The sequence below is a fragment of the Flavobacterium cheonanense genome (assembly GCF_039539185.1).
Classification (GTDB): domain Bacteria; phylum Bacteroidota; class Bacteroidia; order Flavobacteriales; family Flavobacteriaceae; genus Flavobacterium; species Flavobacterium cheonanense.
The window spans coordinates 236,080-293,750 of the sequence record NZ_BAABCT010000004.1 but is presented as its reverse complement, the minus strand read 5'-3'; the positions used below and the strand labels follow the sequence as shown (position 1 = coordinate 293,750).

The window sequence follows — 57,671 nt, the reverse complement described above, 5'->3', positions numbered from 1 at the left end:
TACATCTATTTTAGATTTATCAGTAACCGCAAACGTTATCGTTAAAAACTACTTTAATTACTTTTGAAAATTCGATACTACATTCGTATTTTCGCAACTTGTCTTAAAATTAATCCTATGATTATTAATACCGAGCTTGAGTACAAAGGCGATTTATTTCCGTCACAAATTATATCTTACAAACACGAAGTAGATTCTATAGATTTTCATACTGATAATAATGTGATTCTTCGAGTTACTGTTTTACGCGACAGTATGATTCGTTTTCGTTTTACTGCCAAGGGATATTTCAGCAATGATTTTTCTTATGCTATTGATAAAACGCAATCACATGGTTATAATGTTCTTGAAGTAACTGAAGAAAGTGACCATTACAGAATTAAAACTTCTAAAGTTTATGTAGTAGTTCAAAAACACGATTGCAGAGTTGGAATTTATGAATTAGATGGAACAACAATTCTAGAAGATGAAATTGGTTTTCATTGGGAAGAATGTTATGAATATGGTGGAAACATTGTAAAAATGAGTAAAACATCTCACGATGGTGAAAGTTTTTATGGATTAGGTGATAAACCAACCAATTTCAATTTAAAAGGAAAACGTGTCGAAAATTGGGCAACCGATCAGTACGCTTTCGCAAAAGATCAAGAGCCATTATACAAAGTAGTTCCTTTTTATATAGGTCTGCATCATAACAAAGCTTACGGAATTTTCTTTGATAATACGTTCCGTTCGTTTTTTGATTTTAGTCATGAAAGAAAAGGAGTAACCAGTTTTTGGGCTGATGGTGGTGAAATGAATTACTATTTTATTTATGGCCCAAAAATGAGTGATGTAGTTACAACTTATACTCATTTAACTGGAAAACCAGAATTGCCACCACTTTGGACTTTAGGTTACCAACAATGTAAATGGAGTTATTTTCCAGAAGCCAAAGTAAAGGAAATTACAGGAAGATTTAGAGAACTTCAAATTCCATGTGATGCTATTTATTTAGATATCGATTATATGGATGGTTTCCGTTGTTTTACTTGGAATAAAGACTATTTTCCAGATCCAAAACAAATGGTAGCAGACTTAGCAAAAGATGGATTCAAAACCGTTGTTATCATTGATCCTGGAATAAAAATTGACAAAGATTATTCGGTTTATCAAGAAGCTCTAGAAAAAGATTATTTCTGCAAAAGAGCTGATGGTCCTTATATGAAAGGAAAAGTTTGGCCTGGAGAATGTAATTTTCCAGATTATACCAATCCAGAAGTTAGAGAATGGTGGGCAGGATTATTCAAAGAATTAATTGCAGAAATAGGTGTGAAAGGAGTTTGGAATGATATGAACGAACCTGCAGTAATGGAAGTTCCAACAAAAACATTCCCATTAGATGTGCGTCATAATTACGATGGGAATAATTGCAGTCACAGAAAAGCACACAATGTATACGGAACTCAAATGGCGCGTGCCACTTACGAAGGTGTAAAACGATTTGCATATCCAAAACGTCCTTTTGTAATTACTCGTTCAGCTTATTCAGGAGCACAAAGATACACTTCATCTTGGACAGGCGATAACGTAGCAACTTGGGAACATTTATGGATTGCAAACGTTCAAATGCAACGTATGTCAATTTCTGGAATGGGTTTCACAGGTTCTGATATTGGTGGATTTGCCGAACAACCATCAGCTGAGTTATATGCACGTTGGATTCAATTGGGAGTATTTCATCCATTTTGTAGAACGCATTCATCGGGTCATCACGGTGAACAAGAACCATGGAGTTTTGGTGATGAAGTAATTGATATTACTAGAAAATTCGTTGAATTACGTTATCAATTATTACCTTATTTATATACAATGTTCTGGCAATATGTAAACGATGGAGTTCCAATGTTGAAACCATTAGTATACTTTGACCAAGACGATGCTCAAACACATTACAGAACTGACGAATTTATCTTTGGAAATCAAATATTGGTTTGCCCAATTTTAGAACCAAATGCATTAGGAAGAAGAATGTATTTACCAGATGGAAATTGGTATAATTACTGGACAAATGAATTAGTAAAAGGTAAAAAAGAACTTTGGGTTGCTACTGATTTTGATCAGATTCCGATATTTATTAAAGAAGGTGCTATTATTCCTAAATATCCTGTGCAACAATATGTTGGTCAAATTGAATCTCCAGAATTGTCTCTTGAAGCTTATTTCAAACTAGGAAAAGAAAAATCTTATGTATACGAAGATGCACAAGATGGATATGACTATAATAAAGGTAGATTTAGTTATAAAACGTTTACTCTTAATGGTAAAGAAAACGAACTTTTCATAACTCAACATAAAGAAGGAACTTTTGAAACCCAATATCAAACTATTAAGATCAATTTGAAAGGATTACCATTCAAAATTAAAGGAATTGAAATAGATAATGAGAAAATCATATTCGATAAGGAATCATTGATTTTAGAAAATGGCTTGATTGTTGATAAAGATTTCACAGAATTACACTTTATTGGTGTTTAAATTTTGTAAATTTGAGTTTAATTAAAAATAATTATGAGTTATAAAAAATACACAATCGGTTTTTTGGCAGTAGCCTTAATAATTTCTTGTGCTAAGAATCCTTTTACAGGTAAAAGTACAATGGCTTTGGTGCCAAATAGTCAAATATTTCCAATGGCTTTTCAGCAGTACAATCAGTTTTTGACTGAAAATAAAGTTATTAAAAATACCGCTGAAGCAAAAAAGATTGAAACTGTTGGAACAAAAATAAAGGTTGCCGCAGAAAGATGGTTAGCTGCCAATAATCACTCAGATTATTTAAATGGTTACAATTGGGAATATAATCTTGTTGAAGACAAGTCAGTTAATGCTTGGTGTATGCCAGGTGGAAAAATTGTTTTTTATACAGGAATATTACCAATTTGTAAAGATGATGCAGGAATTGCAGCAGTTATGGGTCATGAAGTTGCTCATGCATTAGCTAATCATGGTCAACAAAGAATGAGTGCGGGTATGCTTCAACAACTTGGACAAGTTGGTGCTGCTGTAGCAGTAGGAAACCAAGATCCTCAAACGCAGCAAATGGTAATGCAAGCTTACGGAATAGGTTCACAAGTTGGAGTAATGTTGCCATTTAGCAGAAAACATGAAAGTGAAGCCGATATGATTGGTCTAACATTAATGGCAATTGCTGGTTACAATCCTGAAAATGCTGTTGCTGTTTGGGAACGAATGTCTGCACAATCTGGAGGACAAGCACCACCAGAAATTTTAAGCACACATCCAAGTAATCAAACAAGAATTGATCATTTAAAATCATTGTTACCACAAGCAAAAGCTGAAGCTGCTAAATTCGGAGTAACATTTAAATAATATTCGAGTAATAAAAAAAGAGTATATTTGAAGCTGTCAATTTTTGGCAGCTTTTTTTATTTAAAATTACATTATGGCAAATCTTCCTAAAGGACATCCTAAATTATTAAATGCTTGGGCTTTTTACGATTGGGCAAATTCCGTTTATAGCTTAGTAATTGCGTCTGCAGTTTTTCCAATTTTTTATGAATTGATTTTCAGTGATGCTAAAAAAGAGAGTGTAAACTTATTCGGTCAAGATATTAAAGCTACAGCAATGATTAGTTTTGTTACAGCTTTTGCTTTTTTGATTGTAGCAATTTGTTCACCTATACTCTCAGGAATTTCTGATTATCTTGGAAATAAAAAAGCTTTTTTACGTTTCTTTTGTTACTTAGGTGGGTCAGCTTGTATATGCCTTTATTGGTTTGATGTTGATAATTTATTTTGGAGTTATACATCTTATTTTTTTGGATTAATTGGCTTTTGGTCAAGTTTGGTTTTTTATAATTCCTATTTGCCAGATATTGCTTTCCCTGAACAACAAGATAGAGTTAGTGCCAAAGGTTTTTCTATGGGATACTTTGGTAGTACTCTACTATTGTTGATTAATTTAGGTATGGTAATGTTTCCAGATTTTTTTGCAATTGAATCATCTAAAGAAGCAATGAAAATTTCTTTTGTAATGGTTGGTGTTTGGTGGATTGGATTTAGTCATATAACCTATTATTATTTGCCAAAAGGAAACAGAAATAATGTTCCATTAACAAAAGATTTTATCTTTAAAGGTTTCCACGAATTAAATTTAGTTTGGAAACAGTTAAAACAAAACCTAGCACTTAAAAGATATTTATATAGTTATTTTGTTTTTATCATGGCTGTTCAAACGGTTATGTTGGTCGCAACTTATTTTGGAGCAACCGAAGTCAATTGGGGTTCAGATGACAAAACCATGGGTTTGATTATTAGTATACTTTTAATTCAATTGGTTGCAATTGGTGGAGCTTTTATAACTTCAAGAATTTCTGAAAAATTCGGAAACATAAATACTTTAATGGTTTTAAATGGTATTTGGGCTGTACTTTGTGCTTTTGCATATTTTGTTGAAACTCCAATTCAATTTTATGCTACAGCAGGTTTTGTAGGCTTAGTTATGGGAGGAATACAATCTATTGCACGATCAACCTATTCTAAACTTTTACCTGAAACAGAAGATACTGCATCGTTCTTTAGTTTTTATGACGTAACAGAAAAAGTTGGAATAGTAATAGGAATGACCATTTATGGAACAATAGATTTAATTACTGGTTCTATGAGAAATGCAATCGTATTTTTAGGTGTATTTTTTGTAATCGGATTAATTTTATTGACAAGAGTTCCAAGAAAATAATTTTATATATCCAAAAAATAATTATATTTGAACAAATAATTTAGCATAATGAAAAAGATTACATTTCTTTCTATTTTTACAGTTCTTTTTGCAGCATTTTCTTTTGTTTCATGTGATAATGAACCTATAGACCCAACATTGTTACAGCAAGTTAATAACAACAACGGAAATAATGGAGGTGGAGGAAATGGAGGTAATCAAACAAATGCTGTTTTTAAAGTAGATTTTGGAGGTCAAACTTGGATAGCCAATAGTACTGAAGCAGCAATGTTGCCAAACTCCATTCAAATCGCTGGACTTAAAACAACAAACGGACAAACATTTGGATTTGCTTTAAATGGAAATACTGTTGGAACTTATGATTCAACCTCCAACTTAATTGCTTACGATCCCAACAACAATTCCAATGGAGATGTTTATTGGGCTGTTAACCCAACAAATCCATCAGTTTCTGCAGGAACAGTTACCATTACCAATATAGATACTGTAAACAAAAAAATATCTGGAACATTCAGTTTTACAGGTTATTGGTCTGATTTATCAGTTTCAAATATTCCACCAATTAGTTTTACTAATGGTATTTTTACAAATATTCCTTACACAATTGGTACTAGTACGCCAACCGATTTCTTCTCGGCTAAAGTAGATGGAACTGAATTTATCGAAGATCAAATAGACGTTACAGAAGTTACAGGTTCAGGATATCCACCTTCCTATAGTATAGTTGGTTCTAAAACCAATAACGATACTGTTGGATTAAGATTTTCTAAAACTCTTGGTGTAGGAAATTACAATTTTAATGGTCCTTTTAATCAAGACTTAACAGCAACTTGCACTGCAAATGGCGTTTTGTATAACTCTGATACAGGTGCATTAACTATTACAGAAAAAACAGCAACAAGAATTAAAGGAACTTTTAGTTTAGTAGTGAAAAACCCTACAACATTACAAACAAAAACTATAACACAAGGCTCATTCGATGTCGAATTACCATAAACAATTCAATTTAAAATTTAAAAAATCCGTCGAAATGGCGGATTTTTTTTGTGGCACAATCATTGTTTTATTTAGAAAGTTGCTGTTTAAATGTTCAAATTATATTTTTCAGCACCATTTCAATGTAATACATCGATTTTAATTTATAAAATCTTTTACAAAACCTATATTTGTTACCAAATTGTAAATAATTAAATGTCATATTGACTCAATATATACTATGTCAAATCAAAAAATAATCGCCTTTGACAATTTGTCACTTCAAGAATTCGATTCTGAAGCCGAATTGATTCCTCTTTTAACACCAGAAGATGAAGAAGAAATGACTAATGAAGAATTGCCTTCATCATTACCAATTCTGCCATTAAGAAATACGGTATTATTTCCAGGAGTTGTAATTCCAATTACAGCTGGAAGAGATAAATCTATTAAACTAATCAATGAAGCCAATGCTGGTAATAAAATAATTGGTGTCGTTGCTCAAAAAAATGAAGAAGATGAAGATCCTTCTAAAGATGATATTCACCATGTAGGAACAGTTGCCAGAATTCTTAGAGTTTTAAAAATGCCTGATGGTAATATAACTGTTATACTTCAAGGAAAAAAACGCTTTGAAATAGATTCTATTGTTTCTGAACTACCTTTTATTACGGCCAACATTAAAGAAGTACCAGAAAAACGACCAGGAAAACACGATACGGAGTTTAACACAATTATTGATTCAATTAAAGAATCAGCAATAGAAATAATAAAAGAAAGTCCAAATATTCCTACTGAGGCTACATTTGCTATCAAAAATATTGAGAGTCAATCGTTCTTAATCAATTTTGTTTCTTCCAATATGAATCTTTCGGTTGAGGAAAAACAAAATTTATTAATGATGAATGTTCTAAAAGAAAGAGCTCTTGAAACTTTACGTTACATGAATGTAGAGTTGCAAAAACTTGAACTTAAAAATGATATTCAATCTAAAGTTCGTTTCGATTTAGACCAACAGCAACGTGAATATTTCTTGCACCAACAAATGAAAACCATCCAAGAAGAATTGGGTGGCGTTTCTAATGAGCAAGAATTTGAAGAAATGCGTCAACGTGCCAAAACTAAAAGTTGGGATGAAAAAACAAGTAAGCACTTCGAAAAAGAATTTTCTAAGTTGCAACGTATGAATCCGCAGGCGCCAGATTTTGGTATTCAAAGAAATTATCTAGACTTATTTTTAGATTTACCTTGGAATAAATATTCAAAAGATAACTTTGATTTAAAACATGCTCAAAAAGTTTTAGACAGAGATCATTTTGGATTAGAAGATGTAAAAAAACGAATGATTGAACATTTAGCAGTTTTGAAATTGCGAAATGATATGAAATCACCAATTATATGTTTGACAGGACCTCCTGGTGTTGGAAAAACATCTATTGGAAAATCAGTTGCTGAAGCATTAGGAAGAGAGTATGTTAGAATTTCATTAGGTGGTTTAAGAGACGAAGCTGAAATTCGTGGACACAGAAAGACCTACATAGGCGCAATGCCAGGAAGAATTATACAAAGTATAAAAAAAGCACAAACTTCAAATCCGGTATTTATTTTAGATGAAATCGATAAGTTGTCTGTAAGCAATCATGGTGATCCATCATCAGCGCTTTTAGAAGTTCTAGATCCTGAACAAAATAATGCTTTTTATGATAATTTCCTTGAAATGGGATACGATTTATCTAAAGTTATGTTCATTGCGACTTCTAATACAATGTCAACTATTCAACCGGCATTAAAAGATAGAATGGAAGTTATAAAAATGGCAGGATATACAACAGAAGAAAAAGTTGAAATTGCACGCCAACATTTATTTCCAAAGCAGTTGAAAGAACACGGATTGACTTCAAAAGATTTGACAATTGGTAAAAAAGAATTAGAAAAAATAGTTGAAGGTTATACTCGTGAATCGGGTGTGAGAAGTTTGGAGCAAAAAATTGCACAAGTGATAAGAAATGCTGCAAAATCTGTAGCAATGGAAGAAGAATATAACAAAAAAGTTACATCAGAAGATATCGTAAAAGTTTTGGGTTCACCAAAATTAGAACGTGATAAAGCTGAAGGAAACGATGTTGCTGGAGTAGTAACAGGATTGGCTTGGACTTCTGTCGGTGGAGATATTCTTTTTATTGAATCCTTGATTTCTAAGGGAAAAGGAACGCTTACTTTAACTGGAAATTTAGGTACGGTGATGAAGGAATCTGCTACAATTGCCTTAGAATACATCAAAGCAAATGCAGAACTTTTCGGACTAGATCAAGATATTTTGACAAAGTATAACATTCACTTACACGTTCCAGAAGGAGCAACACCAAAAGACGGACCAAGTGCTGGAATTGCAATGTTAACATCATTAGTTTCTTTGTTAACGCAACGCAAAATCAAAAAAGGTTTAGCTATGACAGGTGAAATTACTTTAAGAGGAAAAGTTTTGCCAGTTGGAGGAATCAAAGAAAAAATTCTAGCGGCTAAAAGAGCTAATATAAAAGAAATCATTCTTTGTCATGATAATAAAAGTGATATTGATGAAATTAAAGCAAATTATCTAGAAGGATTAACTTTTCATTATGTAAAAGAAATGAGTGAAGTTATTGATATAGCATTAACCAATCAAAAGGTGAAAAATGCCAAAGTTTTAGATTAATTTCATTTAAAAATAGTTTAAGGCATGAGATGAAAACCTCATGCCTTTTTATTTTTAGTATAACTTTAAAAATAATATCTTCGCATTTCCGTTATAGGTTAAGTAAATTGCTATTTTTTGTATGTTTAAAAAACTATTTATCTCCATTTTTTTACTTTTTTGCACTGTAAGTTACAGTCAAATAGGAGGTAGGTCAGTTTATCAATTTTTAAATTTAGTTACTTCTCCAAGGCAAGCAGCATTAGGAGGTAAAGTAATTACTATTTATGATAATGACGTAAATCAAGCACATTTTAATCCGGCTACAATTAATGCTGAAATGGACAATCATTTGTCTTTAAATTACGGAAGCTATTTTGGTGAAGTTACCTATGGAACTGCTGCTTATGCCTATACTTACGACCGACATTTGCAAACCTTTCACGCTGGAGTAAATTATGTAAACTACGGAAATTTTGATGGTTACGACGAAAATGGTCTAGCCACATCTTCATTCACAGGAAGTGAAATAGCACTTTCTTTTGGTTATGCTTACAATATTCCATTTACAAGTTTTTATTTAGGAGCCAATGCCAAATTGATTTCTTCCACTTTAGAAAGTTATAATTCATTTGGTGGCGCTGCCGATTTTGGATTTTTATTTATCGATGAACCTAACGATGTCAATTGGGGATTAGTTGTTAGAAATGTTGGAACCCAATTCACAACTTATGCTGGTACTCAAGAGAAATTACCTCTTGAAGTTTTGATTGGTGTTTCGCAAGAAGTAGAAAATGTACCTTTGCGATGGCATCTAACTTTAGAAAATTTGCAACAATGGAAAATAGGTTTTTCTAATCCTAATCGTGCTATTGGAAGTATTGATGGTGAAGCGACTCAAGAAAAAGTAGGCTTTTTAAATAATGCTTTGCGACATGTGGTTTTAGGTGCCGAATTGTTTCCAACTAAAGGAATAAACGTAAGACTTGGATATAATTTTAGAAGAGCAGAAGAATTGCGAATTGTAGATCAGAGAAATTTTTCAGGAATTTCACTTGGATTGGGATTAAAAATGGGTAAAATGAAATTTAATTATTCTTATTCAAGATATACACTTGCAGGAAACACAAGTCTTTTCGGACTAACAATTGATTTTTCAGACAACAGTTATTAAACAGACATAAATTGAAAAAAATTACTATTGCTATCGACGGATTTTCTTCAACAGGAAAAAGTACTTTAGCCAAACAACTTGCCAAACATTTAGGGTATGTATACGTTGATACAGGAGCAATGTATCGCGCAGTAGCTTTATTTGCAATGCAAAAAGGATATATTTCCTCTTCAAATTTTGATAAACAAGCACTTATTAATGATATTTCAAATATCAAATTGCATTTCGAATTCAATGCAGATTTAGGTTTTGCTGAAATGTTTTTGAATGATGTAAATGTTGAAAAAGAAATTAGAACTATTGAAGTTTCTAGTTTTGTAAGTAAAGTGGCAGAAGTTTCAGAAGTTCGTGCTAAGTTAGTAGAACAACAAAAGGCGATGGGTAAAAACAAAGCTATAGTTATGGACGGACGTGATATTGGAACGGTAGTTTTTCCTGATGCTGAATTAAAGATTTTTATGACTGCAAGTGCCGAAACCAGAGCACAACGTCGCTTTGACGAACTTCAAGCCAAAGGTGACAATGTTTCTTATGAAGATGTTTTAAAGAATGTTCAAGAACGCGATTACATTGATACTCATAGAGATGACTCTCCTTTAGTAATAGCTGATGATGCTATTGAAATTGATAATTCTTATCTTTCAAGAGAAGAACAATTTGCAGCAGTATTAGAATTGGTGGAAGAAATAATTAATCAGTAAAACAAAAAATTAAATTATCTAATTCCAAATTTCAAATTTTAATGTTATAAATTTTGGAATTTGGAATTTTTCATTTGGAAATTTAGATAATAATCTTAGTTTTACAATCTATTTACATTACAAAAACATATTTATTATGAGTATAAAGTTTAGATTAACTCTAATGAGTTTTCTTCAATTCTTCGTTTGGGGTGCATGGTTGATAACGGTTGCAAATTATTGGTTTGGAACTAAGCAATGGAGTGGTGCTGAATTTGGAGCAATATTTTCTACTTTAGGATTATCTTCAATAGTTATGCCTGCAATTACAGGAATCATAGCAGATAAATGGATAAATGCTGAAAAACTTTACGGAGTATTACATATTCTTGGTGGATTAGCATTAATGTATATTCCACAAGTTGATAATCCAACGACATTTTATTATGTAATTTTTGCTGCAATGATTTGCTATATGCCAACGATATCTTTATCAAATTCAGTTGCTTATAATATTTTAAAAAATAATAATTATGATGTTGTAAAAGTATTCCCTCCAATTAGAGTTTGGGGTACTATAGGCTTCATTGCTGCTATGTGGATTACCAATTTAACAGATAATAAAGCTTCTGCAAATATGTTTTATATTTCTGCATTTGCAGCTTTTGCACTAGGATTTTATTCTTTTACTTTACCTAAATGTCCTCCACAAAATTTAATTTCTAATGATGCTTCTTTCGCAGAAAAATTTGGATTAAGTGCATTTAAATTATTTGGAACCTATAAAATGGCATTGTTTTTTATATTTTCAATGTTTTTAGGTGGCGCTTTGCAACTAACAAATATGTATGGTGATGTTTATTTATCAGAATTTGCCAATGTTCCTAAATATGCAGATTCATTTGTTGTTAAATATTCAACAATCATTATGTCTATTTCTCAAATATCAGAAACGTTGTTTATTTTAGCAATACCTTTTTTCTTAAAAAGATTTGGTATCAAACAAGTAATGTTAATATCAATGATTGCTTGGGTTTTACGTTTTGGATTATTTGCTTATGGAAATCCAGTCGATGGTTTATGGATGATTATTGTATCGTGTATTGTATACGGAATGGCATTTGACTTTTTCAACATTTCAGGTTCCTTATTTGTAGAAACTACTACAGATTCAAAAATTCGTTCTTCTGCTCAAGGTTTATTTATGATGATGTCTAACGGATTTGGTGCTTTTTTTGGAGGCTTAATTAGCGGAATTGTTATAGATAAATATTTTACTATTGACGGAGCAAGAGATTGGCACAACATCTGGCTTGCTTTTGCTGGATATGCATTAGTAATAGCAATTCTATTTGCAATATTCTTCAAGCACAAACACAATCCTGATGAAGTGGCTAACGTGAGTCATTAAAACTTAAAAATAGTATCAAAAGCCCTTTCTTAACCTAGTTTTGAAAGGGTTTTTAGTTTAATGCAAATTTGTTGTATTTTGGAGAGATAAATATTTTGTAATTAATAAATTATGCTTACTTTTGCAAACCTTTTGGCGAAGAAGAGTTTCCTTTAGGTATCAACTATTTATGTAAAACACTGCTGCTGTTTTCTATTCGATAATAAACTCAAGAAGCACGGCATACAAATTTTTTATCAGCATGTCTGAATTAAACAAAGAACAACAAGCGTTTTTAAACGAATTTAACTGGCACAATTACGCAGAAGGAATTGATGCAGTAGATCAAAAAAACTTACAAGAATTTGAAGATTTAGTTACTAAAACTTTCATCTCTACTGATCAAGAAGAAGTAGTTGAAGGTGTTGTAGTTAGAATCACAGATCGTGACGCTATTGTTGACATTAATGCAAAATCGGAAGGTGTTATCTCATTAAACGAATTCCGTTACAACCCAAACTTAAAAGTGGGTGACAAAGTAGAAGTATTAATCGACGTTCGTGAGGACAAAACAGGTCAATTAGTATTATCTCACAGAAAAGCAAGAACTATCAAATCATGGGATAGAGTTATTTCTGCTAACGAAACTGGTGAAATTGTTACAGGTTTTGTTAAATGTAGAACTAAAGGTGGTATGATTGTAGATGTTTTCGGAATTGAAGCATTCTTACCAGGTTCACAAATTGATGTGAAACCAATCCGTGATTACGATGTATACGTAAACAAAAACATGGAATTCAAAGTTGTGAAAATCAACCACGAATTTAAAAATGTTGTTGTATCTCACAAAGCGCTTATCGAAGCAGATATCGAAGTTCAGAAAAAAGAAATTATTGGTCAATTAGAAAAAGGACAAGTATTAGAAGGTGTTGTTAAAAACATTACTTCTTATGGTGTGTTTATTGACTTAGGTGGTGTTGATGGATTAATCCACATTACTGACCTTTCTTGGTCAAGAATCAATCACCCAAGTGAAGTTCTTGAATTAGACCAAAAATTGAACGTAGTTATTCTTGATTTCGATGACGAAAAAACAAGAATCCAATTAGGTTTAAAACAATTAAACGCTCACCCATGGGATGCACTTGGTGCTGAACTTAAAGTTGGTGACAAAGTGAAAGGTAAAGTAGTAGTTATCGCTGATTACGGTGCTTTCATTGAAGTTGCTGAAGGTGTTGAAGGTTTAATCCACGTTTCTGAAATGTCTTGGTCTACTCACTTAAGAAGTGCTCAAGATTTCGTGAAAGTTGGTGATGTTGTTGAAGCTGTTGTGTTAACTCTTGACAGAGACGAAAGAAAAATGTCATTAGGTATCAAACAAATGACTCAAGATCCATGGACTGATATCACAGCTAAATACCCAGTAGGTTCTAAACATACAGGTATCGTTAGAAACTTTACAAACTTTGGTATTTTCGTAGAACTTGAAGAAGGAATTGATGGATTAGTTTACATCTCTGACTTATCTTGGACTAAGAAAATCAAACACCCATCTGAATTTGTTAACGTAGGTGACAAACTTGATGTAGTAGTACTAGAATTAGATGTTGACGGACGTAAATTATCTTTAGGTCACAAACAAACTACTGCTAATCCTTGGGACAAACACGAAGATGCATTTGCTGTTGGAACTATCCACACTGGAACAATTGCTGAAATCGTTGACAAAGGTGCTACTGTAGATTTCGGAGATGATGTTGTTGCGTTTATTCCAACTCGTCACTTAGAAAAAGAAGATGGTAAAAAATTGAAAAAAGGTGACGAAGCTGAATTCAAAGTAATTGAGTTCAACAAAGAATTCAAAAGAGTTGTTGCTTCTCACACTGCTATCTTTAGAGAAGAAGAAGAGAAAAATGTTAAAGCTGCGTCTGAATCAGTTGCTGCTTCTAACAATAATAATCAAGCTTCAACTTTAGGAGATAACAATGATATCTTAGCTGAATTAAAAGCTAAAATGGAAAAAGGAGGAAAATAATTCTCTGATTTTCTAAAATACTTTAAAAGCTCTCAAGAAATTGGGAGCTTTTTTTGTATCAATTAATTGCTAATAAATTACTTTCTTCAGGAGTAAAATCATTGACAATAGCATAAGTTTGGATATTTGTAATAGCCATTTCATCTAAAATAGAAACCAAATTGCCAAAATTAGATTGCTTGCTAGGTTTGATGATAACTATCGCGCCTCGTTCACGATCACCTATTTTCTCAATAATTCTTTTATTTAGCTTTAATAACTGATTTCTAATGCCATCTTTTCCGTAACCTAAGGTTTTAGGTTTTTCTTCAGGAGCTTCAAGTAAGCCTTGAAAAGTAATAATTTCATCATTATCATCAAGTAAAATTGTAATGACTCTATTAGTTCTTAGCCCACATCCAAAATAACATCCACCACCACAACCTGTATCGGGTAAACCCAAATCCATTATTTTTGGTTTAGATAATTCAACTGATACCATATAAAAAACAATTAACAAAAAAGAAATGTTAACCATTGCAGTTAAATCTATTCTAGGTCTTAACTTTTTGCTTCTAGGTTTGTTTAAGCTATTAAAATCTTTAGTGTCCATAGTAATAATTTTTAGAAGTTATAATTATTTTGCAAAAGGCATCTACTTTTATAACGATAACATTTTGAGATTATTACAAAGACAAACCAAAACTATATTAGTTTTCCTTAAAAGGTCGGTTCCAAATCATATTATTAAAATTTTTTCCCATCATGAAAAAATAATAAGCTATTGTTCCAACCATAGATTTAAACAGGAATAGAAAAATAATTAGTGGAGCCAATGCAACTGATTTACTCAAATTATTAGTAGGAGTGAAGTAGGTTCCCATCAAACTCACAACCAAGCAGAACAACAGAAAGTACACAATATTTTTGAAAGGTAAAACCATGAGCTTTCTGTACCAAGCTAAATCATTGCCCCATTGGTGTATCAAATAATAATAGTCATTTCCAATAGGAACAAAAAGAAGCGGATCATCATAATTCTTTAAATTGAATGCTTTGCTTGGAGCAACAATTTTGAAACCCTCTAATTTTGTATGGTGTTCTTTTTCTAAGGAGTTAATTTTAGTAACTGCTTCTTCGGGTATTTTATTTGCAAAAAGAGAACTTTCCAAAAAGCGTAAACGGTAGTCAATGCAAATTTTCTTGATTTGATTTTCGTGAAATATTTTCTCTGTTTCCAATAAACTAAAGTTAAAATCATTAGAATTTGTTGAACTTTCACCTTTCAAGTTGTTCGAAATTCGCTCTCGTTCTATTTCATTTTGATTTAAAATGGAATAGACTTCTTCAAGAAGTTGCTCTTCTGATAGTGTTTTTTTTCTGTTCATCAACAACTCTTCAACCAAGGTTCTGTTTTTTAGTAACATGATTTTACTTTATTTAAATGAATATACTTCCTTTTCAATAAGTTCTAAATTAATTAATTAGTATGAATTTGAAAAATTTTTCACCAAAATTCATTTATTAAACTAATGTTAATTTTCAACATTATAAAACCAAATGAAAAGTATCAGCGTAAATGCTTGTATAAACTTTTAAAAAATAAATTATTATGAAAACTAGAAACATTTTTTCAGCTGTAGTATTGTCCTTATCTCTTTTTGGAACAACATTGACTTTTGCTCAAAAAGAAAAAATAGTTAATGTAGGTGGAGCACCAATGTATCCTTCAAAAAATATTGTTGAAAATGCTGTAAACTCAAAAGATCACACCACTTTGGTTGCGGCTGTGAAAGCTGCTGGTTTAGTTGAAACATTACAATCTAAAGGACCATTCACCGTTTTTGCCCCAACCAATACTGCATTTGATAAATTACCAAAAGGAACTGTCGAAACTTTATTGAAACCAGAAAATCTAAAAACGCTACAAACTATTTTAACTTATCACGTAGTTTCAGGTAAATTAAATGCTTCAGATTTAATGAGTTTGATTAAAAAAGGAAATGGAAAAGCAACATTAAAAACAGTTTCAGGTGGAACTTTAACAGCTTGGATGAAAGGAAAAGATATTTATTTAACTGATGAAAATGGAAACAGTTCGAAAGTTACTATTGCAGATGTAAATCAATCTAATGGAGTTATTCACGTTGTTGATAGCGTTGTAACACCAAAAGCATAAGGTTGTTATTTTGTTTGGTTAAAAGAAGAAACCCATCTCAATTGAGATGGGTTTCTTTATTTATATTATTTTCTGTTATCTTAATTGTGCTCCTAATTCACTTTCAAAATTAGATTGAAGTTTGCTCATGATTTTATCAATTTGAACATCAGTCAATGTTTTGGTTGTATCTTGAATCGTGAAACTCACAGCATAAGATTTTTTTCCTTCTGGTAAATTCTTACCTTCATAAACATCAAATAAATTAATGTCTTTAAGAAGTGATTTCTCTGTTTGACGAGCTACTTTGTAAATAGATTCAAAAGCAACATTAGTATCTACTAGCAAAGCAAAATCTCTTCTAACTTCAGGATATTTAGGAATTGCAGTAAACTTAATTTTATTTGAAAGCAATTTAATTACCAAATCCCAGTTGAATTCAGCATAAAAAACTTCTTGCTTGATGTCAAAATGTTTCAAAATGGATTTTTTAACGGTTCCCATTTCAACTAAAGTATCATTTCCTAATGCAAATGCAATTCCTTCTGAAAAAATATCGTTTTCTACAGGTAAATTTTGAGTTTTATCAAATCCTAATCGCGATAAAATTGAGTTTACATATCCTTTAAATAAAAAGAAGTCTGTAGGTTTTTGAACATTTGTCCAACTTTCTGAAACACGATTTCCTGAAACAAATAAGGTTAAATGTTTCTTTTCGTTGTATCCAGATAATAATTTGCGGTAGCTTTTTCCGAATTCAAATAATTTTAAATCGCTATTTTTTCTGTTGATATTATAAGAAATCGCCTCCAATCCAGAGTATAACATCGATTGTCTCATAACAGATAATTCGCTACTCAACGGATTCAACATGGTTACATTATATTCTTCTTTCAAAAGTTCTGAAAGCTGAACATAATCTGGAGTAGTTAATGAATTGGCCATCATTTCGTGAAATCCAAATGAATTCAACTGCGAAGCAATGATATTTTGAACCTTATAATCTTCTGTTCTAGCAGATTTTGCAACAGTTGCATTTAATTTTTTAGAGAAAGTAATGTTGTTATATCCATAAACTCTCAAAATTTCTTCAATAACATCCACTTCTCTTTGAACGTCAACTCGATAAGCTGGAATAATTAATCCCAAACCTGCATCGGAGGAATTGTTTACTTTGATGTCTAAAGAAGCAACAATTTTCTTGATAGTTTCTTTTGGAAGTTCTTGACCAATTAATTTGAATGCTTTTTCATAGTTCAAGAAAACAGTAAAGTCTTCAATTTTCTTAGGATAAACATCAATAACATCAGAAGTAATTTCTCCACCAGCAACTTCTTGAATTAATAATGCTGCACGTTTTAAAGCATACTCTGTAATAGTTGGATCAATTCCTCTTTCAAAACGGAAAGAAGCATCTGTACTTAAGGTATGACGTTTAGCAGTTTTACGAATAGTTACAGGATTGAAGTAAGCACTTTCTAAAAATATAGTAGTTGTATTTTCAGAAACACCTGAATTTTTTCCACCAAAAACTCCTGCCAAACACATTGGACCTTTATCATCACAAATTAATAAATCTTCTTCGTGTAAAGTACGCTCAACATCATCAAGAGTTACAAATTTTGTTCCAGCTTCAACAGTTTTTACCGTTACTTTTCCATTTATTTTTGCTACATCAAAGGCGTGAAGTGGCTGACCTAATTCGTGTAATACATAATTAGTAACGTCAATAACATTGTTTTTTGGAGTTAATCCAATAGCTTTCAATCTATTTTGTAACCAACTTGGAGAAGGTTTTATAGTAATACCAGAAATAGTAACACCACAATATCTTGGAGCTAAAGAGGAATCTTTAACATCAACATCAATTTTTAAAGTACGTTTATCAACTTTAAATTTTGAAACTGAAGGAGTGATTAATTCCAAAGAAGCGTTTTTCTGAATCAAAGCGGCACGTAAATCACGAGCAACTCCCATATGAGACATCGCGTCGGCACGATTTGGAGTTAAACCAATTTCAAAAACTTCATCATTTTCAATATTGAATACTTTAGCAGCTGGAGTTCCTGGTTTTAAATTGGAATCAAGAACCATAATTCCGTCGTGACTTGTTCCTAAACCTAATTCGTCTTCGGCACAAATCATTCCGTGACTTTCTTGTCCACGAATTTTTCCTTTTTTGATTTCAAATTCATTTCCGTCTTTGTCAAAAAGTTTTGTACCAATAGTTGCAACAGGTACTTTTTGTCCTGCAGCTACATTAGTTGCACCACAAACAATTTGAACAGGAGTTCCTTCGCCTAAATCGACAGTTGTAATATTAAGTCTGTCTGCATCTGGATGTTTTTCACAAGTTAAAACATGACCAACAACAACGCCTTCCAATCCTCCTTTTACGGATTGATATTTTTCAACTATTTCTACTTCAAGACCTAAATCAGTCAATATATCTGATACTTCAGCAGAAGGTAAATCGATTTTTAAGAATTGTTTTATCCAGTTGTATGAAATCTTCATTATATCTATATTTAAATAAGGTGGCAAAGATACACAATGTAGCTTATTATTTAAAATATATTTAAGTAGTTTGAGTTAACTTGTAAGTATTAAAAACCTAGTGTACCGCTAAGTTCTTTTAGACTTATTTCAAAAAGTTTAGTTTGAAATTGTGCATTACTGTAACGAACTAATGCATTTACATAATTCAATTGAGCTGTACGATATTCAATAGGAGTGATGGTGCCAATCTTAAATTTTGCCAAAGTAATATCCAAATTTTGTTTTGCTATTTCACTATTTTTCTCTTCAACTTTAGTCAATTCTAAATTAGTCAAGTAGCTTTGATAAGCCATACCAAGTTGCGATTCTAAAGCAATTTTTTGTTGATTAATAGTGTTTTCAACATTTTCAACTTGGAGTTTAGCAACTTTTTCATTTCGATTTTGATTAAAGCCATCAAATATTGGAACTGAAGCATTTATCCCATAAACAAATCCACGACCAGAAGATTGCGTAACGAATCCCAAAGAAGCCTCAGATCGAGTAAAATTGTACCCAGAATTAATTCTAACAGTTGGATATCTTCCAGCTTTTACTTGCTTCAATTGAAGTTCGGCATTATTTTTTTCTAATAATTGTGCTTGCAATTGTGGATTTTGCTTTTCAGAAAGTGATTTTAATTCATCATATTTTAGTGAAGCATCGATTGTAATTTTGTCTTCTACTTTAAAATCTAATTTTGTGTCTCTAGCTAAAATCTCATTCAATCTAATTTTAGAATTTTGATATAATTCTAATTGTTTCAACCTTGAGCTAACATCGGTATTTAAATCTACTTGCGCATTTAAAACTTCTAATTTGGCTGCTTTTCCAATAGAATAGCGATTTTGAGCTGTTGTTAATCGTTGATTTGAAATTACAATGGCAGTATCTAAAGCTTTGATTTGTTGCTGTTGCTGAACTAAATCAAAATAAGTAGCATAGACATCGCTTATTCTTGTTATAATTGCAAGTTTTAATTCGGCTTCGCCTTGTTTTTGTAAAACTTTTAATTGTTCTCTTCGTGCAAACATTCGCATTCCGTCAAAAATGGTCCAGTCTAGTCCAACGCCATAGGTTAGATTCATGTTAATTGCATTATCAAGAGTTCTTTTATCTCCGCTTGCTTGGGTTTGAGTAGTGTTTAAAATACTATTATTATTAGCAACAGTTGCGCTAAGAGTTGGAAACATTCCGGCATTTCCAGAGGTAGAATTTGTTTCATCAATTTTCAAATTGTTTTTAGCAATCTTAATATCATAATTATTTTCTAAAGCAATTTTAACAGCGTCTTCCAATTTCAAAATCTCTTGAGCTTGAAGTTGAAAACTAAATAAAAACAGAATTGATATATATATAAAGCGAATTTTCATAGGTTTAAATTTTATTTTTCAAGAGCGTCTAAATTATCAAATTCAGGACGGTGTTTTTTCGCTCTTGACCACATTAAATATATCGCAGGAATTACGAAAAGTGTTAGAATTAGCGAAAACAAGGTTCCTCCAACGATGACAACACCCATACCAATTCTACTTGTAGAAGCGGCTCCAAGTGACATTGCGATAGGTAATGCTCCTAATGCAATAGCTAAACTAGTCATCAAAATTGGACGCAAACGCGCTTCTGAAGCTTCAATGATGGCTTCGAATTTTGTTTTGCCTTGTTCACGTAATTGATTGGCAAATTCGACAATTAAAATTCCGTTCTTCGTGACGAGTCCAATTAACATTACAGTTCCAATTTGACTAAAAATATTCCAAGTTTGACCAAATAACCACAATGAGAATAGTGCTCCAGCGACAGCCATCGGAACAGTTAAAATGATGATAAAAGGATCAATGAAACTTTCAAATTGTGCTGCAAGAATTAAGTAAATTAATAATAATGCTAATCCGAAAGCAAATAAAGTATTCGAACTACTTTCAACAAAATCTCTTGATTCACCGCCTAAATCAGTTGTGAAGGATGCATCTAAAACTTTTTCCTTAATTTCATTCATCGTATCAATTCCATCGCCCATACTTTTTCCTGGAGCTAATCCGGCCGAAATTGTAGCTGACATGTATCTATTGTTGTGAAATAATTGCGGTGGATTACTTTGTTCTTCCACTTTTACCACATTATCCATTTGAATTAAAGTTCCATTTTTACTTTTTACAAACATTGAGGTTAAATCTAAAGGTTTGTTGCGGTCTTTTTCTTCAAATTGTCCTATGACTTGGTATTGTTTACCATCTTTCATAAAGTAACCAAAACGTTGTCCACTAAGTGATAATTGTAAAGTTTGAGCTACATCTAATACAGAAATCCCCAAACTTTCTGCTTTTTCTCTGTCGATAGTAACATTGATTTCGGGTTTGTTAAATTTCAAATTCACATCAACCGTTGAAAATGTCTCATTCTGATTGGCCAAATCCATGAACTGCGGAATTTTTTCACGTAATTTTTCAAAATTTGGAGCTTGAATAATATATTGAATTGGTAAACCAGCTCTTCTGTTTACAGAAATCGTAGGTTGTTCCGAAACATTTGTTTTAGCTTCAGAATATTTTTTAGTTAATTTGGTAAAACGTTCTGCAATTTCCTTTTGTGAAGCTTCTCTATCTTCTGGTTCTTTTAGTGCTAAACGAATTCGACCAGTATTAACCGATGATGATAAAAATCCTGGAGCAGTAATTACTAAAGCAATTTTCTTTTCGGGCACCGAATCATTAATTAATTGTGATAATTCTTGCATGAATCTATCCGTATATTCATAAGTTGCACCTTCTGGAGCAGTAACGCTTACTACTACTAAACTTCTATCATCATAAGGTGCTGTTTCTTTTGGAATTATTGTGAAAAATAAGGCAATTAGTCCAATACAAATAATCAGAATTGGAAAACTCAACCATTTTTTCTTCATGAAACTCGTCAAAGCTTCGGCATAACCTTTGTTTAAACTAACAAAATAGGGTTCCGTAAATTCATAAAAACGAGTTTTCTTTTGTTCGCCACCTTTCATCAAATAAGCATTCAACATTGGTGTTAATGTCAACGATACAAATGCGGAAATCAATACAGCAGCTCCAATTACGACACCAAATTCTCTAAACAATCGTCCAACGAAACCTTCGAGAAATATGATAGGTAAAAATACAGCGGCTAATGTTATTGAAATTGAAATTACAGCAAAGAAAATCTCATTTGAACCTTTAATTGCCGCTTCAATCGGTGACATTCCTTCTTCCACTTTTTTGAATATGTTTTCAGTTACAACAATTCCGTCGTCAACTACTAATCCTGTGGCTAATACAATGGCGAGAAGTGTTAAAACATTTACCGAAAATCCACATAAATACATGATGAAAAAAGTTGCAATCAATGACACTGGAATATCAATTAAAGGTCGAAATGCAATGGACCAATCTCTAAAGAATAAGAAGATGATTAAAATTACGAGAATGATTGAAATCAAAAGTGTTTCAGCAACTTCTACAACCGATTTTTTGATAAAAATAGTGTTGTCTAAAGCAATATTAAGCTCAATATCGGAAGGTAATTCTTTCTTTAAAACGTCGTATTTTTTGTAAAATTCATTGGCAATATCCAAATAATTCGTTCCTGGTTGCGGAATTACAGCCAATCCAACCATAGGTTTTCCCGAACCGGTAAATCTAGTTTCTAAGTTTTCTGGACCTAATTCAGCTTTTCCGACATCGCTCAAACGAACCACTCTAGAATTATCTGAAATTATTATGATATTATTAAATTCTTCGGCAGTAGATAAATTTCCTAAAGTTTTTACGGTTAATTCTGTATTGGCACCAGTTAATTTTCCAGATGGTAATTCAACGTTTTGACTATTTAAAGCATTTCTGACATCTGAAACTGTCACACCATAAGAAGTCAATTTTATAGGATCAATCCAAATTCTCATCGAGTATCGTTTTTGTCCCCAAATTTGAACACTACTTACTCCAGGAATTGTTTGTAATCGTTCTGCAATTACATTTTCTGCATAATCACTAAGTTGTAAAGCATCTTTAGTTTCACTTTGAACCGTCATTGTTACAATAGGATCGGAATCGGCATCGGCTTTTGAAACTACTGGTGGAGCATCAATATCTTGTGGTAAACTTCGAATGGCTTGCGATACTTTATCTCGAACATCATTGGCAGCTTCTTCAAGGTTTTTCTCCAGTTTAAATTCGATGTTAATATTACTTGAACCTTGATTACTAGAGGAAGTAATATTTCTAATTCCGTCGATAGAATTAATAGCTTTTTCTAACGGTTCCGTTATCTGAGATTCAATAATATCAGAATTGGCTCCAGTATAATTTGTTCTAACATTAATTTGCGCAGGATCAATGGAAGGAAATTCTCTTACACCCAAATAGCTATAGCCAATTATTCCAAACAAAATTATGGTTAAATTAACTACAATTGTAAAAACAGGTCTTTTTATACTTAACGTTGATAAACTCATAGGATTAAATTGTGAATTAAGAATTACTTTTTAGAACTCAAATTATAGGCTAATTCTTAATTTTTGTTTTAACTTTTATCGCATCATCGTCTTTTAGAGACATTACTCCAGAGGTTAGAACGGTATCACCAACTTTCAAACCAGAAGTAATTACAATTTCTTTATCCGTTCTAGTCAATGTTTCTACCATAATTTCTTTGGCTTTTCCATTGTTGGCAATAAAAACTTTCTTTCCGTCTTGAACAGGAATTATTGCTTCAGTTGGAACAACTATGGCATCTTTAATGGTATTTAAAGGTAATTCTACATTTGCAAAAGTTCCAGGAAGAAGTTTTCCGTTTGTGTTTTGAGCAATTGCTCTTATGCTTAAAGTTCTTGTTGTGGTTTCTATTTCTGGTTCAATAGCGTAAATTTTTGCGCTATATTTTTCTGGTAAACCATTTACAGTAAAATTAATTTCAGAATTCACTTTGATTTCTGAAGCATATTTTTCTGGAATTGAAAATGTAATTTTTAATGGATTTGTGCTAACTAATTTCGCAACTAGAGTAGCAGGAGTAATGTAAGTTCCTGGAGAAATGGAACGCAAACCAATTTTACCAGAAAACGGAGCTCTAACAGAGGTTTTTGCAATTTGTGCACGAATAAGTTGTGTTTGAGATTGAGCCGTTCTAAAATCGGCACTTGCAATGTCATATTCTTCTTGACTTATGGCTTCTTTTTGAAGTAATAATTTGGCACGTCTTTCATTTTCAGAAGCTAGATTTTGTCTTGTATTGGCTTGCGCTAATTGTGCTCTTAATTCAACATCATTAACTTTGAATAAAAGTTGGCCTTTACTAACGTTTGAACCTTCTTTAAAAGCAATATTCTCAACAATTCCAGAAACCTCGCTTCTTATTTCAATTTGCTCATTAGCTTCAATAGAGCCTGAAAGTGTTAAGGCATTTGAGAAATCTTTAGATTCAGCAACTATAGCAGATACTGAAACAGGAGGTTTTTTATCACCTTTTCCTTTACCTTTATCGGTTTCGCTGCTGTTTTTGGTTATTCTATAAGTTATTAATCCTCCAATTAATATAATAAATAAAACGATGGCTATGTTTTTAACTTTCATAAAATCTCTTGATAAAGGTGATAAAGGGTGTTATTTGTCTATACAAATATAGAATAACAAAATTACTTTTTATCTAAAGAATATCAGGCTTTATTGACTTTTATTTAACTTTTGGATAAAATGAGTCTCTAACAATTGATTTACAACAATTCCTCAACATGTTTTTTAATATTTGAAGCAATTTTTGCAGTTGGCAAATCATTTTCGTCGCCTCCAAATGGATCTTCAATTTCTTCGGCTATTAATTCTAAACTTGCTAAAACATAGAAAATAAAAATCACCACAGGAATTACATAATATCCAAGACTAAAGACGAATCCAAATGGTAAGGTCATGACAAAAAAGAAAATAAATTTTTTGATAAAAGCGCTGTAGGAATAAGGTATAGGAGTGTTTTTTATTCGCTCACAAGCACCACAAACATCGGTAAAAGATTGTAATTCAGAATTCAAAATTATCAATTGGTCACCAGTAATTTTTCCTGATGCATATAGTTCGTTTACTTTATTAAAAATCATTTTAGCTACTTGATTTGGATAATGCTTATGATGATCAATTTGTAAATCTAAACCTTCAAATAATTCTTTGGCAGTATCTTCATCACTTAAATGTTTTTGTAAAATAGAAGCATAAGCCGGAATTAATCGTTTAAAATAGTTTCGGTCTTTGTCTTCTTTTAAAATAGCTGAAAGTTTTAAAGCCAAATTCCTAGAATTATTAACCAATGAACCCCAAAGTTTTCGTCCTTCCCACCAGCGATCGTAGGCAGTATTGGTTCTATAGGCAAGCAATAATGAAAGAACAAATCCTACTGTTGTATGCATCAATGTTAAATTCTTAACATGGCTTTTTTCAGATAATTTCCAATATTCTAATTCTAAATAAGCAATTCCATAAGAATAAAACCCAATGAAAAACATCATAGGTAATAATTTACGAAATGTATCCGATTTGTGAAATTTGAAAATGTATGTAATCCAATCTTTTGGGTTGTATTGTACCATTGTATAGTTTAAAAGTTTATATGTTTAAGAGTTTAAAAGTTTAAGAGTTTAAAAGTTTTAGTTATGTATTTATTTGTTTTATAGGCATTTAAAATCTGCAAAATGTCAACTTAAAACTGTTATCTGAAATCTGCAATCTGAAAAACTAACTTATATAATTCCAAATATTTTTCTTCGCACTCATTTCTATAAAAATAGTTCTAAGATTTTGATGTTCCGGTTTTTCCATTGATGCGTCGTCTTTTAGAAGTTTTATTGCATATTCGCGTGCAACCATTAAAATATCTCTGTCCTTAACTAAATCGGCAATTTGTAAGTTTAAAATTCCACTTTGTTGCGTTCCTAAAATATCTCCTGGACCACGAAGCTTCAAATCGACTTCCGCTATTTCAAATCCGTCGATGGTTTTACACATGGTTTCTAATCTAGTTTTACTATCGTTACTCAATTTGAAACCTGTCATCAAAATACAATAACTTTGATCGGCACCACGACCAACGCGTCCTCGCAATTGATGCAACTGAGATAATCCAAATCGTTCTGCACTTTCTATAACCATAACACTTGCATTTGGAACGTTTACACCAACTTCAATAACCGTTGTTGCAACCATAATATTGGTTTTTCCGGCTACAAATCGTTGCATTTCAGATTCTTTTTCGGCAGGTTTCATTTGCCCATGAACTATTGAAATAGAATATTGTGGTAGAGGAAAATCTCTTGAAATACTTTCGTATCCATCCATCAAGTCTTTATAATCTTGTGTAGAACTTTCATTAATTAATGGATAAACGATATAAACTTGTCTTCCTTTTGCGATTTCATCTTTCAAGAATTTCCAAACTTTTAATCGGTTGGAATCAAATCGATGCACCGTTTGAATTGGTTTTCTTCCTGGAGGCAATTCATCAATTACAGAAATATCCAAATCACCATATAAACTCATTGCTAAAGTTCTCGGAATAGGAGTAGCCGTCATTACCAAAACGTGTGGTGGAATTTCATTTTTCTTCCATAATTTACTTCGTTGCTCTACACCAAAACGATGTTGCTCGTCGATTACAGCCAATCCTAAATTATGAAATTTTACTTTATCTTCAAGCAAAGCATGTGTTCCGATGATAATATCTAAAGTACCATTTTCAAGTTCTTCATGAATGATTTTCCTTTCTGAAGTTTTACTTGAACCAGTTAGTATTTTTATATTAATATTCAAGTCTTTAGCCAATTCTGATAATCCAATAAAATGTTGATTGGCAAGAATTTCTGTTGGTGCCATTAAGCAACTTTGAAAACCATTATCTTTTGCTAAAAGCATGCACATCAAAGCCACAATTGTTTTGCCCGAACCAACATCACCTTGAAGCAAACGATTCATTTGGGCATTGCTTCCCATATCGTTTCTAATTTCTTTAATCACTCTTTTTTGAGCATTAGTCAATTCAAATGGTAAATGATTGTTGTAGAAATCTGTAAAATTTGTCCCAACTTTATCAAAAGGATGTCCTTTAATTTTGTGTTTTCTAATTAAGTTTTTAGTGATTAATTGCAATTGAATGAAAAATAATTCTTCAAATTTTAATCGAAATTGTGCTTTCGCTAAAAGTTCTTGACTCTTCGGAAAATGTATGTTGAACATCGCCTCATTTTTAGATATCAATTTCAAGTTTTCTAAAATATTGCTAGGTAATGTTTCTATAAATTGGGCTTTGGTTTCAATAAAAAGTTGTTGCATGGCTTTATTTACAACTCTATTGGTAATGCCACGTTGCGTTAGTTTTTCGGTACTTGGATAAACCGGTTGCATGGCACTTCTTAAACTTGCTTTATGTTCAGCCAACAATTCCATTTCTGGATGCGCCATTGAGAATTGTCCTTTAAAATCGGCTATTTTTCCAAAAATGACATAGGTTTCGTTGAGTTTTATGCTTTCACGAATCCATTTTACACCTTGAAACCATGTTAAATCCATTTGACCAGTTTCATCAGTAAATGTTGCAACTAGTCGTTTTTGATTTTTACCAAATTCAACCGTTTTTAAATGAATTATTTTGCCAATAATTTGAACTTCAGCAGTTGTTCCTTGCAATTGATTGATTTTGTAATAACGCGTTCGGTCAATGTATCTATTTGGAAATAAATTCATTAAATCTCCATAGCGATGGATATTGAGTTCTTTTCGAAGCAATTCGCCGCGAGAAGGACCAATACCTTTTAGATATTCGATAGGAATTTGTAATGGATTATTAGACATTTAGATTTTTAGACTTCTTAGATTTTTAGATTTATGCGAAGATAGATTTTTATTAGATAAATTGAAAATGTATGATTTGAAAACTCTGTATATTTGTATTTCAATAATAATGCTATGAAATATTTAATTCTTTTTTTCTTTTCAATTTTATCTTTTGGTCAGCAAACTACAAAAGTTGATTTTATAAAATGTGATGCATTTATAAGCCCGAACTTTGATTTAAAATCAGTTGATGGAACTGTTTCTTATGAATTTAAAGTTCTTTCAGAGATTGATTCAATTAGAATTGATGCGAAAAATATGGATTTTAGCAATGTTTTAATAAATGGAAAATCGTCAAATTATATAAACAACAAGAAAGAATTAATCCTGTTTGAAGGATTTAAGAAAGGTAAAAATAAAGTGTCATTCACTTACAAAGTAACACCAAAACAAACCATCTATTTTACAGGAATTGGCGACGGACAACAAATTTGGACGCAAGGTCAAGGAAAATATACAAGTCATTGGTTGCCAAGTTTTGATGATGTAAATGAAAAAGTAATTTTCAATATTGCAGTTGATTTCGATAAAAATTTTGCATCTATTTCAAATGGTATTTTAGAATCTACTGGTAATTATCCACCATTAACTGCAACTACTAAAATATGGTATTATAAAATGCAAAAACCAATGTCATCCTATTTAGTGATGTTGGCGATTGGAGATTTTCTTTATAAAACAGAAACTTCTCAAAGTGGTATTCCATTAGAAAACTATTACAAACCTATTGATGAAGATAAATACCAATATACTTATAAAGATTCGAAAACCATTTTTGATTTTCTTGAAAAAGAAATAGGAGTGAAGTATCCATGGAAAGTCTATCGTCAAGTTCCAGTTGAGGATTTTCTTTATGCTGGAATGGAAAATACTTCAGCGACGATTTTCTCACAAGATTATGTAGTAGATGAAAGCGGATTTAATGATAGAAATTATTTGAATGTCAATGCTCATGAGTTGGCACATCAATGGTTTGGCGATTTGGTAACAGCAAAATCAGGAAAACATCATTGGCTTCAAGAAGGATTTGCTACTTATTATGCTTCGCTTGCAGAGCGAGAAGTTTTTGGAGATGATTATTTTTATAACCAATTATTTAGTTACGCAAATCGATTAAAAGTTGCAGCTAAAACCGATACAATTCCAATAATGAATGAAAAGGCTAGTTCATTAAGTTTTTATCAAAAAGGTGCATGGGCTTTACATTTTATAAGAGAATCTATTGGAGAAAAGAAGTTTAGAAAAGCTGTAAAAAGTTATTTAAAGAAATACCAATATAAAAATGTTGAAACCGATGATTTTCTAGCCGAAATTAGAAAAGTATCTGATTTTGATACCGAAAAATTTAAGAAAGTTTGGTTGGAGGATTATAAATATCCTGCAAATGATATTAATTTTCTTTTGAAAAAAAATGGGTTCATGCGTGATTTACTGAAATTACAGTATGAAAGGAAATCTAAGTTGGAAGACAAATATAATTTGTTAAAAGTAATTTTAACTTCCGATAGTTATTCTGCATTAAAAGTTGAAGCGGTTTATCAAATTAGAAACGAGCCTTTTGAAAAAGTTTCTGAATTGTATGATTTGGCAATGAAATCTAACGATATTGCTGTTAGAAGGTTCGTAGCACAATCAATTGAAAAAATTCCTGAGTCTTTTAAGTCGGAATTTGAAACGCTATTAAACGATAAATCATACGAAACAAATCAGGCAGCCTTTATATCATTATGGAAAAATTTCCCAAATGAGCAATCTAAATATTTAGAAATAGCCAAAAATTGGGAAGGCAGAAACGATAAAGAATTAAGAATATTATACTTAAATGCGTGTATGAATTATGCTGATGTTCACGAACTAGATGATAAAATGGCATCAATTAATGCTTTAAAAGCTTTAAGTGAATTAGTTAGATACACTTCACCAAGTTATGAAAGTTCTATTCGTCAAAACGCTTTTGAGAGTTTACTATCTAATTATACAGAAAATAAAGAAGTTCTTAAAAATTTAGTTAATGCTACAATTCACCACAAATGGCAATTTACTAAATATGGTCGTGATAAAATTAGAAATTTAATAAAAGACGAAAGATATTTGAATCAATTCAAAAAATTACTTCCTGAATTGTCAGTAGATGAACAAAATCAACTAAATAAGCTTTTAGGAATTTAATATTTGGTATATAAAATATTAATGTAGTATAATTTCTACATTTCTAATAAGCTTTTTATCACTTTAATGTTTGTTTAGTTATCCAAAAGTGTAGTTTATCGATTTTCAATGATTCATAACGATTTTTTTTTTAATATAGGATTTAACTCATTTCATTTGCCAAGTGAATTATTAACCCTTATAATAAACTTTAATCAAGAAATATGAAAACAAACAAACTTTTAGTATTAGGAGTTGCTCTTTTAACATTAGTGTTTACAAATTGTAATAGTAGTGATGAAACTCCTGAAACTTATTCATTCAATTTTGGAAATAATAAAACAAGTGATTTTGCAGGTAAAATTGTTGATGAAAACAATCAACCAATTGCAGGTGTAACAGTTGAAATGAGTGGTCAAACAATTACAACTGCTGCTGATGGAACATTTACTTTATCTAATGTTGCTGTTAAAGAAAGATTTGCATACATGACTACATCTAAACCAGGTTTCATTAATGGTTCAAGAATGGTTTTCCCACATGAAGGAGTAAACAATGTAACAATCATGATGTTAGAAAGAAACGTTATTGCAACAATTCCTTCAGGTCAAACATCAGTAGTTAGTTTACCAAGTACTACAAGAGTTACTTTTGACGGAGCTTTTATGTTAGAAAATGGTCAACCATACAATGGGAATGTTAAAGTTTCTATGCATTTCTTAGATTCAAGAGATCCTTATGTATTTGATAAAATGCCTGGTAACTTAATTGGAACAAGAGAAGATGGTTCTATTTCTGGTATGGAAACTTACGGAATGGTGAATGTTGAATTATATGGTGATAATGACGAAAAATTACAAATAGCTACTGGTCATACAGCTAATATTTCTATGCCAATTGCTACTAACCAATTAGATACTGCACCAGCTACAATTCCATTATGGCATTTTGATGAAGCTACAGGTCTTTGGAAAGAAGAAGGTTTCTCTAGAAAAATTGGTAACAGATACATCGGGAATGTTTCTCACTTTACATGGTGGAATAACGATTACGCTTATGTAGTTGCTACTTTGAATGTAGTTGTAACAAATTTTGATGGTACTCCAGTAAATGGTGTTAGAGTTACAATTTCAAGACAAAATGGAAGTACAGGAGACGTATTAATGAACTTAGGAACAACTGGTCCAAATGGAACTTTGAGTGCTGGTGTTCCAAGAAATGAACCTTTAACTTTCAGAGCTTTCACTGCAGATGGTTTATTAATAAATACTCAAGTTTTACCAGCTTCAAACGAAATGGTTAGAACTGTTTATGTTGTAATTCCGGTTGCTAATAAACAATAATTATATCAAAAATATATAATGAAAAAGCCGTTTCAATTTTGAAACGGCTTTTTTGTATCTAATAATTTTTTATAAAAAATCTTTAACTTCAGTTTTCAAATAACTTAATGCAACATTAGTAGCAGACTCTCCACTTTCAAAAAGATTACTTAATATTGTTTCTCTTAGTTTATCAGCATTAGCCACTTCAGGATTCATTGTAGTTTTTCTTATGTTTTGAATTACTGTGTTTTTTGCAGTTACAATCATTGTCCAACATTCATCGGTTACATATATTTGTTGCGTCAAATTGTGTTCAAATTCTTGTTCAATATGATGAATCAATAAATTTTGATAATCACTTTTGTTATCATTTAATGGAGCAACTCTTATCAATAATTTAGAAGGATTAATGCGTTCCAATAATAATGCTAATCGTTCATAAGCTTGTAGTTTTAATGGCAAAGATTGTTTCTGATTTTCTTTAAGTAAATGAAATCTCCTTCTTTTCTCTTCACTATTTGAAAATGTTTGAAAAGAATAGTAGGCAACTCCACCAGTAATTAAAGCTGGTAATGTATAAAAGGCTAATTCGATAATTTTATCTGTATTCATAATTGTTTAAAATTGTATTTGAGGTGCTTTTTTCTTGAACCATTCTTTATCTCGATCCAAATTGTTTTCTACAGTATATTTTTTTTCTTGAGTATTTATGGTTAATTGTCCATAATACGTTGTCTTTCCTTTTTCAACAACAAATTTATGATTCAATGGAATTACAAATTCAGATTGTCTTTCACGAGTATTGTCATAAATTTTGATTTTTGCAAACTTGTATTTCCCTTCAGGTTTTACAATAGAAAAAAGAAAATAGGTTTTTCCTTTTTCTCTAAAATCACCACTAGAATTTTTATAGGTAATTTCATTACTTTGGTTGGCATAATCTGCAACAGCTGGTAAATCATCTGTGTAAACAAAAGTATATCCGCTATAAGTTTTATTTTCAATGCAAATTGTTCCTACAATCATTCCTTCATTGTTAATTTCACTATAAGATGTTTTGAGATTTTTAGAAGGAGAAGAACATCCAAAAAACAGAACTAAAGCAGTACTGAATAACAAAATTTTTGATTTCATGTGTTTGAAAATTAGTTTGTATACAAAGAAAAACAATTTTTAAGTTGGATGCAAAAAATAGTTAATAAATCAAGCTTTAAAATATTGTTATTAATAGTTAGTAAACCTATTTTTGTAATTCTCAAAATTATACAGAACGAATTCTTATGATGCAGAAATATATCAGCCAACTAAACGAAGCACAACAACAACCAGTTTTACAGAAAGATGGTCCAATGATTATTATTGCTGGTGCTGGTTCTGGTAAAACGCGTGTACTTACTATGCGAATTGCCTATCTTATGAGTTTAGGAGTTGACGCTTTCAACATCTTAGCTTTGACTTTTACCAATAAAGCAGCTCGAGAAATGAAAAAGCGTATCGCTGATATTGTAGGAACCAATGAAGCTAAAAACCTTTGGATGGGAACTTTTCATTCCGTTTTTGCAAGAATTCTTAGAAGTGAAGCCGATAAATTGGGTTTTCCTTCCAATTTTACAATTTATGATACTCAAGATTCTGTTCGATTGATTTCTTCAATTATCAAAGAAATGCAATTAGATAAAGATGTATACAAACCAAAACAAGTTTTAAGCAGAATTTCATCTTATAAAAATTCATTAATTACAGTAAAAGCTTATCTAAATAATCCGGAGCTTCAAGAGCAAGATGCGATGTCTAAAAAACCTCGTTTGGGTGAAGTTTATGCCAATTATGTTGATAGATGTTTCAAAGCAGGAGCCATGGATTTTGATGATTTATTATTAAAAACCAACGAATTATTAAATCGCTTTCCAGATGTTTTAGCTAAATATCAAGATAGATTTAGATATATAATGGTAGATGAGTATCAAGATACAAATCATTCACAGTATTTGATTGTAAGGGCTTTATCTGATAGGTTTCAAAATATATGCGTTGTTGGTGATGATGCTCAAAGTATATATGCTTTTCGTGGTGCTAACATTAATAATATCTTGAATTTTCAAAAAGATTATGATAATGTTCAGACTTATAGATTGGAACAAAATTATCGTTCTTCCAAGAATATTGTGGAAGCTGCCAATTCTATAATTGATAAGAATAAAACCAAATTAGATAAAATTGTTTGGACAGCGAATGATTTCGGACCAAAAATAAAAGTTCATAGAAGCGTTACCGATGGTGAAGAAGGACGTTTTGTAGCTGGTGAAATATTTGAACAAAAAATGCGAAACCAAATGCTAAATGGTCAATTTGCTATTTTGTACAGAACCAATGCGCAATCGCGTTCTATGGAGGATGCTTTAAGAAAAAGAGATATTCCTTACAGAATTTATGGTGGATTGTCTTTCTATCAAAGAAAAGAAATTAAAGATGTTTTGTGTTATTTGAGGTTGGTTATTAATCCAAAAGATGAAGAAGCTTTAATTAGAGTTATTAATTATCCTGCAAGAGGAATCGGAGATACAACTGTTGAAAAACTGACGGTTGCTGCCAATCATTATAAGCGTTCCATTTTTGAAGTCATGGAACACATTGATAAAATTGATTTGAAATTAAATTCTGGAACAAAAGCAAAGCTTCAAGATTTTGTTACCATGATAAAAAGTTTTCAAGTTATTAATGAAAATCAGGATGCTTTTTATTTAACCGATCACGTTACCAAAAAAACTGGATTAGTTCAAGAATTAAAAAAAGATGGTACTCCAGAAGGAATTGCACGTATTGAAAATATAGAGGTTTTAATGGGTGGTATCAAAGATTTTATAGAAGGACAAAAAGAGATAGATGGTGCAAGAGGTGCATTATCTGAATTTCTTGAAGATGTTGCATTAGCAACTGATTTAGATAATGATACTGGTGATGATGATAGGGTAGCGCTTATGACCATTCACTTAGCCAAAGGTTTAGAATTTCCTTATGTTTTTGTGGTTGGAATGGAAGAAGATTTGTTCCCAAGTGCAATGAGTTTGAATACTAGAAGTGAACTTGAAGAAGAACGCCGTTTGTTTTATGTTGCATTGACTCGTGCAGAACATCAAGCGTATCTTACTTATGCGCAATCGCGTTATCGTTGGGGAAAACTTACAGACAGTGAGCCATCTCGTTTTATAGAAGAAATTAAAGAGGAATATTTAGAATACATAAATCCATCTGATAATGGAGGATATCGATATAAACCAATGATGGATATTGATATTTTTGGTGACATTGATAAATCTAAATTACGTTTGTCAAAACCAGTAACAGGAACTCCGCCAAAAAAATATGGTGACGAACCAGTTTCTTCTGCAAATATTCGCAAATTGAAACCTGTCTCAAATAATGCTCCGAGTAATTCCAATTCCAATTTGTTTGACAATAAGCTTACTATAGGAAATGTTGTTATGCATGAACGTTTTGGTAAAGGTGAAGTAATCAATCTAGAAGGAGTAGGAGCTGATAAAAAAGCTGAAATCCGATTTGATGTTGGCGGAATTAAAAAGTTGTTGTTGCGCTTTGCAAAGTTGGATGTAATTGGGTAACACAAAAATGAAAATTACAAAAAGTAAATCTAAAATTAATAAAACTAGAGAAAAAAAGCGAGAAGAGATTCAATATAAATTTCTAATAGCTATTCTTATAATTGGTGTAATACATTATTATTTCTTCGAATCTGAGTATATAGGTAGTGATAATCGATATGATTTATTTGTTTTTTGGATACCAGTAGTTATCGGATTATTTTTAATAGTAAAATTTAATATATTTTCAATTGACTGGAACGATATTCTGCCTACCATAAGAAAGGAAAAAAATATTTTTCATAAAATAATTTATTTTCCATTTTTATTTTTGATGCATTTTATGATATCAGTAATGCTTTTTTGGATTCCTTCCAATATAATTTGGGATGGTATCAATAAAATTGAATCAAATAAAAATGTAATCGAAACTTACACTTTAAAAGTTTATGATTTTCATCATTCAACAGGAAGAAGTGGTTCTAATTTAATTAGATTTATTTTCAAAGGTAAAAAAGAGAGGATAAGAGTTAGTTATGAAGATATCAAACCTTACTTAGATAAAAATCCAGATGATTTTCAAGTTAGTGTTGAAGTAAAAAAAGGAATTTGGAATTATTATATTTTAGAAACTTGGGATATTAAAGAACTATCAAATTCTAATTCACCTTAACGTTTTTTGTGGTATCTTTACCTTTATATATTCCTTAATTTTATGTCACAATTTATAAAAATATACGACGATAAGCCCAACGAATCAGCTATCAAAAAAGTAGTTGATGTTTTAAAAAATGGAGGTTTAATAATTTATCCAACTGATACAGTCTATGGATTAGGTTGTGATATTACCAATTTAAAAGCTTTAGAAAAAGTTGCAAAGATTAAAGGAATCAAACTTGAAAAAGCCAATCTGTCTTTCATTTGTTACGATTTAAGTCATATTTCTGACTATGTTAAACAAATTGACACTTCAACTTTTAAATTACTTAAACGAGCTTTACCTGGACCTTATACTTTTATTTTGCCAGGAAATAATGATTTGCCCAAAGTATTCAAGAATAAAAAAACGGTTGGAATTCGTGTTCCTGACAATAATATCATCAGAGCTATTGTAAAAGAATTAGGGAATCCTATTATTTCAACTTCTATATACGACGAAGATGAAGTATTGGAATATTCTACAGATCCTGAATTGATTTTTGAAAAATGGCAAAATATTGTTGATGTTGTAATTGATGGAGGTTATGGTTATAATATTCCATCAACAATAATCGATTTATCAGGATATGAGCCAGAAGTAATTCGTGAAGGAAAAGGAAGTTTAGATATTTTGTAGTTATGAATTTGGTCAAACTTTTTTCTCTATTTATCCTATTTTCTTCAATTTCTTTTGCCCAAGTTGTAAAAGGTAAAATTGTTGATGAAAAAAATCAACCTTTGCCAGGTGCAAACATTTATTTTGATGGAACTTCAATTGCAACAATTGCAGATAAAGATGGAGCATTTCAATTGCAATATGGAGGTAAAATCAATAGTATTTTAGCCGTTAGTTTTATCGGATATCAAACACAATATATCAAAGACCATGATAATGGTAAAGAACTTAATATAGTTCTAAAAGAAGCGGTTAACATTTTGAATGAAGTTGTTTTAAAAAAAGATCGCTTTTCAAGAAAGCAAAAATTACAATTATTTCGCGAACAATTTTTAGGACAAACAGCTGTTGGAAGAAAAGCCAAAATTGAAAATGAAGACGATTTATATTTTGATTATGATGAAACGACAAATACTTTCAAAGCATATTCAGACAAACCTTTAATAATCAATAATGCACTTTTAGGTTACAAAATAAACTATGAATTGGTTGATTTTGAAGTTAAGTTTTTTTCCACAAGTATAAGTTCGTCAGATGTTTATAGAAGTTTTTATTTAGGATTATCTCGATATGAAGAAATAGAGACTAATCCTAAAATACTAAAGCAACGCCAAAAATGTTATGAAGGTTCACAATTACAATTCTTTAGAAATTTAGTAAATAATATTTGGGACAAAGACAATTTTCTTCTGTTTGTAGGTAGTTTTCAAGAAAATCCAAATGATTATTTTAAGATAACTGGAGAATCTGAAACTAAGCAAGTTTTCGTCACTAAACAAAATAAATCCTTAGTAGGGAAAAAGTTTGTTGCCGAATTCAATTTGCTATACAAAAAGAAACAGCAATCAAAAATAATATTTGAAACCGATACTTTTTTTGTAGATCAATTTGGTAATAATTCCAATATAGAAAACATGATTTTCTCTGGATATATAGCACAGTTGAAAGTTGCCGATATGGTTCCGTTGAATTATGGTATAAAATAAAAAACGCCTAGATATTTCTCAAGGCGTTTTATTATATTCAAATTTCGTACTTTGTACTTCTTATTTCGTACTTCTAACTTCGTACTTCAATTTACTGTTTCTTCATTTCTTTTTCAATCATTTCGTAGAATTCGTCAATTTTTGGTAAAACAACGATTCTAGTTCTTCTGTTGGTAGCTCTGTTTTCAGCAGTTTTGTTATCCACTAATGGCACATATTCTCCACGTCCAGCAGCTATTAATTGAGAAGGTTTTACACCTAAATCTTTAGTTAAAACTCTAACAATTGCAGTTGAACGTTTTACACTTAAATCCCAGTTGTCTAACAAAACAGCATTACCTGTAAATGGAACGCTATCAGTATGACCTTCTACCATACATTCAAATGTAGGTTTGTCGTTAACTACTTTTGCAACTTTTGCCAAAACTTCTTTAGCTCTGTCACTTACTACATAACTTCCGCTTTTGAAAAGTAATTTATCAGCAATAGAAATAAAAACTACTCCTTTTTCTACATTAACTTCAATATCTGGATCTGAAATCCCAACCGAACTTTTTAAACTTGTTACCAATGCTAGCGTAACACTATCTTTTTTAGTTAAAGCATCTTGCATTCTAGAAATTTTCAAATCTTTTTCTTTAATAGACTCTAATGCTTTTTCAATATTAGCAGCTCCTTGTTGAGTTAATGTTGTCATATTCCCAACATTATTAATCAACTCGGAATTGTTTTTCTTTAAATATTCGTTTTGTTTTTCAAGTGCTTCTCTTTCACTTAAGCACATATTTAATTTTACTGTTGTAGAATTTAATAAATCCTGACATTCTTTGTTTTTTTGCTCTAATTCAGCTAATTTCTTTTTGGTTCCACACGATGTTAATGTCAATGCAGCCAATGAAAACATAAAAATTACTTTTCTCATAATGAATTTGATTTTTGATATTGCAAAATTACAATTTCTTGATTGTTTAAACGTAAATTTACTATAAAGTATTGTTAATTATATGTCAAAAACCTTGCCGCCTTTAACAAAATAGGAGTATACAATGCTTTTTGTATGGAAGTAATTTTCTTTTTGAAAAGAGTTTCTTTTGTTTAAGTTTTTGGAAACCAAATGATAAAAATGAAAGTGTGCCTTAATTATTGCAAAACAATGTTTGAATTTTCCTTGAAAAATAAATTTTATTCCAGCAATTCCATCTAAGACTAATCTAACGAAAATTATTGAAAACAATTTGTTTTTTGGCAAATTTTTCAAAAGCATTAACAAAGAATTCCTAAAGTTTAAAAATGTTTTCTTCGGATTTCCTTCATTCAAAGTTGCTCCTCCAACATGATAAACAATAGATTTTGAAGTATATTTTGCTTTATATCCAAGATTGAATGCTCTCCAACATAAATCAATTTCCTCTTGATGTGCAAAAAAATCACCATCAAAACCGTTTAGTTTTCTATAAATATCTTTTCGAATAAAAAAACAAGCGCCACTTGACCAAAAGATATCTTTTTCATCATCATATTGATGGTTGTCTTTTTCAATAGTTTCAAAAATTCTTCCTCGGCAAAAAGGATATCCATATTTGTCAATAAATCCGCCTGCTGCACCTGCGTACTCAAAATATTCTTTATTTTTAAAATCAAGGATTTTTGGCTGAATTATGGCAACATCACTTTCAGATTCAAATATGGAAAGGATAGGTGTAAGCCAGTTTTCTGTAACTTCAACATCTGAATTTAAAAGACAATAATACTCTTCTTCAACTTGTTGTAAAGCAATATTATAGCCATTTGCAAAACCATAATTCCCATCGTTTTGAATGATTTTTATGGTTGGATAATTGTCTTTTACAAATTGAATTGAATTATCAGAAGAAGCATTATCAGCAACATATATCATAGCTTCATTTGAAAATGAAATGACAGATGGCAGAAACTGTTCTAACAATTTTACACCATTCCAATTCAATATAACGACAGCTATTTTTTTCAAAATTTATTTATTTGAAGTTTCAAATTCAGGAAGTTCTTTTAGAAAAACGTATTTTTCATTTTCAAAATCCATTTGGCAAAAATAATGATTTAAGCCATTAGTTACCATAAGATATTTGGCTTTTAAAACTAAATTATATCTTGCAATTTGATCAAAGGTTTGTTGTGATATTTTTACCTCAGGAGCTTTGCATTCTATTAATAAAAATAATTCTCCATTTGGCTGATAAACAACTATATCATAACGCTTATTTAAATCATTAATTTTAATTAGTTTTTCAACATTAATATACGATTTAGGATAGTTTTTCTTTTGTAATAAAAACTGAACTACATGCTGACGAACCCATTCTTCTGGAGTGAGAATGATAAATTTTTTCCTAATTTCATCGAAGATAGCTACTTTATTTTCACTATTTTTGAACCGAAACGTAAATGTTGGAAAATTGAGTTTTTGCATGAAGCAAAAATAGTTAATTTATACAAACTGCCAACTGCTACTGAACACTGAATACTTATAATAATGGATGAAGTTGTAAAAATTATCAATGATATAAAAGCAGGAAATATCAAACCTATTTATTTTTTAATGGGTGATGAACCTTATTATATTGATAAATTGACCGAATATATTGAACAAAATGTTTTGCAAGAACACGAACGCGATTTCAATCAAACCATTTTATATGGAAGAGATGTTACTATTGAAGATGTTGTTGGAAATGCAAAACGTTTTCCAATGATGGCAGACAGGCAAGTAGTTGTAGTTCGAGAAGCTCAAGAATTGTCAAGAACCATTGATAAGATTGAGAGTTATGTCGAAAATCCACAACCTACAACAGTTTTAGTTTTTGCTTACAAATACAAAACACTTGATAAACGAAAAAAAGTTACCAAACTTTTAGACAAACATGGAGTAGTTTTCGAAAGTAAAAAAATGTATGACAATCAAGTTGGTACATGGATTTCAAGAGTTTTGCAAGGAAAAGGTTACACAATCGAACCCAAAGCAAACGCAATGTTGGTTGAGTTTCTAGGAAATGATTTAAGTAGAATTAGTAATGAATTGAATAAATTGCAAATCATTTTACCAAAAGGACATACCATTAATCCTAAAGATATTGAAGAAAATATTGGTTTCAGTAAAGATTTCAATGTCTTTGAATTGCAAAATGCTCTTGGCTCACGAAATCAACTAAAAGCCTATCAAATTGCTCAATATTTTGCTGATAATCCAAAGGATAATCCAATGGTTGTTACAACTAGTTTGGTTTTTAGTTTTTTTATCAAGCTATTAAAGTATCATGGATTGAAAGATAAAAATCCTAAAAATGTTGCGGCTGTTTTGGGTGTTAGTCCCTATTTCTTAAAGGATTATGATGTTGCTTTAAAAAACTATCCAATGAAAAAAGTGAGTTCAATTGTAGCAACATTGCGAGATATTGATGTAAAAAGCAAAGGAGTAGGTGCTAATTCGTTACCAAATCACGATTTATTAAAGGAAATGCTGGTTAAGATTTTTAATTAGTATTAAGTTTTTATGAACTCATTAAATAATCAAAGATTACTTTTTCTATTTTTATTTGTTGTTACAATTGTCTCAGGTATAAGCTTTTTGTTGATTTACGAAGTATTATTTTACCTATCATTTGAATACTTAAATTCTAATTCAAATTATTTAAAAATAAAATCACATAAGTTTTATAATTGGTTGTTTTTATCTTTTTTAGGTTTTATTGTTTTTGTCAGAATAGATATTTTTAATTTTTCTAAAAGCATTGATTATCATTTAAATAGTGTAGAGCACTTGTTTTTTGCTTTTGTGATTTGCCTAACATTATATGTTTACATGCAGATTTTCAATTTGATTTCAAGTAAATTTTATCTGAATTTATTAATAGTGTTTATCGCATTTAATGGAATAGGATTTTTGAATGAGTATTTCCAGAATTTTTATCAGCAACAACCTATTTTTTATTTAAAAGAAACTAACATAAAAGATATAATCATTAATGTTATTGGTTCGTTATTAGTTGTAATGCTATCATTGTTTTATAAATTTAAAAATTAGTTTAAAATTTCATCAATATTCACGATATTTGTCCTCCTCAAAAAAAATTAAATTGCAAATTATGGGAATGAATAAAAATACCGTTTTCGGTTGGGCTACTTTAATAATGATTGTAATGGGATTAATTTTAATTGCATTAGGCGCATTCAGATATGATGAAACTGCTGGATGGGGTTTTGGAGCAACTGGCGTAGGTTTTTTAGCCAATGCATGGGTTTTTAATGCGTTAAAAGGAAGAGTTTAGTTTTAAATTAATATAACAAAATAAAAATGTCAGACGATAAGAAAGTGATTTTCTCAATGCAAAAATTGAGCAAGTCGTATCAAGGAAGTGATAAGCAAGTATTGAAAAACATCTATTTAAGTTTCTTTTATGGAGCTAAAATTGGTATTCTTGGACTTAATGGTTCTGGAAAATCATCTTTATTAAAAATCATTGCTGGAGTTGATAAAAACTATCAAGGCGATGTGGTTTTTCAACCTGGTTATACAGTTGGTTATTTAGAGCAAGAACCGCAATTAGATGATAATAAAACAGTTATTGAAATAGTAAAGGAAGGTGTTGCTGAAACTGTTGCTGTTCTTGAAGAGTTCAACAAAATCAACGATATGTTTGGTTTGCCAGAGGTGTATGAAGATGCAGATAAAATGCAAAAACTGATGGACAGACAAGCCGATTTACAAGATAAAATTGACGCTTCTGGTGCTTGGGAATTAGATACCAAATTAGAAATTGCAATGGATGCTTTACGTACTCCAGAAGGCGATACACCAATCAAACATTTATCTGGTGGAGAGCGACGTCGTGTGGCTTTGTGTCGTTTATTATTGCAACAACCTGACGTTTTATTATTAGATGAGCCAACGAATCACTTGGATGCAGAATCGGTACTTTGGTTAGAACAACACTTAGCTCAATATGCTGGAACTGTAATTGCAGTAACGCACGATAGATATTTCTTAGACAACGTTGCTGGTTGGATTTTAGAACTTGATAGAGGTGAAGGTATTCCATGGAAAGGAAACTACTCTTCTTGGTTAGATCAAAAATCTAAACGAATGGAGCAAGAAGAAAAAACTGCTTCAAAACGTAGAAAAACTTTAGAACGTGAGTTAGATTGGGTTCGTCAAGGAGCAAAAGGAAGACAAACCAAACAAAAAGCACGTCTTCAGAACTATGATAAATTATTAAACGAAGACCAAAAAGAATTAGATGAAAAATTAGAAATCTACATTCCAAATGGGCCACGATTAGGAACTAATGTTATTGAAGCTAAAGGTGTTGCCAAAGCTTATGGAGACAAATTATTGTATGATGATTTGAACTTCACTTTACCTCAAGCAGGAATTGTTGGAATTATTGGACCAAATGGTGCAGGAAAATCAACTATTTTCAGAATGATTATGGGTGAAGAAACTCCAGATGCAGGAACGTTTGAAATTGGAGAAACAGTTAAAATAGCTTATGTAGATCAAGCGCATTCTAACATTGATCCTAATAAATCTATTTGGGAAAACTTCTGTGATGGTCAAGAACTTATTATGATGGGTGGACGACAAGTTAATTCAAGAGCTTATTTATCTCGTTTTAATTTCGGTGGAAGTGAACAAAACAAAAAAGTTTCAGCACTTTCTGGTGGAGAAAGAAACCGTTTGCATCTTGCTATGACTTTAAAAGAAGAAGGAAACGTACTTTTATTAGATGAGCCAACCAACGATTTAGATATTAATACGCTACGAGCTTTAGAAGAAGGTTTGGAAAATTTTGCAGGATGTGCAGTAGTTATTTCTCACGACAGATGGTTTTTAGATAGAATTTGTACTCACATTCTAGCTTTTGAAGGAGATTCTCAAGTATATTACTTTGAAGGTGGTTTCTCTGAATATGAAGAAAATAAGAAAAAACGATTAGGAGGAGACTTAACACCTAAGCGATTGAAATATAAAAAGTTAATAAGAAATTAAATGTTTTTATAAAAAAATCCCAAATTTGTTTGGGATTTTTTTGTAATTTTAGCTTACAAAGATTCTTTTTCGAAAAATGCCATATCTATAATAATTGAAAATTAATAAAAATATATTCCTGTTAATTGCTTTAACTTTTTTACAGTTGGCGATTTCTCAAGTGCAATCAAAAAAACAGATTGAGAAAACGCTTATTGATGCAGGAGATGCCTTTTTTAATTTAGATGTAGATAAATCACTTAAATTATCTAAATCAGCTTTAGATAATGCCTACAAAATCAAAGATGATGCTTTAATGGCAAAAGCCTATAATGTAATTGGACTAAATTTTGAAGAATTTTATAATCCAGACAAAGGATTTGATTATTACCAAAAAGCACTTAGACACGCCGAATTAGCCCAAAATGATTCCATTAGAGATTGGGTAAATAACAATATTGGAAGTTATTATTCTTACAGAAAAAATAATTTTAAGAAAAGTATTGAATACTATAAGAAAGCGCTATTTTTTTCTGAAAAAATAAAAGATTCTATAGAAATAATGTATACTAAACTCAATATTGCGTCTGCTTATTTTGCAATTAATGATTTCAAAAATGGGATTGTCTATCTTGAAAGTACAAAGGATTATGTATTAAAAAGTAAAGAGTTAGAAGCAAAAATTTCTTTATACTCAATGTTTGGTTCATATTATAGTTTTTATAATGACAATGTAAAAGCCGAACAGAATTTTAATGAAGCTGTAAATTTGAGTAAAAAGAATACTTCAAAACTTGTTGATTCCAATGTTTGTGATGTTTATAATGACTTTTCTAAGCATTACAAAAAAAATAAGAATTACGAAAAAGCATTTTATTACTTAAATCTTCATCAAGAACTTAAAGAAAAAGTTTATAATGATGAACGAATAAAAAAAGTAAAATTAGCCGGAAGTGAAATTGAATTAGCGGAATATCAAAGACAGATTGATAAAATTGAAGTAGAAAAATCAAAGCAATCTAAAGATTTGAAAGAATCAAAATTAATTGTTTTGCTTTTTGTAATTATACTTTTCATTTTGTTGTTATTGCTTTATTCATTGTATAAAAATAATGTCTTCAGAGAAGAATCTAATCGAGAGTTAAAAATTGCAAATGAGGAATTAAAGATTGCTAAAGAAAAAGCAGAGGTTGCATCTCAATTAAAAACTCAATTCGTATCTACAATTAGTCATGAATTAAGAACGCCACTTTATGGAGTTGTCGGAATTACTAATATTATTCTTGATGAACACAAAGAGCTTGCAAATAGTCCGCATTTAAATTCTTTAAAATTTTCAGCAAGATATCTTTTGTCATTGGTGAATGATTTACTTCAAATCAACAAAATTGAAGAAAATAAAATCACGTTGGAAAATATGATTTTTAATGTTTCAGATGAAATTAAAACCATTGTTGATTCCTTAGAATTCATTGCAGTAAAAAACAACAATAAATTAATTGCCGATATTGATGCCAATATTCCTGAATTCTTAATTGGTGATAAACTGCGATTGTCACAAGTATTCATGAATTTAGTAAGTAATGCTTTGAAATTTACTAAAGATGGTAAAGTTATAGTAACAGCAAAACAAGAAAGAATAGAGGGAACTAAACATTTTATTCATTTCAGTGTTGAAGATAACGGTGTAGGTATTGCCAAAGAAGATCAAGAGAAAATTTTCGAAAAATTTGTACAAATTGAACGTAAAGAAGGAGATTATCAAGGCACTGGTTTAGGTTTATCTATTGTACAAAAATTAACCGAATTGTTTGGAAGTAAAATTCATCTTGAAAGTGAAGAAGGAGTTGGAACAACTTTCTCATTTACCATTGGTTTTGAAGCTGATGAAACTAAAAAGAACGAAATAATAAATAACATTGTTGTCGATTTGTCATCCAATCATTTTTATAAAATTCTTGTGGTGGAAGACAATAAAATCAATCAAATAGTTACCAAGAAAATTTTAGAAAGTAATAATTTCAAATGTACCATTCTAGATGATGGTTATGCAGCAATTGAGTTACTAGATAACGAAAATTTTGATGTAATTTTAATGGATATCAATATGCCAATCATTAATGGATTTGATACTACAAAGCTCATTAGAAAAAAAGGAATTACTACTCCAGTAATAGCTTTAACAGCATTCGATAAACAAGAAATTACCGAGCAAGCATTGTCATGTGGAATGAATGATATTATCATAAAGCCATTTGAACAAGGTAAGTTATTTCAAGTTATTAATAATCTTGTGACAAAAAAAAACGTTGATTAATACCAACGTTTTTTATTCTTTTTAGAAGCATCCGATTTTCTTGAATTTCCAGATCCTGGTTTCTTTTTATTTCTCAAATCTGGTTTTGCATCTGGGTTTGGAACTTCGTCTGTATAGGGATAAGGATGCTCTTTTTCTACTTTTACATTAATCTTAATTAACTTCTCAATATCTTTCCAATAAGGTTGCTCATCTTTGGCACAAAAGGAAATTGCCAAACCAGTATTTCCAGCTCTTCCAGTTCTTCCAATTCGGTGAACATAGGTTTCTGAAATATTTGGAATGTCAAAATTGATTACATAAGGCAAACTTTCAATATCAATTCCACGAGCTGCAATATCGGTGGCAACTAATACAGATATTTCTTTATTTTTGAAAGCGTCTAAAACACGTTGTCTTGCGTTTTGCGATTTATCTCCGTGAATTGCTTCGGCAGTTACATTGTTTTTCTTTAGAGCTTTTACCACATTATCTGCACCATGTTTAGTTCTTGTAAAAACCAATACATTTTCGATTTTATCATTTCTGATGATGTGATATAATAATTTTCTTTTGTCTTCTTTTCCAACAAAATATACTTTTTGATTTACTTTCTCTGCTGTTGATGAAACTGGATCTACCGAAACATATTTTGGTTTGGTCAAAAAAGTATCTGCCAATTCACGAATTGCCATTGGCATCGTTGCAGAAAACAAAAGTGTTTGTCTGTTGTCTGGAGTAAGTTTTACAATTTTCTTTACATCATTAATAAAACCCATATCCAACATTTGATCGGCTTCATCTAAAACAAGAAAATGCAAATGATCTAAATCAATAAATCCTTGTTTGTGAAGGTCTAAAAGTCTTCCTGGCGTTGCAATTAGAATATCAATTCCTTTTTTTAGTTGATCAACTTGTGGCACTTGGCTAACACCACCAAAAATAACCATCGAACGAATATTGGTATATTTTCCGTAAGTATTGAAACTTTCGTCAATTTGAATAGCTAATTCACGAGTAGGAGTAACCACCAAAGTTCTTATTACTTTTCTTTTTGCAGAAGAACCTACCAAACGATGTAACATGTTTATAATAGGAATAGCAAATGCAGCTGTTTTTCCTGTACCAGTTTGGGCACAACCCACTAAATCGGTTCCTTCTAGAATAACAGGAATGGCTTGTTGTTGAATTGGTGTAGGCGATTCATAACCTTCTTCAGTTAATGCCTGTTGTATGTTTTTTAATAAATTTAAATCGCTGAATGTCATAAGTGTATTCGTCTTGAACTGTTTCAAGTGGTTGCAAAGATAGGTTATATTTATTAAACCTTATTTTTAGTCAATAAATTGGTAAGTTGTAGCGATTTTTTATCTAACTCCTCAAAATCTTTTCCATGGTTCTACCTTTAGCCAATTCGTCTATTAGTTTATCTAAATAACGAATCTTTTGCATCAATTTGTTTTCGATTTCTTCTATTCTATAACCACAAATTACTCCAGTTATTTTAATAACATTTTCGTTTAATTGTGGAGCATCTTCAAAGAAGGTTTCGAAAGTTGTTTTATTGTCTAAAATCTGTTGTAATTGCTCTTGATTATATCCAGTAAGCCAACAAATGATGGTATCAACTTCTTCTTTGGAACGACCCTTTTTTTCCGCTTTGTTTACATAATGCGGATAGACGCTAGCAAATGAAGTAGAGAAGATTCTATGATTTTCCATGATTATTGATTTTTAGTAGCACTTCAAGTAACGTTTCTAGTTGGTCGATTTCGAAATCAAAACTAACTCAACTCCACCAAAGTTTTCGCTTTAATGAAATCGGTCACTAAATAGCCAATTAATTTCCCTACTAAGTGACTGTTTTTATCGTGGTCTAAACTTGGTGCGCCTTCACAAATGTGCAAGTAAGCCGCATTTTGGTGTTTGCCAAAGAAGTAAATAAATTGGCGCACTTCTTCTACAGAAAAACCACTTAATGTCATAGCACTACAAGGTATGTTTGGAATTGAATCTAAGTCGATTTCTACACCATAGGAATCATTTTTTATAAAGTCCAGAGCAAATTGCATTTCGCTATTAAAATTTTTAGTCATTTTAATCTTCATGCTATCGTATGTATTGTACAAAACTCTATCTTTTAAGGTTTTGAGTTTGTCTAAAACACTTTTAGAAGTATAGCAATGATGTAAACCAAAAATGAAATATTTCTTAAGAAAACCTTCTTCAAAAGCATATGAAAATCCGTTTCCACTGTGTCGACCTTCTAAAATTCTAAAATCGGAATGCGCATCAAAGTTTACTGCATTTATTGGCTTTCCTTTGGCTAAAGCAGTTCCTTTTATGTTTCCGTAGGCATTGTTGTGACCACCACCAATAACCAAAGGTATTTTTCCAGCAGTAACAATTAGAGAGATTATATGAGCTACTTCTTTGTCAATTTTTACAACTAATTCGCTTAATTTTTTTCTATCGGCAGTTACGTTAAAATCAAGATTTTGAACTAATTCCATTTCTTCTGCTACGTCTAATGCACCCAGAACTACAATCTGTGATCCTTTGCAAAAACGATTGTGCTGAATATTAGCAATACTTTTGATGGCACTTTCCCAAGCGGTACTTGCTCCAGGTCGGCCATAATTGGCTCTTACTCCAATATCTTCTGGAATTCCAAATAATACAAATTGTTGCTCACATTCTTTGAGGAATTTAGCCACATCTTGCTCTTTTGGAATGGTTACCATTTTTTCTCCAAATTTCACTTCACCGCTACGATGATTAGTAATCTTTGACAAATCGGATGCTGTAAAGCGAATAAGTTTTTCCATTAAAAAAATAAATCTTTCTCCAAAAATAATATATTTATGTTAACATACGTTTATGCTTAAAGTAATATTGCTAAATTTGTTCAAATTAATTCTTCAAAAAATGGAAAATCAAAAAGGTAACACGTCGTTAAAAGCCATCATATTAGTGCTTTCACTATTGTTGTTGGGAAGTTTGTTTTATATATTCAAATTGACAACAGAAACCAAAACTCTTGAAACAGAGGTTTCGTCTGTAAAAACAGAAAAAGATAATGTTCTTAAAGATTTGGAAGAACTAAAAGCTACTTATGATGCCGCAATTGCAGAAAACACATCAATGTCTGATGAGTTAATTGCTGAAAGAGAAAAAGTTGTAGGATTGATGGCGCAATTAGAGAAATCTAAAGGTGATGTAAATGCTATGGCAAAATACAAACAACAAGTAGCAGCATTGCAAACTAAAATGAACAGTTTGATGCAAGAAGTTGCTGTTTTGAAAAAAGAAAATCAAACACTTACTACAAATTTAGATAGTACAAAAGTAGTTTTGGCAGATTCTAAAAATTACAATCAAGTACTTGTAGGTCAAAATGAAGAACTTTCTAAAACTGTAGAAAAAGCTTCTAAATTATCTGTATTAAATTTGAAAACTGGTTCTTATAAATTGAAAGGTTCTGGAAAACAAGTAGAAACAGATAAAGCGAGTAGAGTAGATATCTTGAAAGTGAGTTTTACTATTGCTGAAAATAGCGTAGCAAAATCTGGAGATAAAACTTACTATGTTCAAGTAATTGATAGCAAAAACAATGTTCTTGGAGATAAAATCACTACAAGTTTTGGAGACAAATCCTTGACTTATAGTTTTACCTCTACTGTGAAATATGAAAATAAAACGGTTGATGTGGTTAAAGATTTGCCAGGAAAAGATTTTCAAAAAGGAACGTATTTTGTAAATGTATTTGACAAAGCAGAATTGGTTTCAAAATCTAGTTTTACATTGCGATAAAACAATTATTAATTCAAAATAGGAAAAGGTGTTTACTTTCGGTAAACGCCTTTTTTGTTTATAACTTGTTAGTTTATCAACGACTGAAACACCACTTTTTGATGTTATTTTGTAGTATAATTGAAATATAATGAGCAATAAAAGAAGTATTACTATTTTAATCGGAATTATTGGTGTGTTGTTGCTGATGTTGGCAGGAACCATTGGTTATATTCTTGGCAATACCAACGAAAATGGTTCGACTTCAACTGGAATTACAGATGACAAAAAGGTAATGCAAGAAATTGAAGAATTAAAACAAATGTATGATTCTAAAATTGCTGAAAAAACCAATAATTATAATGCTCTAGAAGCTGAGCGTGAAAAAGTTCAAGCATTAGTTGCTGAGTTAGAAAAAACTAAAAATGATGCTCAAGCTTTAGTAAAATACAAAACGCAATACCAATCTTTAGAATCTAAAATGAGACTTTTGGTAGATGAGATAGTAGTTTTGAAAAACAAGAAGACAAATATTACGATCAAGCAAGAAAAAGCTCAAGTTGCCAAAAAAGTAAACCAACCAAAAATAGAAAATACAGTTACACCTGTGGCAATTCCTGCAAAGAAAGAAGTTGTTGCTGTGACTAAAACAGAACCTACAAAACCGAAATCGGATGATTTTTTTGCTAAAAAAGAATTACCTAAGCAAGAAGTTGTAGAAGTTAAAAAAACTTCACCACAAGTTCGATTTGAGAAATTTTCTAAAGTTACTTTGTCTAATGTAAAAGCTGCTGCATACTCAATCAAATCTGGTGCGAAACAAATAGAAACAAACGTTTCAGGAAAAGCCGATTTGATTAAAATTACTTTTACGCTCAATGATAATCCAACGGCTAAAAGTGGCGAAAAAAATTACTACATCCAGATTATTGACGGAAAAAACAATGTTTTAGGCAAACGCATCACTGAATATTTTGACAACGAATCATTGACATATAGCTTGAGTAAAACCCTAAATTATAACAACCAACAAATGGATTGCACCATAGAGTTTACCAAAAAAGATTTCGTAAAAGGTGTATATTTTGTCAATATTTTTGATAGAGATGAGTTAGTTGGCCGCTCAAATTTTACTTTGAAATAGAGAATATGTTTTTTTGATAAATCATCATGATTATTTATTACTAAAGAACTTTTTCAATTCTAATGACAACTCTTCTATTGGCGTAACGAATGTCTTTTAGCTTTTTAGAAATAGTGATTTTTCTTGTTTCAGGTTTCGTTTCACCAAAATAACTTATTTGTATTTGGTCAGTTGTAATTCCTTTGCTAATAAGATAATCGGCTACAGCTTGAACTCTTTTTTTAGAAAGTTCAAGATTGTCTATTTCAGTTCCTACATCATCGCTGTGTCCTTCAAGGTAAACGATGAGTTTTGAAGTTTTTTCTATTTTAAACTTATTAATTACGTAGCTATCCAAAAAAGTAATGTTTTCAGTGCTTACTTCCCATTGATTGGTTGGAAAATACAAGGTATAGATTGGTGCTGCTAATTCCGTTTTAGAAGTCGTTTGTGCCAAAGCATTAGTCAAAGCAAACAAGTATAGTAATAGAATTGCTAAAAAGTTTTTGAGCATAGTAATTATAATGTTTTATCAAGGCTAATTTAATAAAATAAATGATGGTTTCCATTAGGAATAAGTCAATTTTTTGAGTAACTTTATGTAAAGAATAGATAGCATGATTAAAGTAAACAAAGTTTTTATTTTAGACATTTACAAACCAATAGCAAAAGACACTCACAAAGGAATTCAAGGTCACGCACTATAGATTGGTGGCAGTTATGGCAAAATGGGTTCGGTGTGTTTGTCGAGTAAAGCTGCTTTGAAATCGGGTTGTGGTTTGGTTACAGCGTTTGTGCCTAAATGTGGTTATGAAATTGTTCAAATTGCATTTTCAGAAGCGATGGTTTTGACAGATGAAAATGAAAAGGTTCTTTCAAATATCAACTATAATTTTGAACCAGACGCCATTGGAATTGGTATGGGAATAGGGCAAGATGTACTAACCGAAAAGGCATTTTACCATTTTTTACTTAACAACAAAACCAACTTGGTTGTGGATGCTGACGGATTGAATATTTTGTCAAAAAACAAAAAATGGTTTTCGCTTTTACCACCAAAAACCATTTTAACGCCACATAAAAAAGAACTCGAAAGATTAATTGGAACATGGCAATCTGAAGAAGAAAAGTTGGAAAAAATCATCCAGTTTTCCTTGGAACATGATTTGGTTGTTGTTGTAAAAGGTGCGCCAACTTTAGTAATTTTCCATTCAGAAATTTACCAAAACACTACAGGAAATCAAGCTCTAGCAACAGCAGGTAGCGGCGATGTTTTAACAGGAATTATTACTAGTTTACTTGCTCAAAACTACGATCCAAAAAACGCTGCAATTTTAGGTGTTTACCTTCACGGATTAACTGCTGATATTGCTGCACCCGAGATGAGTCATCAAGCGTTTGTTGCTAGTGATATTATTGGATATTTAGGAAAGGCGTTTCTGAGTTTAGAAAATTAAATTTATTTTGTAGCGGTTTCTGTAAAATCTGCTCTAATTTTCTGTTGTTCTAAAATTTCTTTTAGAAATGGAGTGGTTTGCTTTTCAATTTCATCTGCTGAAATAGATATTATTTTTGGATTTTGCACCAATTGTAGCCAAGGTTTTGGTTCATCATAAGCATAATTTCCAAATACAATAACTGGAGTTCCTTTAACTTTAAGCTCTTCTTTACCATCCAAAATCCATTGATCTGCCCATTCATAAAGGAACTTAGCATCTTTTTGTAACAATCGCAAACAAGAATGTGAAACAGGTAAGCCAGGTAAACTGTATTCATGGAAGCCAACACCCAGTTTATTTTCGATATTGAAATTCCATTTTAATTCCCATTCGTCGTCGAAAGTGCTTGTTGTTTGTTCAGCTTTCCAATTGGTATAAAACAATCCTAAAGGTGTTTTGTCTTTTTTTCTACCCATATTGGTTGGTCCAGAATAGGTTAGGACTCCGTTTTCATACGCACCAAATGTTTGTGTTGGATAAGAAAAAATTAAAACTTTAGCAACGTCTTTCAAATAATCAACTTTTAATGGAAATGGCAAATAATAAACCACATCACCATCAAAATCACTTGGAATCAGAAGGTAATCAAGTTTTGATAAATTTGCTTTATCAGTTCGATTTATAGCAGCTACAATTTCGATTTTTGAGCTGTCAGTTGCATTTTGTTTCAACCACATTTTAGTGTTTTCCATTGTATAAGAAACTACTTTGGGTTGTTTTCTAACAATCTCTTTTGTTTGATGTACCGAAGTTCTGTTTTGTTTGCAAGAAATTAAAGTTACAATTGAAATTATTGTTAAAAGAAGAATATTAGATTTCATAAGTTCAGGTTTTTGCAAAATTCTTCATTTAATTTGAATAAACTTTTACACAATTACCTAAATAAGTTGTTTAAATACCATTTAAAAAATTATAAAATTTCAATAGAAAACGAAACTTCAAAACTTGAATTTTCTTCCAAAATTTGTATGTTTTTTTTATCGAATAAATTTCCATTACTAGAAGCTTCATCAGCAAAACCAATCCAAGGTTCGATGCAAATAAATGATGCGTTTTTGACAGTCCAAATTCCTAAACTGCTAAAATCTTCATAATTCACCTTCAAAAACGGATTTCCATTTTTCAAAATTTTAACTGATTTTGATTCCAATGTTTTAAAAACTAAAGCATCTTTTTCAAAAAGAGAATAATTTAATGGTAAATTGGCTTTCTCAAGTGCAATAGTACGAGTAGCACCAGAGAATAAATTGTTTTCCAATTCATGAGTTATTAATTCTTCTTGTTTTTCAAATTCTAAACTATAGTTAGTAAAGTTTTTTGGTAGAGCAAATCCTGGATGTGCTCCAATATTAAAAGGCATTTCTGCCTTAGAGTTGTTTTTAATATGATCAATAATGACTAATTTATTTTCAGTTAATACATATTTTATTTGGAGCTCAAATTGAAATGGATATTTCTGTAATGTTTCATCATTTTCTTTTAAAGAAAAAGTTGCACTTACATCGGTTTTTTCTATAATTTCAAATTCAAAATCTCTCGCAAAACCATGTCTTGATAAATTATACTTTTTATCATTATAATAATAAGAATCGTTTTTTAATCCTCCTACAATAGGGAATAAAATAGGTGAATGTTTACCCCAAAATTCTGGATTGCCTTCCCAAATATATTCTTTGTTAACTAATTGATTTTTAAAAGAATTTAATTCAGCACCTTTAGTATTTATTGAAATTGAAAAAATCTCATTTTCTAATTGAATATTCATAACTATTTATGGTTTAAAAAATCTTTTAAATCATCAAACGATTTAATTTTAATACTAACTTTTTCTTTTCCTAAAACACTTTCAATCTGTTTTGGAATTTCTAATTTGACATTCAAAACAGGTTTAACAACATCCAAAAACTTGATAGGATGTGCTGTTTCAAGGAAGAAACCAATTGAGTTTGGTTGTTTTTCTAATTCCTTTTTTAAACCTAAATAACCAACAGCACCATGAGGTTCGGCAATGTATCTTGAATTGGCATAAATGTTTTTCATAGCAAGTTTGGTTTCTTCATCAGTGTAAGAATAAGAAGAAAAATCCTTTTCAAATTCAGATAAATCATTGTTATACATTTCTTGAATTCGAAAGAAGTTACTTGGATTTCCAACATCCATTGCGTTTGAAATTGTTGAAATAGAAGACTTTGCGTCATAAATTCCATTTTCTAAAAATCTTGGAATCGTATCATTGGCATTTGTTGAAGCTACAAAATGGGTTAGAGGCAAACCTAATTTTTTAGCCATAATTCCAGCGCAAATATTTCCGAAATTTCCACTTGGACAAGACACGATTAAAGGTTTGTTGAACTTCTTTAATTCTTTATAAGCAAAGAAGAAATAAAACATTTGTGGTAGCCAACGAGCAATGTTTATAGAATTTGCTGACGTAAGGTTTTTATGATTCAAATCAGCATCTAAAAACGCTTTTTTGACCATATCTTGGCAATCGTCAAAAACACCGTCAACTTCTAAAGCCGTGATGTTTTGTCCCAAAGTAGTCAATTGTCGTTCTTGAATATCACTAACTTTTCCTGACGGATAAAGAATCACCACTTCAACGCCTTTTACACCAAGAAATCCGCTTGCAACGGCACCACCAGTATCGCCAGAAGTTGCTACTAAAACGGTATTTTTCTGATCATTATCACGATTAAAATACGCCAAACATCTTGACATAAATCGAGCACCAACATCTTTAAAAGCCATTGTCGGACCATGAAATAATTCTAACGAATAGACATTTTCTTCTACTTGAATCAGAGGAAAATCAAACGACAAGGTTTCCGAAATGATTTGTTTTAATTCGGTTTCTGGAATTTCGTCGCCTACAAATTGTTTTATGGCATTTAACGCAACTTCTTCATTGGATAAGCTTTCAATATTCTCAAAAAAAGATTGTGGCAATTGACTAATTGTTTCAGGAAAATACAATCCTTTGTCAGGTGCAAGTCCTTGAATAACGGCTTCTTGAAAAGAAACTTTGATTGCTTTATTGTTTAAACTGTAATACTTCATATTATTGGAACGCGGATGAAACGGATGCTTCGCAAACACAGATTTCCACAGTTTTTTTTAATTCGTAATTCGTAATTTTTAATTAGTAATTATATCAACACCATTTTGATTAATTCTTGAAATGTGCATATCAAATGCAATTCCTGTATTTTGATAGCTTTCACTCATGGCATAGGCTACTTTTTCGGCTTTATCTTGACCTTTGCAAAGTGCGAAAATCGATGGTCCAGCACCAGAAATTCCTGAACCTAAAGCACCATTTAGTATTGCTGAATTTTTCACTTCATCAAAATTAGGAATTAAATGTTTGCGCAAAGGTTCGATGATTACATCTTTTAGCGAACGACCAATTAAATCATAATCAGAAGTGTATAAACCAGCAATTAATCCACCTAGATTTCCTGTCTGTGTAATAGCATCTTTTAGTGGAATCATGGGTTGTAATACGGCACGAGCATCAGCCGTTTTTATCTCAATATGCGGATGCAAAACTACAGCGTAAAGTTCATTCGGACTTTCTATTCGAATCACATCCAACGGATTGTAACCTCTGACTAAAGTAAAACCACCAAGTAGGCAAGGAGCAACGTTGTCTGCATGTTCACAACCACTTGCAATGGCTTCACCTTTCATAGCTAAATCTACTAATTTGTGTTTTGAAAATGGTTTGCCAAGCAATTCATTAATTCCAAAAACGGCTCCAGCAGCACTTGCAGAAGAACTTCCAATACCACTTCCAGCTTTGATTTTTTTATGGATTTCTATTTCGAAACCAAAATCAATTTCCATATTTTTTATAATAGCTAAAGCAGCAACACCGGCCACATTTTTTTCGGTTTCTGTCGGTAAATCGGCACCTGTTATTTTGGTAATTCTAATGCCTTTTTCAGCTGATTTTCTAATAATCATTTCGTCACCAATTCCTTCTAGACAAAGACCTAAAACGTCAAATCCGCAATTAAGATTGGCGATTGTTGCCGGACAGAATATTTTTATTTCGTTCATATTTTTATTTTTCCACACGAATTTCACGAATTTACACGAATTTCTTCATGTCTATTTATTTCACGAATTAAATTTGTGAAATTCGTGTTTTTTTAAACATTTCCAATTCGAATTACATCGGCAAAAATTCCAGATGCGGTAACGGCTGCTCCAGCACCAGCACCTTTTATTATTAATGGTTGGTCGATGTATCTATCAGTGTAAAGTTCGACGATATTGTCTTTTCCTTCCAAATTGTAAAACGGACTTTCTTTCGGAATAAATTGTAAACCAACGCTTGCTTTTCCGTTATCAAACGAAGCTACGAATTTTAATCGAGAATCTTTTGATTTTGCTTCGGCTAAAAGGTTTTCAAAATGACTTGAATGTTTGGTTAGCGATTTGAAGAAATCTTCATTATTAGTAGTTTCCATACATTCTTGTGGTAAAAAGCAATTGTTTTCGATATGTTCCATTTCCATTTCGTAACCGCTTTCGCGAATTAGAATTAGAATTTTTCTTGCCACATCAACACCACTTAAATCAATTTTTGGATCAGGTTCTGTAAAACCTTGTACTCCAGCTTCTTTTACAACGTCATGAAAGTTATAGGAATCACTAAAATTGTTAAAAATAAAATTTAAACTTCCTGATAAGACTGCATTGATTCTATTGACTTTATCACCTGAAGCAATCAAATGTTTAAGTGTATCAATAATTGGTAAACCTGCCCCAACATTGGTTTCAAATAGGAAAGGAGCGTTGTATTTTCTAGATAAAGATTTTAAGTATTTGTAATTATCAAATTTAGAAGAACATGCAATTTTGTTACAAGTAACGACCGCAATATTTTGTTTTAAAAATTGGTCGTAAATCGAAGCAATGTCGTAATTGGCAGTAATATCTACAAAAATACTGTTGCGTAAATTCAAACTTTTTGCCTTTGCAATAAATTCGGAAACGTTTGCATTTTCTCCGTTTTGTAATAATGATTTCCAATCTTTTAAGTTCATTCCATCTTCGTCGAAAATCATTTTACGAGAATTTGAAAGTGCAATTACTCGAACATTTATCTTTAGATTTTCTTTTAAGAATTTTTTCTGTTGGTTGATTTGGTCGATGAATTTTTCACCTACATTTCCAACGCCCATGACGAATAAATTCAGCTGTTTGGTATTGTCTTCAAAGAAGCGTTCGTGAAGCGTATTCAGAGCTTTTTTGACATCTTTTTCGTTGATTACTACCGATATATTTCTTTCGGAAGCACCTTGAGCAATTGCACGAATATTTACGTTATTTTTTCCTAGAGTGCTAAACATTTTACCACTCAATCCTTGGTGATTCTTCATGTTTTCACCAACTAAAGCTACAATACACAAGTCTTTTTCAACAATACAAGGATCAATTTTGTTTTGACTAATTTCTAATTGGAATTCTGTTTCAATTGCTTTTTTTGCCAAATCGGCATCTTGATTTTGAATTCCGATACAAATTGAATGTTCTGAAGATGCTTGTGTGATAAAAATTACGTTGATGTTATTTTGCGAAAGCACCGAAAACAAGCGTTTAGAAGAACCTGCAACACCAATCATTCCTGAACCTTCCAAAGTTAATAATGCAATTTTATCAATATGCGAAATTCCTTTTATTGGGTTGTTGGAAGCTTGATTTTCATTTGAAATATAAGTTCCAAAAGCTTGAGGTTCAAAAGTATTTTTAATCCAAATTGGAATCTGCGAATTCAAAACCGGTTGAATTGTTGGTGGATACAACACTTTAGCACCAAAATGCGATAATTCCATAGCTTCTTGGTAGGAAATCGATTCAATAGGTTGCGCTTGTTTTACAATTTTTGGATTGGCTGTAAACATTCCATTCACATCGGTCCAAATTTCTAAAGCGTTTGATTTAGTTCCATTGGCAATTATAGCAGCTGTGTAATCAGAACCACCACGACCTAGAGTAGTTGTGTTTTCAAGTTCATCAGAAGCAATAAAACCTGGTAAAAGAACGACTTGCGATTTATTGGAACCAAAATAATCGGCAATTAATTTATTTGTTAATTCAAAATCAACAGAAGCTTTTCCGAAGTTAGAATTGGTTTTGATCAATTCACGACTGTCTTTGAAAGTACTATTCGGAATTGTTTGCTGCAAAGCTGTAGCAATAATTTGTGATGATAAAAGTTCACCAAAACTTGCAATAGCATCAGCAGTTCTTGGAGATAATTCGCCCAAAAGAAAACAGCCAT

At 31.1% G+C, this 57,671-nt stretch carries 45 protein-coding genes (1 of these 45 running past the window's edge); 23 read left to right on the top strand and 22 right to left on the bottom strand.

The genetic code is table 11. The features are described from left to right. Positions 1 to 117: 117 nt before the first annotated feature. The 9 genes from ABD766_RS09705 to rpsA all read left to right on the top strand — a co-directional run bounded on the left by ABD766_RS09705 (position 118) and on the right by rpsA (position 13,666). Positions 118 to 2,517, top strand: coding sequence for a glycoside hydrolase family 31 protein (locus ABD766_RS09705; RefSeq protein ID WP_344816488.1), 2,400 nt, complete (start codon positions 118 to 120; stop codon positions 2,515 to 2,517). A 33-nt stretch (positions 2,518 to 2,550) separates the two neighbouring features. Beyond that, complete coding sequence (locus ABD766_RS09700) at positions 2,551 to 3,369, top strand: M48 family metallopeptidase (protein ID WP_344816487.1); 819 nt, start codon at positions 2,551 to 2,553, stop codon at positions 3,367 to 3,369. A 73-nt stretch (positions 3,370 to 3,442) separates the two neighbouring features. Then, positions 3,443 to 4,738, top strand: coding sequence for an MFS transporter (locus ABD766_RS09695; protein WP_344816486.1), 1,296 nt, complete (start codon positions 3,443 to 3,445; stop codon positions 4,736 to 4,738). A gap of 48 nt (positions 4,739 to 4,786) precedes the next feature. Then, positions 4,787 to 5,734: a DUF6252 domain-containing protein gene (locus ABD766_RS09690; protein WP_344816485.1), complete on the top strand. Its 948-nt coding sequence runs from the start codon at positions 4,787 to 4,789 to the stop codon at positions 5,732 to 5,734. Between the two features lie 220 nt (positions 5,735 to 5,954). Further along, positions 5,955 to 8,408, top strand: coding sequence for an endopeptidase La (gene lon, locus ABD766_RS09685; RefSeq protein ID WP_298304521.1), 2,454 nt, complete (start codon positions 5,955 to 5,957; stop codon positions 8,406 to 8,408). Between the two features lie 121 nt (positions 8,409 to 8,529). Further along, positions 8,530 to 9,561 carry a type IX secretion system protein PorQ gene (gene porQ, locus ABD766_RS09680; protein ID WP_298304519.1) on the top strand — a complete coding sequence of 344 codons (1,032 nt, stop codon included), beginning with the start codon at positions 8,530 to 8,532 and terminating at the stop codon, positions 9,559 to 9,561. A gap of 11 nt (positions 9,562 to 9,572) precedes the next feature. Continuing rightward, positions 9,573 to 10,262 (top strand): (d)CMP kinase, encoded by a 690-nt coding sequence (gene cmk, locus ABD766_RS09675; RefSeq protein WP_344816484.1) that lies wholly within the window; start codon positions 9,573 to 9,575, stop codon positions 10,260 to 10,262. Between the two features lie 136 nt (positions 10,263 to 10,398). Next, a complete protein-coding gene (locus ABD766_RS09670; RefSeq protein ID WP_298304514.1) occupies positions 10,399 to 11,652 on the top strand; it encodes a nucleoside permease in 1,254 nt (417 codons plus the stop codon). A 241-nt stretch (positions 11,653 to 11,893) separates the two neighbouring features. Then, positions 11,894 to 13,666 carry a 30S ribosomal protein S1 gene (gene rpsA, locus ABD766_RS09665; protein WP_344816483.1) on the top strand — a complete coding sequence of 591 codons (1,773 nt, stop codon included), beginning with the start codon at positions 11,894 to 11,896 and terminating at the stop codon, positions 13,664 to 13,666. A gap of 58 nt (positions 13,667 to 13,724) precedes the next feature. Here the strand turns inward: rpsA and ABD766_RS09660 are convergent, their stop codons facing one another. Both ABD766_RS09660 and ABD766_RS09655 read right to left on the bottom strand, forming a co-directional pair. Continuing rightward, positions 13,725 to 14,258 carry an ExbD/TolR family protein gene (locus ABD766_RS09660; RefSeq protein ID WP_344816482.1) on the bottom strand — a complete coding sequence of 178 codons (534 nt, stop codon included), beginning with the start codon at positions 14,256 to 14,258 and terminating at the stop codon, positions 13,725 to 13,727. A gap of 97 nt (positions 14,259 to 14,355) precedes the next feature. Beyond that, positions 14,356 to 15,072: a hypothetical protein gene (locus tag ABD766_RS09655; RefSeq protein WP_344816481.1), complete on the bottom strand. Its 717-nt coding sequence runs from the start codon at positions 15,070 to 15,072 to the stop codon at positions 14,356 to 14,358. A 185-nt stretch (positions 15,073 to 15,257) separates the two neighbouring features. On the opposite strand from ABD766_RS09655, the gene ABD766_RS09650 reads away from it, so the two are divergent. Beyond that, positions 15,258 to 15,824 carry a fasciclin domain-containing protein gene (locus tag ABD766_RS09650; protein ID WP_344816480.1) on the top strand — a complete coding sequence of 189 codons (567 nt, stop codon included), beginning with the start codon at positions 15,258 to 15,260 and terminating at the stop codon, positions 15,822 to 15,824. A gap of 75 nt (positions 15,825 to 15,899) precedes the next feature. On the opposite strand, the gene pheT is transcribed toward ABD766_RS09650, so the two are convergent. From pheT to recG, 6 genes are all read right to left on the bottom strand, one after another. Continuing rightward, positions 15,900 to 18,320: a phenylalanine--tRNA ligase subunit beta gene (gene pheT, locus ABD766_RS09645; RefSeq protein WP_344816479.1), complete on the bottom strand. Its 2,421-nt coding sequence runs from the start codon at positions 18,318 to 18,320 to the stop codon at positions 15,900 to 15,902. 89 nt (positions 18,321 to 18,409) lie between these two features. Continuing rightward, on the bottom strand, positions 18,410 to 19,714 hold the full coding sequence (locus tag ABD766_RS09640) for a TolC family protein (RefSeq protein WP_344816478.1): 1,305 nt from the start codon (positions 19,712 to 19,714) through the stop codon (positions 18,410 to 18,412). Between the two features lie 11 nt (positions 19,715 to 19,725). After that, entirely contained in the window at positions 19,726 to 22,812 is a 3,087-nt protein-coding gene (locus tag ABD766_RS09635; protein ID WP_344816477.1) for an efflux RND transporter permease subunit, read from the bottom strand. Positions 22,813 to 22,861: 49 nt separating this feature from the next. Beyond that, positions 22,862 to 23,929, bottom strand: coding sequence for an efflux RND transporter periplasmic adaptor subunit (locus tag ABD766_RS09630; protein WP_344816476.1), 1,068 nt, complete (start codon positions 23,927 to 23,929; stop codon positions 22,862 to 22,864). A 140-nt stretch (positions 23,930 to 24,069) separates the two neighbouring features. Then, positions 24,070 to 24,933, bottom strand: coding sequence for a bestrophin family protein (locus tag ABD766_RS09625; RefSeq protein WP_344816475.1), 864 nt, complete (start codon positions 24,931 to 24,933; stop codon positions 24,070 to 24,072). Positions 24,934 to 25,078: 145 nt separating this feature from the next. Next, positions 25,079 to 27,187: an ATP-dependent DNA helicase RecG gene (gene recG, locus ABD766_RS09620; RefSeq protein ID WP_344816474.1), complete on the bottom strand. Its 2,109-nt coding sequence runs from the start codon at positions 27,185 to 27,187 to the stop codon at positions 25,079 to 25,081. Positions 27,188 to 27,301: 114 nt separating this feature from the next. On the opposite strand from recG, the gene ABD766_RS09615 reads away from it, so the two are divergent. Then, positions 27,302 to 29,398 (top strand): M1 family metallopeptidase, encoded by a 2,097-nt coding sequence (locus tag ABD766_RS09615; RefSeq protein ID WP_344816473.1) that lies wholly within the window; start codon positions 27,302 to 27,304, stop codon positions 29,396 to 29,398. 203 nt (positions 29,399 to 29,601) lie between these two features. Beyond that, the gene (locus ABD766_RS09610) at positions 29,602 to 30,720 is read left to right on the top strand and encodes a carboxypeptidase-like regulatory domain-containing protein (protein WP_344816472.1); all 1,119 of its coding nucleotides are present in this window, start codon (positions 29,602 to 29,604) and stop codon (positions 30,718 to 30,720) included. Between the two features lie 69 nt (positions 30,721 to 30,789). Here the strand turns inward: ABD766_RS09610 and ABD766_RS09605 are convergent, their stop codons facing one another. Both ABD766_RS09605 and ABD766_RS09600 read right to left on the bottom strand, forming a co-directional pair. Beyond that, positions 30,790 to 31,314: a DUF7935 family protein gene (locus ABD766_RS09605; RefSeq protein ID WP_298308092.1), complete on the bottom strand. Its 525-nt coding sequence runs from the start codon at positions 31,312 to 31,314 to the stop codon at positions 30,790 to 30,792. A gap of 6 nt (positions 31,315 to 31,320) precedes the next feature. After that, positions 31,321 to 31,836 (bottom strand): hypothetical protein, encoded by a 516-nt coding sequence (locus tag ABD766_RS09600; RefSeq protein WP_344816471.1) that lies wholly within the window; start codon positions 31,834 to 31,836, stop codon positions 31,321 to 31,323. A gap of 149 nt (positions 31,837 to 31,985) precedes the next feature. On the opposite strand from ABD766_RS09600, the gene ABD766_RS09595 reads away from it, so the two are divergent. The 4 genes from ABD766_RS09595 to ABD766_RS09580 are packed head-to-tail and all read left to right on the top strand — an operon-like array spanning position 31,986 to position 36,662. Next, complete coding sequence (locus ABD766_RS09595; RefSeq protein ID WP_344816498.1) at positions 31,986 to 34,322, top strand: ATP-dependent helicase; 2,337 nt, start codon at positions 31,986 to 31,988, stop codon at positions 34,320 to 34,322. A gap of 7 nt (positions 34,323 to 34,329) precedes the next feature. Continuing rightward, on the top strand, positions 34,330 to 34,974 hold the full coding sequence (locus tag ABD766_RS09590) for a hypothetical protein (protein ID WP_344816470.1): 645 nt from the start codon (positions 34,330 to 34,332) through the stop codon (positions 34,972 to 34,974). 42 nt (positions 34,975 to 35,016) lie between these two features. After that, positions 35,017 to 35,637, top strand: coding sequence for an L-threonylcarbamoyladenylate synthase (locus tag ABD766_RS09585; protein ID WP_298308086.1), 621 nt, complete (start codon positions 35,017 to 35,019; stop codon positions 35,635 to 35,637). 2 nt (positions 35,638 to 35,639) lie between these two features. After that, positions 35,640 to 36,662: a carboxypeptidase-like regulatory domain-containing protein gene (locus tag ABD766_RS09580; RefSeq protein WP_344816468.1), complete on the top strand. Its 1,023-nt coding sequence runs from the start codon at positions 35,640 to 35,642 to the stop codon at positions 36,660 to 36,662. A gap of 91 nt (positions 36,663 to 36,753) precedes the next feature. Here ABD766_RS09580 and ABD766_RS09575 read toward each other — a convergent pair whose 3' ends face one another. The 3 genes from ABD766_RS09575 to ABD766_RS09565 all read right to left on the bottom strand — a co-directional run bounded on the left by ABD766_RS09575 (position 36,754) and on the right by ABD766_RS09565 (position 39,111). Beyond that, a complete protein-coding gene (locus ABD766_RS09575; RefSeq protein WP_298308079.1) occupies positions 36,754 to 37,584 on the bottom strand; it encodes an OmpA/MotB family protein in 831 nt (276 codons plus the stop codon). A 78-nt stretch (positions 37,585 to 37,662) separates the two neighbouring features. Continuing rightward, entirely contained in the window at positions 37,663 to 38,652 is a 990-nt protein-coding gene (locus tag ABD766_RS09570; protein WP_344816467.1) for a glycosyltransferase family 2 protein, read from the bottom strand. A 3-nt stretch (positions 38,653 to 38,655) separates the two neighbouring features. Beyond that, positions 38,656 to 39,111 carry a type I restriction enzyme HsdR N-terminal domain-containing protein gene (locus ABD766_RS09565; protein ID WP_344816466.1) on the bottom strand — a complete coding sequence of 152 codons (456 nt, stop codon included), beginning with the start codon at positions 39,109 to 39,111 and terminating at the stop codon, positions 38,656 to 38,658. 63 nt (positions 39,112 to 39,174) lie between these two features. Here ABD766_RS09565 and holA point away from each other — a divergent pair, with 63 nt between their 5' ends. The 4 genes from holA (at position 39,175) to ABD766_RS09545 (ending at position 44,983) form a co-directional block, all read left to right on the top strand. After that, positions 39,175 to 40,179 carry a DNA polymerase III subunit delta gene (gene holA, locus ABD766_RS09560; RefSeq protein ID WP_344816465.1) on the top strand — a complete coding sequence of 335 codons (1,005 nt, stop codon included), beginning with the start codon at positions 39,175 to 39,177 and terminating at the stop codon, positions 40,177 to 40,179. Positions 40,180 to 40,783: 604 nt separating this feature from the next. Beyond that, the gene (locus tag ABD766_RS09555) at positions 40,784 to 40,966 is read left to right on the top strand and encodes a CAL67264 family membrane protein (protein WP_298308067.1); all 183 of its coding nucleotides are present in this window, start codon (positions 40,784 to 40,786) and stop codon (positions 40,964 to 40,966) included. Positions 40,967 to 40,992: 26 nt separating this feature from the next. Next, complete coding sequence (ettA, locus tag ABD766_RS09550) at positions 40,993 to 42,687, top strand: energy-dependent translational throttle protein EttA (RefSeq protein ID WP_344816464.1); 1,695 nt, start codon at positions 40,993 to 40,995, stop codon at positions 42,685 to 42,687. 160 nt (positions 42,688 to 42,847) lie between these two features. Then, a complete protein-coding gene (locus ABD766_RS09545; RefSeq protein WP_344816463.1) occupies positions 42,848 to 44,983 on the top strand; it encodes an ATP-binding response regulator in 2,136 nt (711 codons plus the stop codon). Here the strand turns inward: ABD766_RS09545 and ABD766_RS09540 are convergent. The 3 genes from ABD766_RS09540 to ABD766_RS09530 form a co-directional block, all read right to left on the bottom strand. Further along, positions 44,980 to 46,230 (bottom strand): DEAD/DEAH box helicase, encoded by a 1,251-nt coding sequence (locus tag ABD766_RS09540; RefSeq protein ID WP_344816462.1) that lies wholly within the window; start codon positions 46,228 to 46,230, stop codon positions 44,980 to 44,982. The genes ABD766_RS09545 and ABD766_RS09540 overlap by 4 nt on opposite strands. 103 nt (positions 46,231 to 46,333) lie before the next feature. Beyond that, positions 46,334 to 46,684, bottom strand: coding sequence for a DUF2200 domain-containing protein (locus tag ABD766_RS09535; RefSeq protein WP_344816461.1), 351 nt, complete (start codon positions 46,682 to 46,684; stop codon positions 46,334 to 46,336). Between the two features lie 62 nt (positions 46,685 to 46,746). Continuing rightward, positions 46,747 to 47,790: a formimidoylglutamase gene (locus ABD766_RS09530; protein WP_344816460.1), complete on the bottom strand. Its 1,044-nt coding sequence runs from the start codon at positions 47,788 to 47,790 to the stop codon at positions 46,747 to 46,749. A gap of 100 nt (positions 47,791 to 47,890) precedes the next feature. Here ABD766_RS09530 and ABD766_RS09525 point away from each other — a divergent pair, with 100 nt between their 5' ends. Together ABD766_RS09525 and ABD766_RS09520 are read left to right on the top strand one after the other, a co-directional pair. Beyond that, on the top strand, positions 47,891 to 48,775 hold the full coding sequence (locus ABD766_RS09525) for a hypothetical protein (RefSeq protein ID WP_298308051.1): 885 nt from the start codon (positions 47,891 to 47,893) through the stop codon (positions 48,773 to 48,775). A gap of 130 nt (positions 48,776 to 48,905) precedes the next feature. Then, positions 48,906 to 49,898 carry a coiled-coil domain-containing protein gene (locus tag ABD766_RS09520; protein WP_344816459.1) on the top strand — a complete coding sequence of 331 codons (993 nt, stop codon included), beginning with the start codon at positions 48,906 to 48,908 and terminating at the stop codon, positions 49,896 to 49,898. Between the two features lie 40 nt (positions 49,899 to 49,938). Here the strand turns inward: ABD766_RS09520 and ABD766_RS09515 are convergent, their stop codons facing one another. Next, the gene (locus tag ABD766_RS09515) at positions 49,939 to 50,391 is read right to left on the bottom strand and encodes an OmpA family protein (protein WP_344816458.1); all 453 of its coding nucleotides are present in this window, start codon (positions 50,389 to 50,391) and stop codon (positions 49,939 to 49,941) included. Positions 50,392 to 50,584: 193 nt separating this feature from the next. Between ABD766_RS09515 and ABD766_RS09510 the strand changes: the two genes are divergently transcribed. Beyond that, the gene (locus ABD766_RS09510; protein ID WP_344816497.1) at positions 50,585 to 51,334 is read left to right on the top strand and encodes an NAD(P)H-hydrate dehydratase; all 750 of its coding nucleotides are present in this window, start codon (positions 50,585 to 50,587) and stop codon (positions 51,332 to 51,334) included. Between the two features lie 2 nt (positions 51,335 to 51,336). Here the strand turns inward: ABD766_RS09510 and ABD766_RS09505 are convergent, their stop codons facing one another. The 5 genes from ABD766_RS09505 to thrA form a co-directional block, all read right to left on the bottom strand. Continuing rightward, positions 51,337 to 52,197 carry a L,D-transpeptidase gene (locus ABD766_RS09505; protein ID WP_344816457.1) on the bottom strand — a complete coding sequence of 287 codons (861 nt, stop codon included), beginning with the start codon at positions 52,195 to 52,197 and terminating at the stop codon, positions 51,337 to 51,339. 89 nt (positions 52,198 to 52,286) lie between these two features. Continuing rightward, complete coding sequence (locus tag ABD766_RS09500; protein WP_344816456.1) at positions 52,287 to 53,141, bottom strand: aldose 1-epimerase family protein; 855 nt, start codon at positions 53,139 to 53,141, stop codon at positions 52,287 to 52,289. A gap of 2 nt (positions 53,142 to 53,143) precedes the next feature. Continuing rightward, a complete protein-coding gene (gene thrC, locus ABD766_RS09495) occupies positions 53,144 to 54,436 on the bottom strand; it encodes a threonine synthase (RefSeq protein WP_344816455.1) in 1,293 nt (430 codons plus the stop codon). Between the two features lie 78 nt (positions 54,437 to 54,514). Continuing rightward, positions 54,515 to 55,441, bottom strand: a complete 927-nt coding sequence (locus ABD766_RS09490) for a homoserine kinase (RefSeq protein ID WP_344816454.1) — start codon at positions 55,439 to 55,441, stop codon at positions 54,515 to 54,517. Between the two features lie 92 nt (positions 55,442 to 55,533). Continuing rightward, positions 55,534 to 57,671: the 3' portion of a bifunctional aspartate kinase/homoserine dehydrogenase I gene (thrA, locus tag ABD766_RS09485; protein ID WP_344816453.1), read on the bottom strand. It continues 310 nt past the right edge of the window; the window shows 2,138 of its 2,448 coding nt (coding positions 311-2,448); its start codon lies off the right edge, out of view; its stop codon occupies positions 55,534 to 55,536.

Bases quoted from the DNA above. Each gene is read 5' to 3' on its own strand.
- ABD766_RS09705 (WP_344816488.1), top strand. From the start codon at position 118: ATGATTATTAATACCGAGCTTGAGTACAAAGGCGATTTATTTCCGTCA.
- ABD766_RS09700 (WP_344816487.1), top strand. From the start codon at position 2,551: ATGAGTTATAAAAAATACACAATCGGTTTTTTGGCAGTAGCCTTAATA.
- ABD766_RS09695 (WP_344816486.1), top strand. From the start codon at position 3,443: ATGGCAAATCTTCCTAAAGGACATCCTAAATTATTAAATGCTTGGGCT.
- ABD766_RS09690 (WP_344816485.1), top strand. From the start codon at position 4,787: ATGAAAAAGATTACATTTCTTTCTATTTTTACAGTTCTTTTTGCAGCA.
- lon (WP_298304521.1), top strand. From the start codon at position 5,955: ATGTCAAATCAAAAAATAATCGCCTTTGACAATTTGTCACTTCAAGAA.
- porQ (WP_298304519.1), top strand. From the start codon at position 8,530: ATGTTTAAAAAACTATTTATCTCCATTTTTTTACTTTTTTGCACTGTA.
- ABD766_RS09670 (WP_298304514.1), top strand. From the start codon at position 10,399: ATGAGTATAAAGTTTAGATTAACTCTAATGAGTTTTCTTCAATTCTTC.
- rpsA (WP_344816483.1), top strand. From the start codon at position 11,894: ATGTCTGAATTAAACAAAGAACAACAAGCGTTTTTAAACGAATTTAAC.
- ABD766_RS09660 (WP_344816482.1), bottom strand. From the start codon at position 14,258: ATGGACACTAAAGATTTTAATAGCTTAAACAAACCTAGAAGCAAAAAG.
- ABD766_RS09655 (WP_344816481.1), bottom strand. From the start codon at position 15,072: ATGTTACTAAAAAACAGAACCTTGGTTGAAGAGTTGTTGATGAACAGA.
- ABD766_RS09650 (WP_344816480.1), top strand. From the start codon at position 15,258: ATGAAAACTAGAAACATTTTTTCAGCTGTAGTATTGTCCTTATCTCTT.
- pheT (WP_344816479.1), bottom strand. From the start codon at position 18,320: ATGAAGATTTCATACAACTGGATAAAACAATTCTTAAAAATCGATTTA.
- ABD766_RS09640 (WP_344816478.1), bottom strand. From the start codon at position 19,714: ATGAAAATTCGCTTTATATATATATCAATTCTGTTTTTATTTAGTTTT.
- ABD766_RS09635 (WP_344816477.1), bottom strand. From the start codon at position 22,812: ATGAGTTTATCAACGTTAAGTATAAAAAGACCTGTTTTTACAATTGTA.
- ABD766_RS09630 (WP_344816476.1), bottom strand. From the start codon at position 23,929: ATGAAAGTTAAAAACATAGCCATCGTTTTATTTATTATATTAATTGGA.
- ABD766_RS09625 (WP_344816475.1), bottom strand. From the start codon at position 24,933: ATGGTACAATACAACCCAAAAGATTGGATTACATACATTTTCAAATTT.
- recG (WP_344816474.1), bottom strand. From the start codon at position 27,187: ATGTCTAATAATCCATTACAAATTCCTATCGAATATCTAAAAGGTATT.
- ABD766_RS09615 (WP_344816473.1), top strand. From the start codon at position 27,302: ATGAAATATTTAATTCTTTTTTTCTTTTCAATTTTATCTTTTGGTCAG.
- ABD766_RS09610 (WP_344816472.1), top strand. From the start codon at position 29,602: ATGAAAACAAACAAACTTTTAGTATTAGGAGTTGCTCTTTTAACATTA.
- ABD766_RS09605 (WP_298308092.1), bottom strand. From the start codon at position 31,314: ATGAATACAGATAAAATTATCGAATTAGCCTTTTATACATTACCAGCT.
- ABD766_RS09600 (WP_344816471.1), bottom strand. From the start codon at position 31,836: ATGAAATCAAAAATTTTGTTATTCAGTACTGCTTTAGTTCTGTTTTTT.
- ABD766_RS09595 (WP_344816498.1), top strand. From the start codon at position 31,986: ATGCAGAAATATATCAGCCAACTAAACGAAGCACAACAACAACCAGTT.
- ABD766_RS09590 (WP_344816470.1), top strand. From the start codon at position 34,330: ATGAAAATTACAAAAAGTAAATCTAAAATTAATAAAACTAGAGAAAAA.
- ABD766_RS09585 (WP_298308086.1), top strand. From the start codon at position 35,017: ATGTCACAATTTATAAAAATATACGACGATAAGCCCAACGAATCAGCT.
- ABD766_RS09580 (WP_344816468.1), top strand. From the start codon at position 35,640: ATGAATTTGGTCAAACTTTTTTCTCTATTTATCCTATTTTCTTCAATT.
- ABD766_RS09575 (WP_298308079.1), bottom strand. From the start codon at position 37,584: ATGAGAAAAGTAATTTTTATGTTTTCATTGGCTGCATTGACATTAACA.
- ABD766_RS09565 (WP_344816466.1), bottom strand. From the start codon at position 39,111: ATGCAAAAACTCAATTTTCCAACATTTACGTTTCGGTTCAAAAATAGT.
- holA (WP_344816465.1), top strand. From the start codon at position 39,175: ATGGATGAAGTTGTAAAAATTATCAATGATATAAAAGCAGGAAATATC.
- ABD766_RS09555 (WP_298308067.1), top strand. From the start codon at position 40,784: ATGGGAATGAATAAAAATACCGTTTTCGGTTGGGCTACTTTAATAATG.
- ettA (WP_344816464.1), top strand. From the start codon at position 40,993: ATGTCAGACGATAAGAAAGTGATTTTCTCAATGCAAAAATTGAGCAAG.
- ABD766_RS09540 (WP_344816462.1), bottom strand. From the start codon at position 46,230: ATGACATTCAGCGATTTAAATTTATTAAAAAACATACAACAGGCATTA.
- ABD766_RS09535 (WP_344816461.1), bottom strand. From the start codon at position 46,684: ATGGAAAATCATAGAATCTTCTCTACTTCATTTGCTAGCGTCTATCCG.
- ABD766_RS09530 (WP_344816460.1), bottom strand. From the start codon at position 47,790: ATGGAAAAACTTATTCGCTTTACAGCATCCGATTTGTCAAAGATTACT.
- ABD766_RS09525 (WP_298308051.1), top strand. From the start codon at position 47,891: ATGGAAAATCAAAAAGGTAACACGTCGTTAAAAGCCATCATATTAGTG.
- ABD766_RS09520 (WP_344816459.1), top strand. From the start codon at position 48,906: ATGAGCAATAAAAGAAGTATTACTATTTTAATCGGAATTATTGGTGTG.
- ABD766_RS09515 (WP_344816458.1), bottom strand. From the start codon at position 50,391: ATGCTCAAAAACTTTTTAGCAATTCTATTACTATACTTGTTTGCTTTG.
- ABD766_RS09505 (WP_344816457.1), bottom strand. From the start codon at position 52,197: ATGAAATCTAATATTCTTCTTTTAACAATAATTTCAATTGTAACTTTA.
- ABD766_RS09500 (WP_344816456.1), bottom strand. From the start codon at position 53,141: ATGAATATTCAATTAGAAAATGAGATTTTTTCAATTTCAATAAATACT.
- thrC (WP_344816455.1), bottom strand. From the start codon at position 54,436: ATGAAGTATTACAGTTTAAACAATAAAGCAATCAAAGTTTCTTTTCAA.
- ABD766_RS09490 (WP_344816454.1), bottom strand. From the start codon at position 55,441: ATGAACGAAATAAAAATATTCTGTCCGGCAACAATCGCCAATCTTAAT.